Source organism: Planctomycetaceae bacterium, assembly GCA_039680605.1.
Classification (GTDB): domain Bacteria; phylum Planctomycetota; class Phycisphaerae; order SM23-33; family SM23-33; genus JAJFUU01.
Map to the genome: position 1 here is coordinate 1 of JBDKTA010000068.1, position 56,453 is coordinate 56,453.

The 56,453-nt window shown below is 64.1% G+C and carries 48 protein-coding genes, 1 tRNA gene, 1 other RNA gene and 1 riboswitch (1 of these 51 running past the window's edge); of the genes, 16 read left to right on the forward strand and 34 right to left on the reverse strand.

What is annotated here, in order from left to right; translation table 11 throughout:
• Positions 1–120: 120 nt before the first annotated feature.
• From ABFD92_20130 to ABFD92_20170, 9 genes are all read right to left on the reverse strand, one after another.
• On the reverse strand, positions 121–1,407 hold the full coding sequence (locus ABFD92_20130; GenBank protein ID MEN6506849.1) for a beta-ketoacyl-[acyl-carrier-protein] synthase family protein: 1,287 nt from the start codon (positions 1,405–1,407) through the stop codon (positions 121–123).
• Positions 1,404–2,714, reverse strand: coding sequence for a beta-ketoacyl-[acyl-carrier-protein] synthase family protein (locus tag ABFD92_20135; protein ID MEN6506850.1), 1,311 nt, complete (start codon positions 2,712–2,714; stop codon positions 1,404–1,406). Before ABFD92_20135 ends, ABFD92_20130 begins: the two co-directional genes overlap by 4 nt.
• Entirely contained in the window at positions 2,707–3,183 is a 477-nt protein-coding gene (locus tag ABFD92_20140; GenBank protein MEN6506851.1) for a beta-hydroxyacyl-ACP dehydratase, read from the reverse strand. Before ABFD92_20140 ends, ABFD92_20135 begins: the two co-directional genes overlap by 8 nt.
• Before the next feature lie 38 nt (positions 3,184–3,221).
• Positions 3,222–3,602, reverse strand: a complete 381-nt coding sequence (locus ABFD92_20145; GenBank protein ID MEN6506852.1) for an acyl carrier protein — start codon at positions 3,600–3,602, stop codon at positions 3,222–3,224.
• A gap of 128 nt (positions 3,603–3,730) precedes the next feature.
• Complete coding sequence (locus tag ABFD92_20150) at positions 3,731–4,228, reverse strand: 3-hydroxyacyl-ACP dehydratase FabZ family protein (GenBank protein ID MEN6506853.1); 498 nt, start codon at positions 4,226–4,228, stop codon at positions 3,731–3,733.
• Between the two features lie 201 nt (positions 4,229–4,429).
• Positions 4,430–5,281, reverse strand: a complete 852-nt coding sequence (locus ABFD92_20155) for a TIGR00282 family metallophosphoesterase (protein ID MEN6506854.1) — start codon at positions 5,279–5,281, stop codon at positions 4,430–4,432.
• A 165-nt stretch (positions 5,282–5,446) separates the two neighbouring features.
• Positions 5,447–6,565, reverse strand: coding sequence for a Gfo/Idh/MocA family oxidoreductase (locus tag ABFD92_20160; protein ID MEN6506855.1), 1,119 nt, complete (start codon positions 6,563–6,565; stop codon positions 5,447–5,449).
• Positions 6,566–6,646: 81 nt separating this feature from the next.
• A complete protein-coding gene (locus ABFD92_20165) occupies positions 6,647–7,063 on the reverse strand; it encodes a GxxExxY protein (GenBank protein MEN6506856.1) in 417 nt (138 codons plus the stop codon).
• An 82-nt stretch (positions 7,064–7,145) separates the two neighbouring features.
• Positions 7,146–8,228 (reverse strand): hypothetical protein, encoded by a 1,083-nt coding sequence (locus tag ABFD92_20170; GenBank protein ID MEN6506857.1) that lies wholly within the window; start codon positions 8,226–8,228, stop codon positions 7,146–7,148.
• Between the two features lie 123 nt (positions 8,229–8,351).
• Between ABFD92_20170 and ABFD92_20175 the strand changes: the two genes are divergently transcribed.
• Entirely contained in the window at positions 8,352–9,989 is a 1,638-nt protein-coding gene (locus tag ABFD92_20175; protein MEN6506858.1) for a hypothetical protein, read from the forward strand.
• 3 nt (positions 9,990–9,992) lie between these two features.
• Here the strand turns inward: ABFD92_20175 and ABFD92_20180 are convergent, their stop codons facing one another.
• The 3 genes from ABFD92_20180 to ABFD92_20190 form a co-directional block, all read right to left on the reverse strand.
• Positions 9,993–10,748 carry a hypothetical protein gene (locus tag ABFD92_20180; GenBank protein ID MEN6506859.1) on the reverse strand — a complete coding sequence of 252 codons (756 nt, stop codon included), beginning with the start codon at positions 10,746–10,748 and terminating at the stop codon, positions 9,993–9,995.
• A 66-nt stretch (positions 10,749–10,814) separates the two neighbouring features.
• On the reverse strand, positions 10,815–11,528 hold the full coding sequence (locus ABFD92_20185; protein MEN6506860.1) for a DUF4197 domain-containing protein: 714 nt from the start codon (positions 11,526–11,528) through the stop codon (positions 10,815–10,817).
• A 23-nt stretch (positions 11,529–11,551) separates the two neighbouring features.
• Positions 11,552–12,391, reverse strand: coding sequence for a hypothetical protein (locus ABFD92_20190; GenBank protein MEN6506861.1), 840 nt, complete (start codon positions 12,389–12,391; stop codon positions 11,552–11,554).
• Positions 12,392–12,669: 278 nt separating this feature from the next.
• On the opposite strand from ABFD92_20190, the gene ABFD92_20195 reads away from it, so the two are divergent.
• Both ABFD92_20195 and ABFD92_20200 read left to right on the forward strand, forming a co-directional pair.
• Positions 12,670–15,387, forward strand: a complete 2,718-nt coding sequence (locus ABFD92_20195; protein ID MEN6506862.1) for a PQQ-binding-like beta-propeller repeat protein — start codon at positions 12,670–12,672, stop codon at positions 15,385–15,387.
• Positions 15,388–15,508: 121 nt separating this feature from the next.
• Positions 15,509–16,459 (forward strand): carbon-nitrogen hydrolase family protein, encoded by a 951-nt coding sequence (locus ABFD92_20200; protein ID MEN6506863.1) that lies wholly within the window; start codon positions 15,509–15,511, stop codon positions 16,457–16,459.
• A 50-nt stretch (positions 16,460–16,509) separates the two neighbouring features.
• On the opposite strand, the gene ABFD92_20205 is transcribed toward ABFD92_20200, so the two are convergent.
• Complete coding sequence (locus ABFD92_20205; GenBank protein ID MEN6506864.1) at positions 16,510–16,890, reverse strand: DUF721 domain-containing protein; 381 nt, start codon at positions 16,888–16,890, stop codon at positions 16,510–16,512.
• Positions 16,891–17,063: 173 nt separating this feature from the next.
• Between ABFD92_20205 and ABFD92_20210 the strand changes: the two genes are divergently transcribed.
• Positions 17,064–17,558, forward strand: a complete 495-nt coding sequence (locus ABFD92_20210) for a thioredoxin family protein (GenBank protein MEN6506865.1) — start codon at positions 17,064–17,066, stop codon at positions 17,556–17,558.
• Between the two features lie 100 nt (positions 17,559–17,658).
• Here ABFD92_20210 and ABFD92_20215 read toward each other — a convergent pair whose 3' ends face one another.
• A complete protein-coding gene (locus ABFD92_20215; protein ID MEN6506866.1) occupies positions 17,659–18,492 on the reverse strand; it encodes a M90 family metallopeptidase in 834 nt (277 codons plus the stop codon).
• 169 nt (positions 18,493–18,661) lie between these two features.
• Here ABFD92_20215 and ABFD92_20220 point away from each other — a divergent pair, with 169 nt between their 5' ends.
• Positions 18,662–19,975 (forward strand): hypothetical protein, encoded by a 1,314-nt coding sequence (locus tag ABFD92_20220; GenBank protein ID MEN6506867.1) that lies wholly within the window; start codon positions 18,662–18,664, stop codon positions 19,973–19,975.
• 4 nt (positions 19,976–19,979) lie between these two features.
• Here the strand turns inward: ABFD92_20220 and ABFD92_20225 are convergent, their stop codons facing one another.
• The 3 genes from ABFD92_20225 to cimA are packed head-to-tail and all read right to left on the reverse strand — an operon-like array spanning position 19,980 to position 25,758.
• The gene (locus ABFD92_20225) at positions 19,980–20,993 is read right to left on the reverse strand and encodes a peptidylprolyl isomerase (GenBank protein MEN6506868.1); all 1,014 of its coding nucleotides are present in this window, start codon (positions 20,991–20,993) and stop codon (positions 19,980–19,982) included.
• A 59-nt stretch (positions 20,994–21,052) separates the two neighbouring features.
• The gene (locus tag ABFD92_20230; GenBank protein MEN6506869.1) at positions 21,053–24,145 is read right to left on the reverse strand and encodes a valine--tRNA ligase; all 3,093 of its coding nucleotides are present in this window, start codon (positions 24,143–24,145) and stop codon (positions 21,053–21,055) included.
• Between the two features lie 17 nt (positions 24,146–24,162).
• The gene (cimA, locus tag ABFD92_20235) at positions 24,163–25,758 is read right to left on the reverse strand and encodes a citramalate synthase (GenBank protein MEN6506870.1); all 1,596 of its coding nucleotides are present in this window, start codon (positions 25,756–25,758) and stop codon (positions 24,163–24,165) included.
• A 446-nt stretch (positions 25,759–26,204) separates the two neighbouring features.
• On the opposite strand from cimA, the gene ssrA reads away from it, so the two are divergent.
• Positions 26,205–26,557, forward strand: a transfer-messenger RNA (tmRNA) gene (gene ssrA / locus ABFD92_20240).
• A 45-nt stretch (positions 26,558–26,602) separates the two neighbouring features.
• On the opposite strand, the gene ABFD92_20245 is transcribed toward ssrA, so the two are convergent.
• The 5 genes from ABFD92_20245 to ABFD92_20265 form a co-directional block, all read right to left on the reverse strand.
• The gene (locus ABFD92_20245; protein MEN6506871.1) at positions 26,603–27,133 is read right to left on the reverse strand and encodes a hypothetical protein; all 531 of its coding nucleotides are present in this window, start codon (positions 27,131–27,133) and stop codon (positions 26,603–26,605) included.
• 132 nt (positions 27,134–27,265) lie between these two features.
• Positions 27,266–28,555, reverse strand: a complete 1,290-nt coding sequence (locus ABFD92_20250) for a glycosyltransferase family 2 protein (GenBank protein ID MEN6506872.1) — start codon at positions 28,553–28,555, stop codon at positions 27,266–27,268.
• Positions 28,556–28,602: 47 nt separating this feature from the next.
• Positions 28,603–29,007 carry a pyridoxamine 5'-phosphate oxidase family protein gene (locus ABFD92_20255; protein ID MEN6506873.1) on the reverse strand — a complete coding sequence of 135 codons (405 nt, stop codon included), beginning with the start codon at positions 29,005–29,007 and terminating at the stop codon, positions 28,603–28,605.
• 26 nt (positions 29,008–29,033) lie between these two features.
• Complete coding sequence (locus tag ABFD92_20260) at positions 29,034–29,696, reverse strand: dienelactone hydrolase family protein (GenBank protein MEN6506874.1); 663 nt, start codon at positions 29,694–29,696, stop codon at positions 29,034–29,036.
• A gap of 23 nt (positions 29,697–29,719) precedes the next feature.
• Positions 29,720–30,379, reverse strand: a complete 660-nt coding sequence (locus ABFD92_20265) for a phosphoribosyltransferase (GenBank protein ID MEN6506875.1) — start codon at positions 30,377–30,379, stop codon at positions 29,720–29,722.
• Between the two features lie 187 nt (positions 30,380–30,566).
• Here ABFD92_20265 and ABFD92_20270 point away from each other — a divergent pair, with 187 nt between their 5' ends.
• The 4 genes from ABFD92_20270 (at position 30,567) to ABFD92_20285 (ending at position 33,941) form a co-directional block, all read left to right on the forward strand.
• The gene (locus ABFD92_20270; protein MEN6506876.1) at positions 30,567–30,845 is read left to right on the forward strand and encodes a hypothetical protein; all 279 of its coding nucleotides are present in this window, start codon (positions 30,567–30,569) and stop codon (positions 30,843–30,845) included.
• A 537-nt stretch (positions 30,846–31,382) separates the two neighbouring features.
• A complete protein-coding gene (locus tag ABFD92_20275) occupies positions 31,383–32,456 on the forward strand; it encodes an energy-coupling factor ABC transporter permease (GenBank protein MEN6506877.1) in 1,074 nt (357 codons plus the stop codon).
• A 5-nt stretch (positions 32,457–32,461) separates the two neighbouring features.
• The gene (cbiQ, locus tag ABFD92_20280; GenBank protein MEN6506878.1) at positions 32,462–33,235 is read left to right on the forward strand and encodes a cobalt ECF transporter T component CbiQ; all 774 of its coding nucleotides are present in this window, start codon (positions 32,462–32,464) and stop codon (positions 33,233–33,235) included.
• Between the two features lies 1 nt (position 33,236).
• Complete coding sequence (locus ABFD92_20285; protein ID MEN6506879.1) at positions 33,237–33,941, forward strand: ABC transporter ATP-binding protein; 705 nt, start codon at positions 33,237–33,239, stop codon at positions 33,939–33,941.
• A 31-nt stretch (positions 33,942–33,972) separates the two neighbouring features.
• On the opposite strand, the gene ABFD92_20290 is transcribed toward ABFD92_20285, so the two are convergent.
• The 4 genes from ABFD92_20290 to ABFD92_20305 form a co-directional block, all read right to left on the reverse strand.
• Positions 33,973–34,770, reverse strand: coding sequence for a HEAT repeat domain-containing protein (locus ABFD92_20290; protein MEN6506880.1), 798 nt, complete (start codon positions 34,768–34,770; stop codon positions 33,973–33,975).
• Between the two features lie 166 nt (positions 34,771–34,936).
• Positions 34,937–35,761, reverse strand: coding sequence for a M48 family metallopeptidase (locus ABFD92_20295; protein ID MEN6506881.1), 825 nt, complete (start codon positions 35,759–35,761; stop codon positions 34,937–34,939).
• Between the two features lie 273 nt (positions 35,762–36,034).
• Positions 36,035–36,292, reverse strand: coding sequence for a GIY-YIG nuclease family protein (locus ABFD92_20300; GenBank protein MEN6506882.1), 258 nt, complete (start codon positions 36,290–36,292; stop codon positions 36,035–36,037).
• A gap of 4 nt (positions 36,293–36,296) precedes the next feature.
• Positions 36,297–36,382 (reverse strand) — tRNA-Leu (locus ABFD92_20305).
• Positions 36,383–36,801: 419 nt separating this feature from the next.
• On the opposite strand from ABFD92_20305, the gene ABFD92_20310 reads away from it, so the two are divergent.
• The gene (locus ABFD92_20310; protein ID MEN6506883.1) at positions 36,802–37,698 is read left to right on the forward strand and encodes a PEP-CTERM sorting domain-containing protein; all 897 of its coding nucleotides are present in this window, start codon (positions 36,802–36,804) and stop codon (positions 37,696–37,698) included.
• Between the two features lie 76 nt (positions 37,699–37,774).
• Here ABFD92_20310 and ABFD92_20315 read toward each other — a convergent pair whose 3' ends face one another.
• The 3 genes from ABFD92_20315 to ABFD92_20325 all read right to left on the reverse strand — a co-directional run bounded on the left by ABFD92_20315 (position 37,775) and on the right by ABFD92_20325 (position 42,056).
• Positions 37,775–38,485 carry a HEAT repeat domain-containing protein gene (locus tag ABFD92_20315; GenBank protein ID MEN6506884.1) on the reverse strand — a complete coding sequence of 237 codons (711 nt, stop codon included), beginning with the start codon at positions 38,483–38,485 and terminating at the stop codon, positions 37,775–37,777.
• Between the two features lie 10 nt (positions 38,486–38,495).
• Positions 38,496–39,785 carry a prepilin-type N-terminal cleavage/methylation domain-containing protein gene (locus ABFD92_20320; GenBank protein MEN6506885.1) on the reverse strand — a complete coding sequence of 430 codons (1,290 nt, stop codon included), beginning with the start codon at positions 39,783–39,785 and terminating at the stop codon, positions 38,496–38,498.
• A 381-nt stretch (positions 39,786–40,166) separates the two neighbouring features.
• The gene (locus tag ABFD92_20325; protein ID MEN6506886.1) at positions 40,167–42,056 is read right to left on the reverse strand and encodes a phosphoenolpyruvate carboxykinase (GTP); all 1,890 of its coding nucleotides are present in this window, start codon (positions 42,054–42,056) and stop codon (positions 40,167–40,169) included.
• Between the two features lie 305 nt (positions 42,057–42,361).
• Between ABFD92_20325 and nadD the strand changes: the two genes are divergently transcribed.
• Complete coding sequence (nadD, locus tag ABFD92_20330; GenBank protein ID MEN6506887.1) at positions 42,362–42,994, forward strand: nicotinate-nucleotide adenylyltransferase; 633 nt, start codon at positions 42,362–42,364, stop codon at positions 42,992–42,994.
• Between the two features lie 119 nt (positions 42,995–43,113).
• On the opposite strand, the gene ABFD92_20335 is transcribed toward nadD, so the two are convergent.
• From ABFD92_20335 to ABFD92_20345, 3 genes are all read right to left on the reverse strand, one after another.
• A complete protein-coding gene (locus tag ABFD92_20335; GenBank protein ID MEN6506888.1) occupies positions 43,114–44,073 on the reverse strand; it encodes a hypothetical protein in 960 nt (319 codons plus the stop codon).
• A 257-nt stretch (positions 44,074–44,330) separates the two neighbouring features.
• A complete protein-coding gene (locus tag ABFD92_20340) occupies positions 44,331–45,950 on the reverse strand; it encodes an arylsulfatase (GenBank protein ID MEN6506889.1) in 1,620 nt (539 codons plus the stop codon).
• 214 nt (positions 45,951–46,164) lie between these two features.
• The gene (locus ABFD92_20345) at positions 46,165–48,648 is read right to left on the reverse strand and encodes a PAS domain S-box protein (GenBank protein ID MEN6506890.1); all 2,484 of its coding nucleotides are present in this window, start codon (positions 48,646–48,648) and stop codon (positions 46,165–46,167) included.
• A 211-nt stretch (positions 48,649–48,859) separates the two neighbouring features.
• Positions 48,860–48,972: riboswitch (SAM riboswitch) on the forward strand.
• A 174-nt stretch (positions 48,973–49,146) separates the two neighbouring features.
• Here ABFD92_20345 and ABFD92_20350 point away from each other — a divergent pair.
• Both ABFD92_20350 and ABFD92_20355 read left to right on the forward strand, forming a co-directional pair.
• On the forward strand, positions 49,147–50,451 hold the full coding sequence (locus ABFD92_20350; protein MEN6506891.1) for an O-acetylhomoserine aminocarboxypropyltransferase/cysteine synthase: 1,305 nt from the start codon (positions 49,147–49,149) through the stop codon (positions 50,449–50,451).
• Between the two features lie 180 nt (positions 50,452–50,631).
• Positions 50,632–52,455 (forward strand): homoserine O-acetyltransferase, encoded by a 1,824-nt coding sequence (locus ABFD92_20355; protein MEN6506892.1) that lies wholly within the window; start codon positions 50,632–50,634, stop codon positions 52,453–52,455.
• Positions 52,456–52,558: 103 nt separating this feature from the next.
• Here ABFD92_20355 and ABFD92_20360 read toward each other — a convergent pair whose 3' ends face one another.
• Positions 52,559–54,049 (reverse strand): hypothetical protein, encoded by a 1,491-nt coding sequence (locus ABFD92_20360; protein ID MEN6506893.1) that lies wholly within the window; start codon positions 54,047–54,049, stop codon positions 52,559–52,561.
• A gap of 77 nt (positions 54,050–54,126) precedes the next feature.
• On the opposite strand from ABFD92_20360, the gene ABFD92_20365 reads away from it, so the two are divergent.
• On the forward strand, positions 54,127–55,383 hold the full coding sequence (locus ABFD92_20365) for an alcohol dehydrogenase catalytic domain-containing protein (GenBank protein ID MEN6506894.1): 1,257 nt from the start codon (positions 54,127–54,129) through the stop codon (positions 55,381–55,383).
• Positions 55,384–55,504: 121 nt separating this feature from the next.
• A complete protein-coding gene (gene purE, locus ABFD92_20370) occupies positions 55,505–56,014 on the forward strand; it encodes a 5-(carboxyamino)imidazole ribonucleotide mutase (protein ID MEN6506895.1) in 510 nt (169 codons plus the stop codon).
• Positions 56,015–56,020: 6 nt separating this feature from the next.
• Here purE and ABFD92_20375 read toward each other — a convergent pair whose 3' ends face one another.
• On the reverse strand, positions 56,021–56,453 hold the 3' portion of the coding sequence (locus ABFD92_20375) for a prepilin-type N-terminal cleavage/methylation domain-containing protein (GenBank protein MEN6506896.1). It continues 107 nt past the right edge of the window; the window shows 433 of its 540 coding nt (coding positions 108–540); the start codon falls outside the window, past its right edge — the gene reads right to left on this strand; it ends in the stop codon at positions 56,021–56,023.

Genomic DNA, 56,453 nt, shown 5'->3' on the forward strand with positions numbered 1-56,453 from the left:
GATCGGATCCAAAACAAGTGAAAAGACCCTTTGGGGTAGCAGAATGCCGCCATTGCACCGCCATTCCTGCACAAATCGACCGAAAATAATCTGCATAAATCTATAACTGCGGAAGTTGGGTTAGCGGGGCTTGGAGATGATGATGGAGTTGTTCTGTCCGCCGAAGCCCATCGAGTTGCTCATGATGTACTTGACGTCGGCTTTGCGCGGGGCGTTGGGGATGTAGTCCAGATCGCAGTCGGGGTCGGGGCTGTGCAGGTTGGCGGTGGGGGGCAATATCTGGTCGCGCAGCGCCAGCACGCACGTCAGCAGTTCGGTCGCCCCTGCGGCGGCGATCAGGTGCCCGAGCATGCTCTTGACCGACGAGACAGGCACCTTGGGAGCGTACTGGCCGAAGGCTCGCTTGATGGCCTTGGTCTCGACCTCGTCGTTCTGCTTGGTTCCGGTGCCGTGGGCGGAGATATAGCCGATATCCTCGGGTTTGAGTCCGGCGTCGGCCAGCGCGGCGGTCATGGCCGTGGCGGCGCCGTCGCCCTCGGGGTCCTGGTCGGTGATGCGGAAGGCGTCGGCGGAGGAGCCGTAACCGATGATCTCGGCCAGCATGGGCGCGCCGCGTCGTTTGGCGGATTCGTACTCTTCAAGGATGATGATGGTGGCGCCTTCGCCGATGACGAAGCCGTCGCGGGTGGAGTCGAAGGGGCGGCTGGCGGTATCGATCGCGTCGTTGCGCCGGGAGAGGGCGGTGAGGCGCACGAAGCCGGTGATGCCCAACGGATGAATCATGCTGTGGGCGCCGCCGCTGATGATGGTATCGACCATTCCGGTGCGGATCTGGCAGGCGGCCTCGCCGATAGCCTGGGTGCTTGCGGCGCAGGCGGTCAAAACGTTGAACGCCGGCCCGCGCGCGTCGAACTCGGCAGCGAGATGCGCGACGACCATGTTGGCTTCCTGCTCGACCTCGCGGTAGAGCTCCATGCGCTCAAAGGCCAGCTTCGCCCAGCTCTTGTGGTCCAGCGCGTTGTCGCGCCAGGAATCGGTGATGCAGGAGACGAACTTCTCGAAGTCCAGGCTGCCCTCGCCGCTGCCGAGGTAGACGCCCAGGCGGTCGTGGTCGAGGGAGGCGTCGCCTTCGAGGGCGGCGGCTTTCCACGCCTGGCAGGCGGCGCCGAGGGCGAATCGGGCATGTCGGCCGGCGTGGACGTGCCTGGCGGGGTCGGGCACCTGCGTGCTGAAGTCGTACCCGCGCACCTGCGCGGCAAACTTGCTGGGGAAGGTGCTGGCGTCGAAGATTTCGATGGGATAGAAGCCTTTTTGAACCGTCAGCAGCTTGTGCCAGGTTTCTTCGACCGTGTGGGCCAGCGGGTTGACCGTGCCCATTCCCGTAATGACGACGCGTCGTTTCATCATGGCTGGTACCGCTTGAACACGCACACCGCCGACTGACCGCCGACGGTGAAGGTGCTTGTGACTGCGTAATCGAACTTGCCCTGGCGCGGCGCGGGCGAGAAATCCAGCACACTTTCGCACGCCGGGCGCTCGAAGTTCGGCGTCGGCGGAATGACCTGCTCGGCCAATGCCTTGCACGCCAGGATCATGTCCATCCCGCTGGCGCCGGCGAAGAGGCAGCCGACGGCGCCGGTGAGGGTGGTGGCGGGAAGCTTTCCGACGCCGGCGAATACTTCCGTCCACGCGGCGGCCTCGACCAGGTCCTCGCCGGGCACGGCGGTTCCATGGGCGATGGCCAGCCCCACGTCCTGCGGACCGATGCCGGCAGTGCGAAGGGCGTTGCGCAGGGCGGCGGCCAGATTGCCGCAGGTGGGGCGTTCGAGGTTGATGCCCTGAGGGTCGCAGGCGGCGGCAAAACCGACCAATTCGGCATGGATCCGCGCGCCGCGTGCAGTCGCTCGGGCCATATCTTCCAGAATCAGCAGCCCGCCGCCCTCGCCGATGGCAAAGCCGGCATGGGCGGCGTCGAAGGGTCGGCAGGCGGTGGCGGGGGCGTCGTTGCGAGTCGTGCAGGTGCGGTGCATCAGCGTCTGGCGGAGCAGGCCCATCGGGTTGAGCTTGCTCTCGGTCGAACCGGCGATAACCACGTCGGCGGCGCCGCGCAGGATCCACTGGGCCGCCTCGCCGACAGACATGTGCCCGCTGGCGTCGCCGCAGGTGATGTTGTTGCTGGGCCCTTCTGCCTTGTGGATGATCGTCGTGTGGCAGGAGAGCATGTTGGGCAGGTACTTGAGCAGCCACAGCGGCGTGAGATTATTCATGCCGACCGTGCCCCAGGTCTTGTAGTCGAACCGCCCGTCGACGAGGCTGGTGACCAGGGCGGTGCCCAACTCAGGCAGTTCCGCGCACATGAGCCCGGCGCCGATGTTGCAGCCGAGCCGCTTGGGCTCGACGTTAGGCGTCTGCCCTTCCATTCCGGGCGTGACCAGGCCGGCGTCGCGGACGGCCAGGTCGGCGCAGGCGACGGCGATCTCGATGTCGCGGGCCATCACCTTGATGGATTTGCGATAGTCTTTGGGAACGAACTTCTTGGCCGAGAAATCTCGGAGCTGGCCGCCGATGTGGGTGGGGAAGCCGGTGGCGTCGAACCCTTCGATAGCGGCAACGCAGAGCTTGCCCGCCAGCGTGGCCTGCCAGAACTCGTCCAGGCCCACGCCGGAGGGAGCAACGACTCCCGCTCCGGTGACGGCGAGGCGGCGATCAGGCATTTGCCGCTCCCAGGAACGGCTGAATCAACCGTTGGAACTGTCCGGTAAACACGAAATTCTCCTCGGGGAACTTCAACCCGGCCATGTTCTGGTCCACGTGTGAATACATCAGGTCGACGACGCCGATCTGCTTTCCGTTGCGCCAGACGATGCCGTTGGTCAGCGCCGCCGCCGGGGCCAGCGTGTCGATCTTGACCTCGTAGAGCAACTGGTCGCCGGGCACGACGATGTCGGTGAACTCGGCCTTGGAGATCTTGCCCAGGACGACCTTTTCCTTGAAATGCATGGCATGCCCGACGAGCAGCCCGCCGGTCTGGGCGGTGCCCTCGATCATCAGCGACACGGGCATGATCGGGAATGCCGACCAGTGATCGTGCAGGTGGTCTTCGGCCAGCGAGACGTTCTTGAGGCCGACGGCCCGCTTGCCGGGCTCGAACTCCACGAGACGGTCAATCCAGTACCAACGCATGCGATGCTCCCAATCGTCCGGGTTCGGCGGGTTGCGGATCAGGCGACCTTGGTGCGAACGTAATTGCAGATCGTTTTTACGCGGAACAAATTCGTCATCTTGTTGATGTCGGGGTCCTGCTGGAAGTCGGTGAAGTCGGCATGGGGCATGCGTTCTTTCAACTGCGTCAGGCCCGACTCTGTCAGCTTTCCGTCCTGGACGTACTCGGGGTTGTTCAGGATGTTGTCCGGGAACAACTCCCCGCGCGGGATCTTGATGTCGAAGGCCTTCTCCAGGCGGAAGACGATGTCGAGAAAGTCGATCGACTCGGCGCCAAGGTCTCCGGTGAGGGTCGCTTCGGGGGTGACTTCTTCTTCGTCAACGCCCAGGGCGTCCACCAGCGTCTCTTTTACCTTTTCGAAAACTTCTGCTTCAGTCATCAGGCGTTCTCCTTGATGCCTTTCGTCGGGTTAGAATACAGCCGCCAAAGGTTCCACCTTCCGGCGGCTCGGGTCTTATCTATAGAGATTTTCGCCGCAAAAGTCAATGCTGCCGGTATCGAGGCCCGTCAGCACGCCGCAGCCGCCGCCAAGGCGGCAGGGCCTCCGCATAGATCAAACTCTCGCTTGAGGCCGGCGATGATTTCCTGGTCGGAGGCGGCGGGGTGTCCGCGGTCGGCCAGGTTGAAGCATTCCAGTTCAAGGCGGACAACCGATACCGTCGGTTTGTCGCCGACAAACCCATTGCCCTTGAGCTTGGCGATGTTGCCGTCGAGGGAAACAAGCTCCACCTCGCACCGCAGCACCTGTCCGGGGGCGACAAAGTTCGCGTATCGCACGTTGCGGGCCACGGAAAGAACGACGATGCTCTTGGAGAATTTCTGCTCCAGCCTCACCAGCCACGCCGCCGCCTGCGTCAGCGATTCGAGCATCAGCACGCCCGGCATGACCGGAAAGATCGGGAAATGGTCGGCCAGGTACTCCTCGGCCAGCGAGAGAACCTTGGTCGTGACGATCTTCTTGCCCGGCACGATCGACTCAATTTTGTCCACAAGCTGAAACTTCATGGCGTAGCCTCATCCCCCACCTGGCCAAAGATTGCGGGGTTTTAGTCGTTCAAGAGACCCAATGCAAGCCTTTTTTACGTGGGTGCCATGGCGGCCGTCTTTCAGCCGCCATGCCCCGGACACTTCTGGGCAAGCATGGCGGCTGAGAAACGGCCGCCATGGCACCCGGGACTTTGTTGGTTTCGGATTCAAGATATGTCGCTATTTGCGATGCCGCTGTCCCGGGTTGGCGTCGTCTTCATCGTATGAGCCGCCCTCGGCCATCTTTCCCTGCACTTCGACGCGCTCGACGCTGAGGGCTTTGCCCGTCATCGGGTCGATCGACGCCAGCACGCCGCACATGCGCGGGTCGCCTGCCGTCACGTCGTAGGGCGCCGGCATGTTCGTCCGCAGCGACGAGAGCACGCGGTCTTTGCGCCGCCCCAGCACGCCCTCGTACGGGCCGGTCATGCCGACGTCCGATATGAACGCCGTGCCGCCGGGCAGCACGCGGGCGTCTGCCGTGGGGATGTGCGTGTGCGTACCGAAGACGAGGCTGGCTCGCCCGTCCAGGTGCCAGCCCATGGCGATCTTCTCGCTCGATGCCTCGGCGTGAAAGTCCACAATGCGGATCCTGACCTCTGAGCCCATCTCGTCCATGCAGCGGTCCACCGCCGCCCAGGGCGAATCGTTGGCGCCCATGTACATCTGCCCCAGCACGCAGGCGACGCCCGCGCGGTATTGGCCGGATTTAATCGGCACGACTGTCCACCGCTTGCCGGCCGCCTGCACTGACAGGTTTGCCGGGCGTACGATGCGGTCGGACTTCTCCAGCAGGGGGATGATTTCCTTGCGGCGGTAGACGTGGTCGCCCATGGTTACCGCGTCGACGCCGTAACGCTGGAGTTTCTCGAAGATCTGCGGCGTAAGCCCGCTGCCGCCGGCGGCGTTCTCGGCGTTGCAGACCACCAGGTCAACCGACCGCTCCTTGATAAACGTCCCAAGCTGATCGGCCAGGACCATCCGCCCCGCCCGGCCGACAACGTCGCCGATACACAACACGTTCACAGGCATCTAACGTTCGCTTTCCAGGGCCACGCGGGCCAAGAGGTAGAAGACATTCTACATTGGCATTTCCAATTTCCAATTTTCAATTTCCAATTTGAAGAGAAGCGCCTCCCGCTTGAGCGGCTTTCTGTTGTTAAATTGGAAATTGTCAATTGGAAATTGGAAATCTGTTCACCACTCGCGCGAGTCCGGCACGTCGAGCCAGGCGCCGCCTTGCTCGATCGAGAGCTGGCTGAACAGGCCCGGCAGCGTCATGTCCATCGACTCGTGGATGCCGATGGGCGTGGGGCGTTTGCCCGTGACGGCGTCGACGAAGTCCAGAATCTCAAAATAGTCGCCGCCGCCGTGGCCGGCCTTGTTGGCGGCCTCCATTCCGACCTTCCAGAACTCCGGCAGGAACTCGTCCTGCAGCTTGGCCAGGTCCATCCACTCGCCTTCCTTGCAACGCGAGCGCAGCCAGATGCGGTTGATCTCGCCGTAGCCGTGCGAGCGGGCCGATTCGTAGCAGCCGTCGGTGCCCTGGAGCTGGTAGTTCGTCATCGAGTGCGGGCGGTCGCTGAGCATGTCCACGCGGATCTTGACCAGCCCGCCGCTGCGCATCTTGCAGAGCATGACGGACGATTCCTCGTTCTCGTACAAATCGCCGCGCGGGTCGCGGTAGTGATGCCCCGAACCGGCGCAGCAGACCCGCACGACGCGGTCGCCGGGCATCCACTGCAGGATCGGGCCCAGGCTGTGCGTTCCGTACGTAACGCCGTTGACGCCCGTCTGCCACTTGCGGCGCCACTTGGTGATCTCGTTGAGCCCCTTGAGCTCGTGGATGTACTCGCCCTCGCCGTAGTACGGCGTGCCGAACAGCCCCCGCGCCACCAGTTCACGCACGATAACGTTGGGCTGCATATACGTGTAGTTCTCGGCCATCATGTAGATGACCCCTTTTTCTTTTACGGCCTGGACGAGCTGGCGGCATTCGTCGATGTTCACGCCGGCGGGCACTTCCGAGATCGCGTGCAGCCCCTTCCTGACGGCCGCCAGCGCCTGGGGGATGTGAAACTGCATCGGCGTGCCGATGATGACGGCGTCGAGTTCGCTCTTGTCGAGCATGGTGTCGTAGTCGGTGTATTTCTCGGCCGCCCCGAACCACTTGGCGCTTTCGTCCAGGGCCTGGGCATTGGTGTCGCAGATGGCATGAATGCGCACGATGCCGGTGGCGTCGCAAGCGGCCTTAAAGCTGGCCCCGCGCCCGCAAGACCCCACGACGGCGACGTTCAACTTCTCAAGTGTGCTCATTCATTTTCTCCAAAAACGGGGAGTTACGTCCACGAATGTCACGAATGACACGAATGGGGAAAGAATAACAACAATCCTTTGTTAGCGCACTACTCTTTCGGTCTTCAGTCGTTCTTCACCGAAGTTCAGGATGATCGCCAGCTTCAGTCCCGTGGCTTTGAGGTACGACAAGGCCTGGGCTGTGCGGGCAGGATGCAGTGCATCCAAGGCCTTTAGCTCCAGCACGACCTTCTCGTCCACCACAATATCCATCCTGAACTCGCCGCATAAGACGCCATCATAATGAACCTCTGCCGATTTCTCACAGACAAACGGAATCCCTTTCTTGGCCAGTTCAACGCAAAGAGCCTTCTGGTACACCCCTTCGGGAAATCCCGGTCCCAGCTTTGAATAAACCCGCTGCGCACAGCCCACAATCTTGAAGCTCAAGGTCCCGTGAATGACCGAAGGAGCCACATAACTATTGTCCCGCAGATCGTCGCTCAGATTGTCTGCCATCTTCACAGCTCCTTGTCTTCTTGTTTCTTTGTCTTTTCCCATTCGTGACATTCGTGACATTCGTGGACGTAACTCCCGTTCTTCACTCGTGGGACCACCGCTCGGCCTTCTTGAGCAGTTCGCGGGCGTCGGCTTCGGTGCGGCACCCGGTATGAATGAAGAGGCCGCGGGCGGAGAGTTCCTTCAGGGCCGGCTGCACTTCGTCGGGGCCGATGAAGATGTCGAGGTTCTTGCCTGCGGCCTGCACTTTCTTGAGCACGTCCATGTAATGCAGCGGGCTGGGCTTGCCGGCGCCGGGCAGGATCTGCAGGGCCTGCAGGCGCGGCAGTTCCAGCAGCGCGTCGACGTGGTTGAAGTTGCCCACGCCGTCGACGTGGTAGATCGCGTAGTCGAGGGTCTCAAGCTGCTTGATGATCCCCGGCAGGAACAGCTTACGGTAGTGCTCGGGCGAGATCATGTACGCAAAATCGTTCTGCGGCGAGTAGAACTTGCCCGGCGCCCACAGCGGGTACCAGGTGGTAGTCCCCTCGGCCGCCTTGTGCGTCATCTCGTACAGGCGGTTGTAGACCGTGATCCACAGGTCCATCAGGTACATCTCTGCCGCCAGCACTTCATCGGGGCGGTCGAACAGATCGTACAGCAGCGGCTCTGAGCCCCGCAGCCAGGCGAGCGTGTCGCCGCTGCCGCCCAAGGCCGTCACCAATGAGGGGATGCACTTGCCCGCCGATTCTTCCACCGCGCGGGCCTGGAGGCGCAGCACGTGCGCGTACCGCGGGTTGTTTTCGTCGAGCTTCAGGTGCGTGCAGTCAAGGGTGTCGCCGGTCAGAACCGGCTGCACCCAGCCGGTGTTCCAGTCCAGGTCCACCCGGCAGCCCAGCAGGGCGGGCAGGCTCTCGTGCCCGGGATGCCCGGCCGACCAGACCGGAAACGCCTCGCCGCCGAAGAACGTGCTGCCCATCCAGCTTTCCGCGCAGGCGCTGATATAGTCCAGGTCGGTCCAGCGCTGCTCGGGCGTGTCGGGCCGCGGCGGGGCCGGCGGGCAGGGCAGGGGCTTCTCGCGAGCGCCCGTTACCCACATCCCGCAGCGACCGGTGTTTTCGTGCGCCCACCATGCGCGATAGAAATCCTTCGTTCGCTCCCAATCATCCTTATACAGAAGGTTCATATCATCCTCATAAGCCCGGCATATTTGCGGTGCGAAAAGCCGTCATGGCACCGGGGACCATGGACCCTATATAATCTCTGCCCGGGTTGAAGTGATAGACCTTAACCGACAGGATCATCCACCATGAAGTCATGCATAGCAGCGATGGCAATGCTCGGGGCATTCTCATTATCCCTCGCGGCGGCCGACGAGCCCTCGCAGATCAAGACCCAGGCGATCAAGGCAACCTGGCAGTTCAGCATCGATGAGGGCAACACGTTCATCGACGCCCTGCCGCCGACCGCCAAGACGCTCATGGCAAAAGCGACCTTCACCATCGACGATCCCCAGACCGTGGCGGGGCTGTGGCTGGCGCACGTGGATGAGAAGCTGCCCAACCCGCTGTCGCCGGCGTATATCGCCAGCGCCTTCGCGATGGCCGGTCATCGAGAGGCTCGCGACCGAAACTGCGGCGCCAGCCCGCTGTGGACCTACACCAAGGTGCAGATCAACGGAAAGGACATCACCGGCCCGCAGGAGGCCATGGTCTACACGGCTCTGCCCATCGAGCCGGCGGGCCTGCTGGTCAAGGGCTCCAACACGCTGACCGTCTCGGGAACGCTCTGGTCGCTGGCGACCGGGAAAAACCCCTGCCCGACCAAGCCGCTGCAACTGCTCGCCGCCGCGCCCCAGCCGGCAGCCGTCCTGGGCGGACCGCTGCTGGGAATGCTCGGGCCAGACGGCGTAACCGTCAACTGCGCCACGGCGTTGCCCGCGGCCGTCACTGTTACGGCAATGCCCACCGAGCCCGCCGGAGCGGAAGTTTCCGCCGCCTCGCCGGTGGGACTGTATCACCAGGTCAAGCTCCCGCTGCCTGCCGGTACACGAAAGTTCAGCTATAGCGTCACCAGCCGCGTCGGCGCGCATGAAGCCAAGGCCGGACCTTTTGCCGCCCGGCTGCCCGCGCCCGACGGCAAAGGCTTCAAGCTCGTGGCCATGGGCAACACGCGCTGCCACGTGTACACCGTCGAGAGCGGGCCGAAGCTTGCCGCGGGCATGCTGGCGGTCAACCCCGACATCTTTGTGCATGTCGGGCAGGTCGTCGAACTGGCGACGTGGGACTATCACTGGGAGCCGTTCTTCTTCAATCAGTACCGCCCGCTGATCTCGGCCGTCCCGACGTACCTGAGCCCCGACGGCGGCGACCACATCGGCCGCGTGTTCCGGGCCTTCGGCACCGCCGGCGACGACAAGCCGATGAACTGGACAGCCGCCTTCGGCGACGTGCGACTGATCGGCTGCGACGGGGCGTACGAATGGAAGGCCGGAAACGACAACGCCAAGTGGCTCGAGTCGGTGCTGCAGGGCGCCAAGGAAAAGTACATCATCGCCTTCGATCATTTTCCCGGCTACACCGACGGTTACCAGAGCAGCCCGCACGGCGGGGCCGGCGAGCGCACGTTTCCGCCGATCAAGCAGTGCCGTGAGCTGATCCTGCCGATGCTGGGCAAGTACAAAGCCACCGCCCTGGTCTCGGCGTACGACTACAACTACGAACGCATCGAGCCCACGCCCGACAAGGGCGTCACGTGCATCATCGTCGGCGCCGGCGGGGCCAAGACCTACTGCCAGGGTTCGCCCAACGAGTTCACCAAGACCGCCAAGTGGATCCGAGTCACGTCGTTCGTGCAGTTCGAACTCAAGGACGGCTCAATGGAGATGACCGCTATCGGCATCGACGGAAAACCGATCGACTCGAAGACCTTCAAACCAAGACAGTGACCGCTAAATCACTCGCTGGTGCTTGTCGGCGGGACGGCGTCGGATCCGCGTCCAGTACTCTTCGCGCACGTCGTCGTCAATATGCACGGGCCCGCCGCCGGCCCAGTGGCGATCCTGCCCGTTCTTTTTGCAGCCGGAAATCCAATACTCGTCGCCGGTCTCAACATCGCGATAGTTCGCATAGTTTCCCTGGCCCTTGAGGCTCTGGAACCGCTTGCCGCGGTAGTAGAGCATCCTGCCGGTCCTGGAAAATCGCACACGTCCTATCCACGCAGCCCCGCAGTCATTCTGCCCGGACTTCACCTCCACGTACATGATCCGAGACCGCATCTTATTCCAAGCCGGTTCACGAGCAACTGGTTGTACTGACCAGAAACGCAGCGTGGCGTTGCCGCCCAGTTCAATCACCCATCGTTGCGTATCGCTGCATATCCAGACCTCTTCTCCCGCTCGCCAAAGCTCCCCGTAGAGCCTCGGCATCTCGTGCGCAGGCAACCGCAGGCCCGTATTGCCTGCCGCCCAGAGTATGATGAGACTTTCGCAGTCCCCCAACGGCAGGCCCTTGAGCCATTCCACCACATCCTCATAGGAGAGAATCGAAGAATCAATCGCCCCAGCCTCCTCCATGGCAGACAAAGCCCCCCTCACGTGTTCAATAAGCTCCCTGGCCTGCGCTGAAGGCAATAGGAGTTCGCTATTCTTGCGCCGCAGTTCAGGAATGCGATCTATTCGGGCACGTATCTCCCTTGCCGGATTCATGAGGTTCACCGTGACTAGGCGACAAAGCCCTCGACCACAGAACCATTCGTCGTCGCGAGGGCCGCTTTACTGTTGTGCGAAGACGCGCTTGAGCAGAGCCGTGGTACGGGCCGCCGGGTCTTCGCGGATGCTTTGCTCTTCCTGGGCGACCACTTTGAACAAGCCCTCCAGGGCCCGGCTGGTCACGTAATCTTCGATGCCCGGCAGTTGCGGTTTGGCTGACAGCGGGATGGCGTTATACCGTCCGACCAGGTCGTTCCAGCCCTTGACGACGCCCAGGCGCCCCATCTGGTCGGACACGATCGGCATGTACAGGCTCTTGAGGCGGGCCGAGGTCCTCTGCCTGAAATAATCGGTGGCCGCCGTCTTACTGCCGCCGGTGAGGATCAGACGGGCGTCGTCAAAGCTCATCTCTTTGATGGCGTCGATGAAGACCGGACCGGCCTGCGTTGCGGCGTGTTCGGCGGCAGCGTTCATCTGCCGCTCAAAGGCATCTACCTGACCGCCCAGCCCGACTTTGCGCAACGTAGCGGCTGCTTTGTCAAACTGCGAGGGCACGGTGATCTTGAGCAGCGCGCTGCTGAAATAGCCCCCCGGGGTGGAGGTCTTGGCCACGGCGTTTTCCGTGCCGACCTTCAACGCTTCGCCCAAGCCGCGGGCAATCGTGTTATCGTCCAGGGGCATGCCCATGGCGCCGAGCATCGAATCGAAATCGGAGTTGCAGCCGCCCGTCAAGAGGGCAGCCACGGCGGCCACAATGATCGGAACAGTCGTTCTCACTGCACGCGCTCCTTATTCCGGAGTTATTTCTTTGGCGAGCCAAACAGGTCGCCCAGGCTCTTGTTGATATCCTGCGTCGCCTTTTCGGCGCCGCTCTTGATCTGGGCTGCCGCATCACCGGAAGCCTGCTGGAGCATCTTGCCGGCCTGCTCGCCCATGGCGTTGGCGGCGGCAGTGGCGTCGTGGTTGAGTATCCTGGTCAGGTCGCCGGGGATGGCGCCTTTCCCTTTTTCCGCCACGGCAGCGATGACGGCAGGAAAGATCCTGCTGATCAGCGTGCCGATGGTCGCTCCATCCGGACCGTCGCTGGAAAGATTCTTGAGTTCGATGGCCGGGACTTTGACCGTCAGCGGCGCACCGGCGCCCAGGTAAAAGTTCGCCACGACGTTTCGAATCACCAGCATGTCGACCTTGATCTTCTTACCCGGGCTCTTGTCGTCGGGCTGCTGCTTGTTGGCGCCACCGCCGAGCTGTTTGACGTGGTCGAGGATTACCGAGATATTGTTCTTGCCGCCCGCCATTTCGATGTTGACGTCCAGCCCGTCGAGCACCAGCGACGAAATCTGGACCGGGCTGCCGATCACGCTGGAAGGCTGCACTTCCATGCTGAACAAGCCGGTGTTGATCAGGTGCGGGCTCTTGAAGCCCTGGGGGTTGGCGATTTTGAGCTGGTCGATCCTTGTGCTGCCGTTGAGCAGGCTGATGTTGACGTCCTTGACGGCCGTATCGACGCCCAGGGCATATTTTCCGCCCTGCTCGATGCCGCTCTTGGCCAGCGTGTCGATCATGGCCCACAAGCCGCCGACACTCAGAACAATCAAAGCCACGATTGCCAGAATGGTTCGCTTGACGGTCTTCTTCATGATTTGCGCCTTTCAATTGGGTCGAGAGAACATGTGCGATGATAGTCCGGCAGCGCTGCGAGTCAAGATATAACCAATGAGATTGTTCTCTTGCCTCGCGTGCGGATCGGATAACGGGAACATATTACGAAGCGGCGGGGGGACGGGAGGGTTGTACTGATGAGAACACCATGCCGGATACTTCGTCACCAACATATAAGGCAGCGGCTGCACGGCTGATCCTCATCGGCTTATTGATGCTGCCGGTTGCGGCTGCGAGGGCGGATTGGCCCACCTACATGCAGAACCCCGCGCGCAGCGGGGCGTGCGATGAGACACTGGCCATGCCGCTGCAGTTGCAGTGGGTACACCAGTCGCGGCCTCCGGAGCCAAGTTGGCCCGGGCCTGCCCATCACGACTACTATCACAACCGCCGTAATCTCAAGCCGATGGTCACATTCGACGTGGTGGACCAGATCGTCGCGTCGCGCGGGCGGGTGCTGTTTGGCTCGTCGGCCGAGGGCAAGGTGTACTGCCTTGATGCCGCCGACGGCAAAATCGTGTGGACGTTTGCCACCGAAGGCCCGGTGCGCCTGGCGCCGACGGTTGAGGGCGACAGCGTGATCTTCGGCAGCGATGACGGATGCGTGTACAGCGTTGCCTTTGCCGACGGGCGGCTGAAGTGGAAGACGCGCCTGACGGATCGCGACCGGCGCATCGGCGGCACCGGTCGCATCACCAGCGCCTGGCCGGTGCGGGCGGGCGGCCTGGTGCAGGGCGGCAAGGCGTACTTCTGCGCGGGCATCTTTCCGATGTACGGCGCGTATTACTGCTGCCTGGACGTTCAGACGGGCAAGCTGCTGGCGAGCAAAAAGATCGACGATTCGGCGCAGGGGTACCTGCATAACGGCGGCGGGGCGGCTCAGGCACAGACCGGCGCCGTGCCGAAGATGGCCGTGCTGGGGCCACTGGGCGCAGCGCCCAAAGCAGGCGGGCTGATTTTCAATTCTATCATCGCCCGCAAATACCGCTGCGGGTTGATCGCCTGCAAGAACATCCATGTCGCCGGCGGGGATGGCGAAGTGGCGGCGTTCGTTCCACCCGACTACAACAAGGGCGAACCCCGGATCGTCTGGGAGGCAAAGGTCGAGGGAAGAGCGTACGGTCTGGCGATCGACAGCGGGCGGTTGCTGGTCAGCACGGATGCGGGAAAGGTCTACTGCTTTGGCGCGGGCAAGGCGCAGGCGGGGCTGCGTACGAACGCCAAACCGCAAGCGGTTGAGGCCAGATTCGCTGAACTGGGCGCGAAGATACTGAAGATCGCGGATATCGACCGGGGGTATGCGCTGGTGACGGATGCGCGGGACGGGAAGCTCGCCTGCGCGATTGCGGGGGGTTCGCAGTTCCAGGTCGTGTGCTGGACTACCACCGACGAGGCGTCCGCCGCGGTGCAGAAGACCGTTGATGAGGCGGGACTGTCGCATCGTGTCAGCGTGCATCGCGCGCCGGCGGAGGGCAAGACGCTGCCATACAGCGACTACCTGTTCAACGTGATCGTTCACGAGGGATTGCTGCAGGGCAAGGCCCTGGAGGCAAATCGCGAGGAACTCAATCGAGTCCTGCGACCCTGCGGGGGCGTCGCGATGCTGGGCAAGTCGCTCGACGAGGTGATTCGCCGCGGTGCGCTCAAGGGCGGCGGAACGTGGTCGCACTCTTACGCCGACCCGGGCAACAGCACCTGCAGCGGCGACGAACTGGTCAGCGGTCCGCTGGCCCTGCAGTGGTTCGGGGCGCCGGGCCCGCGCGAGATGGTCGACCGCCACAACCGCGGCGCGGCGCCGGTCTGGGCCAACGGCGTGCTGTACGTGTCGGGTTACGACTACCTCTACTGCCTCGACGCCTACAACGGCACGCTGCGCTGGCAGAAGCCCCTGCCCGCCTCGGCCCGCATGGACGCCACGCGCGACAGCGGCAACATGGCCGCTCGCGACGACGTGCTCTACGTCTCGGCCGGCGGGCAGTGCCTGGCGCTCGACGCCCGCAGCGGCGAGGTCCGCCGCACCTTCGACGCCGCCGCCGACGGCGCCAAGTGCGAATGGGGCTACGTCGCCAGCGTGGACGACATGCTCATCGGCAGCGCCTCGCGCAGCGGCGCGCACCGCCGCGTGCAGGATCAGAACAGTTGGCACTGGGCGTACGACGGCGGGCGGCCCCTGGTAACCAGCACGAACCTCTTCGCCTTCGACCGCTCCAGCGGCAAGCGGGCCTGGACGTACACGCCGCCCTCGGGCGCCATCGTCAACGCCGCCATCGCCATTGACGGCGGACGGGTGTTCTTCGTCGAGAGCACCAATCCCGCCTCCAGCCAAGCCCCCGACAGCAAGAGCACGCTGGAGGTGCTCGTGGGCAAAGGCTCGCAACTGGTCGCGCTGGACCTGCGCAGCGGCCGCGAGCTCTTTCGCATGCCCGCCGGCCTCGAGACCGTCGAGCACATGCTGTACCTCAGCGTCTCGCGCGGGGTGGCGGTGGCGTGCGGGTCGCGCACGGAGAAGGTCGGCGACAAGGGCGCCATCCTGCGCCACGATCTGTACGCCTTCGAGGCCGCCACCGGCAAAGCGATGTGGAAGGCCGTACACACCGCCGCCGGCGCCGAGGGCGTGGGGGCTTCGCACGGCGAGAACGCCTTCCGCCCCTCGATCGTCGGCGACGTGGTGTATATCAATCCCGGCGCGTATGACCTTCGGACCGGCAAGGCCCTGCCGATCCAGTGGGGCCAGGAAAAGCGCGGCTGCGGCGCGTACGCCATGTCCGCTACGGGCGCATATTTCCGCCTGTTCAACCCGGCCGTGGCCGACCTGAAAACCGGCCAGACGCAGCGCCTGACGTCCGTCACGCGCCCGGGCTGCTGGATTAACATCATCCCCGCCGGCGGACTGGTGCTGATCCCCGAAGGCTCCAGTGGCTGCACGTGCCCCTACCAGGTGCAGACATCGCTAGGCTTGATACCCGTCAAATAGCCGCTCTGACTGTTCAGGAAAATTAATTGGCTAGCGGCTGAAGGAATAGGCTATTTTTTAGGCTACTCAGAGCGGATTGCAGCAGCGGGGTTACTTCCTTAGCATAGAGATGAGGACTATCGTGAAGACGTTTCGTGATATCGCCCCAGCGTTTCTGGAGAACTTTAAGACGTTCGCACAGCAGACGCGCGAGGCGTCAGCCAAGGCTGTCGGCAAAGACGGCCAGCGCGGGATCGTAGCCGGCATGTACCAGATGGCCAACCACTGCGACGGCGAAAAAGGCAAGCAAGCCAACACCGAGCGCATCTGCCGCGCCGTGGCCGCGCTGGCCAAGCGGGGCGTGAAGCTGCTGGCCTGCCCCGAAATGTGCCTTCAGGGATACTTCACCTGGGTCAACGGCGACGCCGACAAGGCCCGCGCGGCTGGGCGAAACCTTGCCGACGACGCGGCGACCTCGTCGCAGATCGCCCAGTTGCGCAAGGCCGCCCGCGCGGCTGGGATGGTGCTGGTCTTTGGCTTCTCCGAGAAAGCATCGGGGGGCAAGAAGGTCTTCAACTCCATCGGCGTCATCGACGCTGACGGCAAATGGCTGGGCTCGCACCGCAAGAATCCGCTGTTCCCGTGGGACTTCGAGACCAAGGTCTTCGACGAGCCGCCCAAGGCCGACCGCGTGTCGGTCTTCAAAACGAAGGCCGCCACCATCGGCGTGACCAACTGCTTCGACGGCTCCTTCCCCGAGACCATCCGCGCCCTGCGCCTGGCCGGGGCCGAGATGCTCGTCTGGTGCAACGCGGCCGTGGGCGATCCGGTGATGGGCAACTTCGACCGCGTGCCCACCGCGTCGTCGTACGCCACCGCGCACAACATGCCTGTCGTCTGCTGCAACGGGGCTGCGGAGAACCTTTCCGGCACCAGCAACATCTGCGCCGCCGGCGGCGTGCCGATGGTCGTGCTGCCTCCGGGCGAGGAAGGCTACGGCGTGGCGACGGTGAATCTCGCGGCGGCCGCCAACTGGGAAATCTATCGCACGCGATTGGTGCTCAAACCCAAGGCCCAGACCCCGCGGCCGTAAAGAGAGAGTTGTGTGTTGTGAGTCTCACCACTCACCACTCACCACTGCTTTTAGAACTGATACCGCTGTTGTCCGGCGTCGTCGAGGCTGAAGAACTGTCCGGGGATCAGGCGGATCTTGTTCAGGGCGCCGCCGAATCGGGACTGGATGGCCTTGGTCACGCCGCCCGACAGCAGCGTTTGGAGTTGGAAGCGGTGGGCGGCCGAGTCGACCATCACCGTCAGCACGCCGCGGCTGAAGCTTTCCAGGGCGGTGTGTTCGGCGATGGACTGCGGGATCATCTCGTCCCACAGCCTGGCCAGGGCGCCGAACTGCGAATATCGCTTGGAGAGCGTGCGTTTCATGAGCGTCGCCAGAGGCTCGGCCAGAGCGACGGCGCGGTCTTGCTTTTGGCGCTGCTGCCAGACTGTTCGCAGTTGTGAATCGTCCATGTTCGCAGTCCCATGTCGCCGTCCGTGGCGGCCGCTCGCGACAGGAATAGTGCCAGAACTCTATTTCGAACCATCGCCGTTATCAATCCAAAAACTTCAGGAATATTGGCACGTGCTTCTTCCGCCAGCCTGGCGGCGGGCTGAATGCTAGAATGCATACGAAAGGACCTGCCATGAAGAACGACCGCGCGGGGCTCAAGCTGATCGTGTTGGCGTTGGTTATCGGAGGCGCGGGTTTGGCCTATCGCGGCTGCAACAGGCCCGGACCGCAGGGCGCTTCGAGTAATCTGCCGTGGTTGGAGGATTTCGAAGCGGCCAAGGCCGCCGCCGCGGCTTCGGGCAAGCCGATGCTCGTGGATTTTACCGGCAGCGACTGGTGCGGCTGGTGCATCAAGCTCGATAACGAGGTCTTCTCAAAGCCCGCCTTCGAGGCCTACGCGCGGGAGAACCTCATCCTGGTGAAGCTGGATTTCCCCAAGCGCAAGGAACTGCCCGCGGCGATCAAGAGCCAGAACGAATCATTGTCCCGCCAGTATGGCGTGCGGGGATTCCCAACCATCCTGCTGGTGAGCCCCGACGGCGGCGTGATCGCGCGGACCGGGTACAGGCCCGGCGGGGCCGAGAGCTATGTCGAGCATCTCAAGACGCTGCTGAGCAAGCGGTCTTAAGTTGCACGGGCCTGCCCGTGCAAACTGGCCAGACATGGCCGAGACGGCCATGCTACTCACGGCCGAGACGCCCGTGCCACTCATGGGCAAGATGCCCATGCTACTTCTGCCAGTCCCAGGCGGCTGGGTCCACGCGGTAGAAACGGGCCAGCTCGCGGTACAATTCATCGTGGACGCGTTTGAGCTGCTGCGGCTGCGTGAAGAAGGTCTCGGTCGCCACGGCGAAGAACTCGGCCGGGTCTGTCGCGCCATATTCGTCGAGCACGGCGTCGTCGCGATCCTGCTCGACCTTTCGCACCAGGCGGCGGTACTCGCGGCCGAAGACTTCCTGCCATCGCCGCGCCTGCTCGGGCTCCAGCGCGGGGATACCTTCGGCCTCGCCGCACTCCTGGTCGAGCTGGTGGGCGAACTCGTGCAGCACGAGGCTTCCCCATCGCCGGTCGCGGGACTCGGCCAGCAGCGAGTCCCAGCTGACGACGACGGCCCCGCTTCTCCAGGACTCGCCGAGCCGATCCTCCTCTTCTTCAATGACAAATCCGCCGGCGGCGGGCACGTGGCTGGGGGCGGTGTACGCGTCGGGGTAGACGAGGATCGACTGGCAGCGGGGGAAGAACCGCCCGCGCCCGTTGAGCAGCAGCATCGCCGCCTGGGCGGCGATCGTCAGGCGCATCTCGTGCGTGAGGGTCAGCCCGCCGCAGCCTTCGAAGTTCTTCTCAGCCAGCAGCACGTGCGTCAGGCCGTGAAGCGTCGCTTTCAGGCGTGAGGGCATTGCGCGATAGACGGGCAGGTTGGCGTTGAGGATGTCGACCCACTCCGGCGGGAACGGCTGGCGCATGAGCACGTGTCGCCGCCGTCGGCGCAGCAGCGGCCAGGCGGCGCCCGCCGCCAGAAGCGACGCGACGACGAGAATCAGGATGAGAAGGTCGGTGTTCATTTGGCGGAACATCTTAGCAGTTTTTTGCCAGCGGTCGGGCTTGCTCGACGCGGTTTTTCAGTCAAGAGGGACGCGCGAGGCAAGCCGCCGCTAACGTGCGCCCGGAGCGTTTGTTTCATTCTCCCGCCAGGTCACTATAATTTTGGCAAGCTCTTCGAGGAACCCGTCTATGAAATGCGCACGGACATTCATCTTGCTGTTGAGTGGGGCTTTCAGTGCCAGCGCTATCGCCGCTGGGCCGGCGGCGCCGTCGGACGCCGAGCTCAAGACGGCGGTGAATGCGGCGGTTAAGAAGGGCGTGCATTTTCTTGCGTCGCGGCAGATCGGGGGCGACTTCGGGCGCGAGCAGTTTTCGCCGCAACCGGGGCACACTGCCGTGTGCGTGCTGGCGCTGATCAAGAGCGGCGTGGGGCCCAACGACCCGGTCATCCGCCGCTCGCTGGCGCCGCTGCTGAAGTACGCCTACGCCAAGGACCCCAAGGACAAGATGGCGGTCTACAACTGCGGACTGACGCTGATGGCGCTGGATGCGGTCTGGGCCGCCCAGGGCAACAAGGGCCTTAATCCTCATTACCGGGCGATGGCCAACATGGTCGCGGCGCTGCAGGGGTTTCAGGGCGGCGACGGCGGCTGGGGGTACGGCCCGGTCGACAGTCATCGCGACCTGTCGAACACGCAGATCGCGCTGCTGGGGCTGTGGTCGGCCCAGCGCAACAAGGTTCCGGTTCCCGCGGCCGTGTGGGACAACGCCCGCATGTACGTCAGCAATCTTCACCAGCGCGACGGCGGATGGGTTTACTCCGCCGGGGCCAATGAGCAGCGGCATTCGATGGTGGCAGCGGGGATCAGCTCGCTGGCGATCTGCCAGCTCAGTCTGGCGGCGACGGCCGGCAGCAATCCCAACGCCAAGACCTATCGCAGCGGCGGGGCGAACCTGCCCAAGAGCGGCACAGTGATCGTGCGGCGCGACGTGCGAGCCAACAACGCCAACCCCATCGACCTGATCAAGCGGGGGTTTGCCTGGTTCAACGCCAAGGGCCTGGCGACGGGCGAACTGGAGACCTATTACCTCTACGGGCTCGAACGCGCATGCACACTGACGCGCGTGGAGTCGCTGGGGGGCAAGGAATGGTACCCGCAGGTCGCGCAGACGCTGATCAAGGCTCAGGCCGCCGACGGGTCCTGGAGCGGGCAGCACTCCTCGACGGTGGCGACCTGCTGGGCGCTGCTGGCCCTGTCGCGAGCGACCGCCCAGACGATCGGCCAGTATCCCTCGCCGCTGGGCGGGCAGTATTCGCCCGGGGCCGCCCCCGCCGGCGGCGATGCCGGCGCGCCCGGCGCTGACGCGATCAACCCCAATGCGGTCCCGGTGCTTCCGCCGACAGGGCCTGGCCGCGCACAGCCCGGCGCGGCGGGTGAAAGTCAGCCTAGTTCCTCGCAACCGGCCGACGCCGGGAACCCCAAGCGCCCCGCGATGCCGTAATAGCTCACTGCCCGCTCTCCTCGATGGTGCGGGCCTTGAGGATCGGGTCGACGAACTCGATCTTGCGCTCGACGTTGGCGCGGCGGATGATCTCGGCCAGCAGCGCCTGCTGCGTGGCGCGGATCTTCTCCTGCCTCAGGTCCAGCGTCAGGGCGTTCTTGACAGTCTCGAACTTCGCCGCCGGCGGCTCGATGATCTTTTCGAGGCGAATGATATGGAACGCGGCGCCGACCTGGATGGGGTTGGAGATCTCGCCGACCTTCCTGAGCGACAGGGCCACCTCGCGCAGCGCCGCGGGAATGTCGCCGCTGCTCTTGCCGAAAGGCGGCAGCAGCCCGCCGTTGCTGCGCGACTCGTTGGTGGAGAATCGCGCGGCGGTCTGGGCGAAGTCCTGCCCGCTGGTGACCGTCGTCAGCACCTTCTGGGCATCGTCGAGCGTGGCCACCTGGATGTGGCGGATGACCACCTGGCGCGTGTATTTGCGGTCGTACGCCGCCCGCAGGTCTGACTCGGTGATGGCGATGTCCAGCGGCGTCATCTTGCGAAGCATGGCGTTGCGCTGCATGGCCATGTCCCACTGCTGGCGGGGCAGTTGACGCTTGACGAGCATCTCGTCCAGCAGGCGGCTGCGCTGCTGCGGGTCGCTGACGCTGGGAAACGCCTCCTGCACCGCCCGCTCCGTCTCGTCGGCCACGTCCTGCTCGGTAATCGCCACGCCCTTGTCTGCGGCCGCCTGGCGCACGAGCTCGTTGATGACCAGTTGCTGGGCGAAGCGCATTCCATAGACCTGTACCAGCACGTCGTGAAGCTGCCGCATGTAGATCGGCCTGCCGTTGACGTTGGCCATGACCGGTGCGTCAAGAGGCCTGGCCGGTGCGACGGGCGCCGCTGCTGGGGCCGGCTGAACCACCGGCGCCGCCGGCGGCGAAGGGTCCCGCGTCATGCCCGGCATGTGCATGCCGTCGCACCCCACAGCCGCCGCCAGAGCGATCACGCAGAACATCGTCCGAATCGTCATGGTTTGCACCTCGTGACAAGAGGGTACCGCCGCGCCCCGCGCAGGTCAACCACCCGGAGCTATCCCAGCGCTTTGAGCGACGCTTGCACGTGGGCCAGATCGGCCTGGAGCTGATCGAGGCGCTGACGCTCTTTGGCCACGATGTCCGCTCGGGCATTGGCGAGGAACTTCTCATTGCCCAGCTTGGCCTGGATCCCGGCGATGCCTTTCTCCAGCGTCTGGGCCTGCTTGGTCAGCCGCGCCGTCTCGGCGGTTGCGTCCACCACGTCCAGCACGTAGAGCTTGGCCCCGGCGGCGACGACGGCGGCAGCATTGACCGGGGCGGGCTCGTTGCCTTGTCTGAACGCGACGGTCTCGACCTGGGCGAGGAATCGCAGCAGGTCGGCATTTTGCGTGAGCAGCTCTTTCACGTGCCCGTCGGCCTCGATCGCCACGTCGATGCGTCGCGAGGGCGGGACGTTATGCTGCGTGCGGACGTTGCGGACCTGGCGGATGATCTCCTGCAGCATCTCGAAATTCTGCTGAGCGTTCTCGTTGATCGCGGCGCTGTCAGCCATCGGCCACTGCGCCCGCACCAGCAGCGGTTCGGCCTCGGCGGCGCCGGGTCCGCGGACGGGGCAGACGTCGTTAAGATTCTGCCAGATCGCCTCGGTGATGAACGGGATGATCGGGTGCATCAGCCGCAGCAGCACGTCGAGGCAGTGGGCGACGACGGCCTTGGGATCCTGCTGGCCGGCGTTGATGCGGTTCTTGGCGATCTCGAGGTACCAGTCGCAGAACTCATCCCACATAAAGTGGTAGAGCGTGTCGGCGACTTCGTTAAATCGGAACGCCTCGATCGAGGCGGTCGCCTGCGCGATCGTCGCGTTGAGGCGGCTGAGGATCCACGCGTCGGACAAGTCCGCCGTCGGGCGGATCTGGCTCCAGGCCGGGGCGCCGGCGATGTTCATCATCGCAAACCGCGCTGCGTTCCAGAGCTTGTTGCAGAAGTTGCGGCCGACGTCGAACTTGGGCGAGGAGTTGACCTCGCGGCCGTCGGGCAGCTTCATCTTCTGCACAGGCATGCGCACGTCCTGAGTCTGCGTGGTCATGCTCACCAGCGTGAACCGCATCGCATCCGCCCCGTGGCTGTCGATGATGTCCAGCGGATCGATCCCGTTGCCCAGGCTCTTGGACATCTTTCGCCCTTCGCCGTCCTGGATCATCGCGTGGATGAACACGTCGGTGAAGGGGATATCGCCCGCACAGTACTGCCCCATCATGACCATGCGGCTGACCCAGAGCGTGATGATCTCGCGCGCCGTGCAAAGCACGTCGCCAGGATAGTACTTCTTCAAAGCATCCGTTTGCTCGGGCCAGCCCAGCGTGCTGAACGGCCACAGGGCGGACGAGAACCATGTGTCCAGCACGTCGCCATCTCGCTTCCAACCGCATCGTTCGAGCCATGCGACCGCGTCCGGATGATCGTGATCCAGGCAAATCCACGTGCGCATCCCCCCGTCATTATCCGGTTGTTCTTCGCAGTGCAGGATGTACCGGACGTTGAATCGCCTGAAGTCGACGTCAAAGTCTCCGTTGACGGCGCGGTCGAGTGCCGCAACCATTTGCGCATCGTCTTCGTGTCCGCCCTTGCCGGGAATCGGTTCATGCCAGACCTTCTCGGGTTTCACTTCCGCAGGCAATTCCACATCGCGCGACCAGACGGGGATCTGGTGCCCCCACCAGAGCTGGCGGGAGATTGGCCAGTCTCGCAGGTTCTCCAGCCACGTGCGGTAGTTGGTCGCGTAGCGATCGGGCGTGAACTTCACGCGGCCGTCCATCAGCGGGGCCAGCGCCAGGCCGGCCAATGAGTTAACCGGCACGTCGGTGTCTTTGAGGTACGTGACGCCGTCGCGATCTTCGGTCAGTTCCTTCTTCACATCTGCAATTTGAGATTTCAGATTTGAGATCGGCTTCTTCACGGCCACATACCACTGATCGCTCAGATACGGCTCGATGGGCACGTGGCTGCGGTAGCTGTGCCCGACTTCGTGCGTGTACGGCCGCACGTCTTCGAGCAGCTTTTCGCGGCGGAAGAACTCGACGACGGCCTCGCGGGCCTCGAAGCGGTCCATGCCGACGATGTTCTCCACGTCGGGATTCTTGACAGCGTCCCAATCCGTCCAGCCGTGCTTGTCGCTGATCGTGCCGTCAGGCGCCAGCACGTTGATGATGTCGATGGGGGACTCGGGGCAGGCCGCATTGCGGCGCTCGCGAATGGCGTAGTCGTCCGGATCGTGCGCGGGCGTGACTTTAAGGAAGCCCGTCGAGAAGCGGGCCTTCTCGTCTTCGCTTTCGGGGTTGGGCAGCACGACGTGCTCGTCGGCGATGATCGGGATCAGCCGCCCGACGATCGGCAGGCGAACCATCTTGCCCACCAGCGCCGCCGCCCGCGGGTCGCGCGGGTTCATGGCAATGGCCGTATCCCCCAGCATCGTCTCCGGCCGCGTCGTGGCAACCGTTAGTGTTTCCACCTTGCCGCCGTCGACGAGGGGATATCGCAGGTAGTAGAAGTTGCCTTGCACGGTCTCGTGCTCGACTTCGTCGTCGGCCAGGACGGTCTGGGTGGCCACGTCCCAGTTCACCAGGCGTTTGCCGCGGTAGATGAGGCCGTCGGCGAAGAGGCGGAAGAACGTCTCGCGGACGGCGCGGGCGCAGACTTCGTCCATGGTGAATCGGGTGCGGTCCCAGTCGCACGAGCAGCCCATCAGCTCGAGCTGGTTGATGATGCGTTTCTCGTACTCGTCTTTCCAGGCCTGCACGCGGGCGATGAAGTCTTCGCGGGCGAAGTCGGTGCGGCGTTTGCCCTCCTCGGCCAGGATCCGCTTCTCGACGACCGTCTGCGTAGCGATGCCCGCGTGGTCGGTCCCGGGCATCCACAGCGTGTTGTACTGCTGCATCCGGCGAAAGCGGATCAGCACGTCCTGCAGCGTGTTGTTCAACGCGTGGCCCAGGTGCAGGGCGGCGGTGACGTTGGGCGGGGGGATGACGATGCAGTACGACTCGCCGGCGGCCTCCGGGTCGGCGGCGAACGCCCGCTGTTTCATCCAGCGGCTGTACACTTCCGACTCGACGGCTTTGGGCTCGAAGATCTTGGCAAGTTCAGCGGGCATCGCGACCTCGTGATTCGTTATCCGACTTCCATCTCGTGCAGCAGCTTGTACTCGACGGCGTCGACCAGCGCCAGCCACGAGGCTTCAATGATATTCTCACTGACGCCGACGGAGCCGAAGTAGCCTTTGCCGTGCTCGTCGTGCCAGTCGATCACGACGCGCACCTTGGCGGCCGTCTCGGCGGCGGTGTTCACCACGCGCACTTTGTAGTCGACCAGGTGCAGGTCGTCGACGCCGGGGTGGCGACGCCGCAGCGCGGCGCGCAGCGCGCCGTAGAGCGAATCGACCGGCCCGCCGCCTTCACAGACTTCATGGTGCGCCTGGCCGTCGATCGTCAGCTTGACGGTGGCTTCAGTGACCGCCTTGCCGGCGTTGTGCTTCTGGATGATGCAGCGGAAGTGGTCCAGTTCCCAGAACTGGCGATACCACTTGCCGGCGAGGGTCTTTCGCACGAGCACGTCGTAGCTGGCCTCGGCGGCCTCGAACTGATAGCCCTGGCTTTCCATCTGCATCAGGGCGTCGAGGACCTTCTTCTGCGCCTGGCGGTCGGAGGCGATCCCGAACCGCGCGTCGGTCAGCGCGGCGATGTTGCTGGTGCCCGAGAGCTCGCTGACGAGGATGCGTCGCGTGTTTCCGACGACGGCCGGGTCGACGTGCTCGTACGTCACCGGGTTGCGACGCACCGCATGCACGTGCATGCCCGCCTTGTGGGCGAATGCCGCCGAGCCGACATAAGGCTGGTCCGGGCGGAAGTTCAGATTCGTCACTTCGTAGACGTAGCGGCTGACTTCCGTCAGGCGCACGAGGCGGTCTTCGCCCAGGCAGCGGCGGCCGTACTTGAGCGTCAGCGCGGCGATGACGGCGATGAGGTCGGCGTTGCCGCACCGCTCGCCGATGCCGTTGATGGTGCCCTGGACGTGGGTGGCCCCGCCCGCGACGGCCGCCAGCGAATTGGCCACGGCCAGTCCCGAGTCGTTATGGCAGTGAATTCCCACGCGGACGTTGGGCAGGGCGGCGCAGACTTCCGAGACGATCTGCTGCACGTGGTCGGGTCGGGAGCCGCCGTTGGTGTCGCACAGGGCCAGGCAGGCGGCGCCGGCTTCGGCGGCGGCCTGCAGGGCGCCCAGGGCAAAGGCGCGGTTGGCCCGCCATCCGTCGAAGAAGTGTTCGGCGTCGAAGATGACCTCGCGCCCTGCCGCGACGCAGCAGGCCACCGAGTCGGCGATCATCGCCTTGTTTTCCTGCTCGCTGACGTCCAGCACGTCGCGGGCGTGCAGGTCCCAGCACTTGCCGACGATCGTGATGACGGGGGCGCCGCTGGCCAGCAGGGCTTTCATGCCCACGTCGTCAGCCGCGGCGACGCCCTTGCGGCGGGTCATTCCAAAGGCGGCGATTTTCGCGCTGGCGATGGTGCGTTCCTTGACGGCCGAGAAGAAGGCTTCGTCCTTGGGGTTGCTCAGCGGGTATCCGCCCTCGATGTAGTCCACGCCCAGCTCGTCCAGGGCGCGTGCGATGAGCACCTTGTCTTCGAGGGAGAGGCTGACGCCTTCGGCTTGCGATCCGTCGCGGAGGGTGGTGTCGTATATCTGGATTCTGGGTTGTTCGTTGCTCATGGGTGTGTCCATGTATTGGTCGTCAGTGTCGGAAAAAGCAAAAGGCCCCGAAGCCTCAGCCCCAGGGCCTGCACGCGCTGCCACTTCCGGCGTGCCCTAGGGCCAGGCGCGTACCACGATAATATCCGCGCGGACGCCGACCCCAGCGCGGGCAGGCAAGACAACTCCGGCCGGGTTGTGGGCGAACATCCGCATCGGGACCTCATTGCCATCGAAGAACGCGCACGATGGTTTGAAGATTATCGTTCCAAGGGGCCCGTTCGTCAACGAAGAAAGGGAAAGCTCCCGCCTCAGGGCCTCAGTCCCACACCAGCGCGGTCGTACTTGCCATGCCGGGTCGTCTCGTCGCTCCAGGGCGATGCCGTTCCCTTGGCGGCTGTGCCGGTCATCATGTTGCAGTATTTGTCCGATGTATGGTATAATGACGTTGTGCATCCGGAAGTTCCGGGGGCGAATTGGATTCGACCGGACGAGTCTGGGTGTCGGTGGCGTGCCGAGGTTCTCAGGAGGCCTCGTAAAACACCTGGGACTATTTTATTTGCCAAGCCTCAACTGGCAATGGCAGCTTAATTAAGCTGTCCGCTCTGGGTCTCGCGCCCGCGAGGGGCTCAGGGTGAAAACTAGCGGGCTTACCAAACGAGAGTGGTCTGGTTACTCGCGAGGGACATAAGGCCAGGCTGGCTGTCGGATGACCGTGTCGATTCGGGCCCCGGCAGCGACATTAAATAACCGACTACGCACGTAGAGGCCGCCATCAAGCCGTCACGGGACGCGGGTTCGATCCCCGCCGCCTCCATTGAAAAGGCCCGCTCAACGCGGGCCTTTTTTTTGCTGTCGCATCCTCTCATGTGGCTGGCGACTTAGGCCCAAACAGCAGAAGGATAATGATCCCGATGATGATCAGACCCAAGGCGATGGCCATGAAGAGGAACAATCCCTTGTTGCCGTGAAACGCCGAGCCAAACTGGTCTTTCTCTACAGACGCCCCGAAGCGCTGCATCAGGTGGCGGTGCATCGGCGCGGGGTCGGGGGCCTGCAACGGGCGAAAAAAAAGCCACTGGCCGCTGGAAAGAGCGATCGAGTACAGGTTGCCGGACTCCTCGACTCGCAACCGGCGGCCTTTCACCGGCAGCGTGAAAATCTTCGTCTTGGCGGTTGCCGCTCCGATCAGGGCCCCGATGACGCCAAACATGACGCCATAGTTCATGGTCTTGCCTTCGATCACGATCTTGTCGGGATGAATCGCGAGCTTCCCGACGCAGCGAAGATTGCCCCCGGCCCGCGGATCTTTATGCACTGCAAATGCCACGGAAAATTGATGAACCTTCGGGGCCGGCGCCGGAACGGCAGCGGCCAATTTGTCTAAGGCGTCCATGGCAGTTCCCAGAGAAGAAGAGATAAGCTTTGACTTCCAGAAATGTTAAACCGCCTCGGAAGCCAAGTCAATTCTGCTGTCAGGGCCTTCTGTGCGGCGTGGACGTCTCGCCATGCTACGGGAGCGGCATTGCTACTTGCGAGCGGCGCGCGACACGTCGCTGCTCACGCTCTTGCGCGTCGCAGGAGCAGAGCTGCGCCACGGCTTGGGCGAGCGGGATATTTCCGCCGTTACGATTTGCGGGGCGGCAGCTGGGGCGTACGCCGTGTCGCGCCAGAGGAGCTTGGCGCCTTTGCGGTGCATGAACATCGCCCGCACGAGCATGCTCGCGACGATCATGCAACTGAGCGGATAGAGCAGCCCGTAATACCACGGCCAGCCGCCCATGGAATAGAAGCGGCAGACCATGATTGCTTCGGCCAGCGAACCGGCGGCGGCGATCGTCGCCAGGGCGTACCAGGCCTGGCCGGCGTCGGGCCAGATGGCCCAGGCGCCCAGGCCTGCCGCGGCTAACACATAGCAGGTCAACCCCACGCCCACCAGCAGGGCCAGCGCGGCGGCCAGGTGCGCCGGACCGTCAAAGACGCCGAAGAAGATCCGGTTCCACCCGCGGAGGATCTGCTCCAGCGTCGAGTACATCCGCACGCCGACCAGGCCCTGCGACGGCGTCACGGTCAGTCGCAGGCCGCTGCTTTTGACGCGCCGGGCGATGTCCATGTCGTCGATGAGGCTGGCCTTGAACGCCTCGTGCGTGCCGATGGCTTCATACGCGCTGCGGCGGATGAGCATGAACGCCCCGTGGGCGGCCACCACGTCCGTGTTGGGATTGTTGGCCCGATGCGGGGGGAAGTGGAACATCAGCAGGGCTGCGCAGATCGGCTGGATCAGCCGCTCCCAGAACGTGAGCATCTCCAGGTCTGGCATGAGGGTCAGCAGGTCGCTGCGGTCCTGCTGGGCGTGGGCCACCGCCAGCGTCAGGGCGGTGGGGCATCGCAGTCGGCAGTCGGCGTCGGTCATCAGAATCCAGTCGCCGCTCGATGCGGCGATACCGCGCTGCATCGCGTGGTTTTTGCCGGCCCACCCGTCGGGCAGGGTCTCGACGTGGATGACCTTAAGCCGCGCGTCGTCGCCTGCCAGGCGCTGGAGAATCTCCCGCGTGCGGTCGGCGCTGCGGTCGTCGACGACGATCATTTCGAGGTTGGGGTAATCCTGCGTCAAAATCGAGCGAACGCAGTCGGCGATGGTGTGCTCTTCGTCCTTGGCGGCCACCACGATCGAGACCCGCGGCGTCTCGGTCAGCGGCTGGTTCTGCCACTGCGGCGTGAGGCGGAAGATCCGCCGCCATAGCGGCACGACGGCGATGTTGCGGACGATCCAGATCAGTGTGACAACGCCGGCCAGAACGATCAGCAAAACCATCATCGAGTTCATCCCCCTCCGGCGTGTTCGTATTGGCGGCAGAGGCCGGTCTATTCCGTCAAATCGCTGTGGGGCCCGTGTGCGAAGCGAAGCACCTGGGTCACCCGAACGACCACGCGTCGCTGCACCTGCGGCATGGCCGGCACGGGCTCGGCGGCAGGGTCGTAGCCGTCCATCACGTCATAGGCCTCAATGCCTTCAACCTCGCCGAGCAACTGGAACCCGACGTCGGCGGCCCGGTCCCACACCACGGCGGCCAGGCGTTTGTTCACCGTCAGGTTCTGAACCGTTCCCGGACAGAACCATTCAATGATGTCGATGGTTCCGCCGTCGCGGAAGGTGGCGCCGCCGGCGGAGGCGATATGCGGCTGCCCCAGGTCCGAGGCGGTGGCGACGATGACGAAATCGGTCTTCGCGGCCAGTTCGCGCGCCTGTTCGAACAGTTGCTGGTTCATGGACTCCCCCCGATCGGCCCGAGCGGTCAGGGCCTGAGGTAAGTGGCGAACCATTGCCCGGCGTAGCGTGCGACCTGTTCGAGGGAACCGGGTTCCTCGAACAGATGCGTGGCTGCGGGTATGGTGATGAGTTTCTTTTTGCTCCGGAGCAGGTGCAGGGCGTGGCGGTTGAGCTCGAGGACGGTCAAGTCGTTGCCGCCGACGATCAGGAGCGTGGGCGCCTGCACCTTGGGCAGAAAGTCACCGGCGAGATCCGGTCTGCCGCCGCGCGAGACGACGGCGCGCACGGCGGGTCTTTCAGCCGCCGCCGCCAAGGCCGCGGCGGCGCCGGTGCTGGCGCCGAAGAGCCCGATCGGCAAGTCGCGCGTGCGGACCTGGGCGCCCAGCCAGTCGATGGCCGCGATCAGGCGCCCCGTCAGCAGCGAGATGTCAAACCGCAGGGCGCCGCCGCGCTGGTCTTCGACGTCCTCGGAGGGCGTCAGGAGGTCCATCAGCAGCGTGCCCACGCGCGACTGCTGAATCTGTTCGGCCACGTAGACGTTGCGCGGACTGTGGCGGCTGCTGCCGCTGCCATGGGCGAAAGCCACCACGCCCAGGGCGTGCGGCGGAAGGATGAGGTTGGCTTCAAGGCGGACACCCGCGGCGGGTATGGAAACGGCTGTCGGGTCGGAACGGGTGGTCTGGGCCATAGTGCGATTCCCCCTTCGTCGAACTACTGTTGAGCGGCGTGTTGTCGCTGCTGAGCATGTCGCCGGAGCAGTTCGATGACTTCGTCATCGCTGGACTGCTCGAACGACTGGTACCACTGCCCGATGGCGCTGAACCCCAGCGGCGTCTGCGGGCAGACGATCTCGTCGACGTCCTCGGCCAAGACCGCCACTGTGCCCGGCGGAGCCACCGGCACCGCCAGCACCAGCCGCCCCGGGTTCGCCTGCCGCATCGCCCGCACGGCGACCCGCGCCGTTCCGCCGGTGGCCATGCCGTCATCGACCAGAATGACCACGCGACCCTCGATCTGGGGCCCAGGTCGGTCGCCGCGGTACATGCGGCTGCGACGCTCGAGTTCGGCGCGCTCCTGCTGCTCGACGCGTTCGATGTAAGCCGCCGGCACGTGCAGGGCGGCGATGGCTTTGGAGTCGAGATATCGCGCCCCCCCGGAGGCGATGGCCCCTATGCCGAACTCAGGATTATACGGGGCGCCGAGTTTGCGAACGATCAGCACGTCCAGTTCGGCATCGAGTTCGCGCGCGACCTCGTATCCGACGACGACGCCGCCGCGCGGCAACGCCAGCACCAGCGCGTCTTTGCCTCTGTAATCGCTGAGGGCCTGAGCGAGCTTCCTTCCGGCGTCGGTCCGGTCCCGGTATACCATTGTCTTCTCCCCGACAGCAAACGTTCCATCAGGATTGTAGTCTTCTCGATGGCGGCGAATGGGGCTCAACGATAAAGTAATTCCAGTCACAAAAGGACTGTTTCATGGGATTGTCCCCCGACCCCCTGACCGGCAGCCGCGGGTTGAGGTCTTGTTCGCCGCGTGCGGCGTCTTGTACAATGCGGTGATGGTCACTCCTGCAGGAAAGCGAAAGAAGAAAGCCAAGATCGTCGGCGTCGGACTGGACAACGACGACGGCCACGTCCGCGTCACGCGCGGCGAGAATTTTGAGTTGGTCGGCGGGTCCGATGAGACGCACCAGACGATGCAGGAGAAGTGCATCAAGTTCAACGAGAAGCTCGGCGACCGGGGCAAACAACTCGAGGACCTGGAGCCCCAGGAGTTCCTGGATATCGCCCACCAGGTGCAGATGCTGCCGCTGGCGCTGCGCCCCCGGCCGTCGTAGTCGCCCGACGCGGCCTGCGGTCCGGGCGGTCGCGAAAAAAAATTCTCCATTTTTTGTATTGTCCGGAAAGGCGACAGAGTGCAGAATATAGTTGCTAAGAGAGGAACTGCCGGTCGGTGATGGAGCGACGCTGACAGGTTCCCGTCGTTAAGCAGTACCGGTTACAACTCAATCAAGCGAAGAACAGTTTGTTGCGTTCGACGGAGGCCGTTTATGCGCGGATTTCGTCCAAGTCGGGTTTCAGGAGTACGGGATCTCTTTGACGATTCCGAAGGGACAAAAGAGGAAAAGGTGTACCGCTACATGGCACGGGCCCAAGCGGGTCTGCCACTCTTTGATCCGGAGGAAGAGGAAGAGGAATCCCCCCGGCGCCATGAGCGCCATGTTGTTCAGAAAGCCTGAAGCCTGCAGGCGGGCATGCCGACCATGCCCCCTGGAATAATTTTTCCCTGTTGACCCGTATTACGATTCGGCGTAATACTATTATCATGTCTGCGGGACCCATGCGGCCCGCTTCCCTGAACGGAGCCCCTTGTGATGAGCCTGCCCCTGGCGATGCACATGGCCGATGGTCTGTTGAGTAAGGAAGTCGCCTTCGTTACGCTGCTGCTGGCGGGGGCGGCGTTGGCTCTTGCCAGTCGCAAAGGACGCTCGCTGGCGGCAGAGAAAATGCCCGTCATGGGCGTCATGGGGGCGTTTGTCTTTGCCGCCCAGATGATCAACTTTCCCATCCTGCCCGGCGTCAGCGGGCACCTCGCCGGCGGCGTGCTGCTGGCGATCGTGCTGGGGCCCTGGGCGGCGGTCATCGTGATGGCCGCGGTGCTGATCGTGCAGTCGCTGCTGTTCCAGGACGGCGGGCTGCTGGCGTTGGGGTGCAACATCATCAACATGGGCGTCGTGCCATGCCTGCTGGGGGCCTGGATCTACCGCCACGTCGGCGCAGGCGCAAACGCCAGACCCTGGCGGCGATACCTGGCCACCTGGGCGGCGTGCCTGGCCGGCGTAACCGCTGGCGCGGCCTTGGTCCCCCTGGAGGTCTATGCCTCCGGCGTGCTGCAGATTCCCCTGGGGCGGTTCACTGCCGTCATGATCGGCCTGCACTTGCTCATTGCCCTGGTGGAGGGTCTGATCACGTTTACCGTGCTGGCATACCTGCAGCGAGTACGCCCGGCGGTGCTTGGGCAGGCTTGCCCCGAGGGGGCGCTGCCCTGCGCGGCGCTAAACATCAAGGCAGTTGCCGCCTCGATCATCATCACGGCGTTGTTCCTGGCCGGCGTGGTGAGTTGGTTCGCCTCGCCGCATGATGACGGTCTTGAAGCGGCCCTGCAAAGCCAGCATTCTCCTGCCGCTCAGGCCACGACCGACCCGCTCGTCCAGAGCGTGCAGGCCTGGCACGAGAAGATCGCCCCGATGCCGGACTACTCCCTGGGCGGCGCCGCCGGAGCGGCTGAAGAAGAGGTCTATCCAAAAGTCGACGCCCGCGGCAGCGTCGCCGGGATCATCGGCACCATCGCCACACTGGCCCTGCTGCTGGGTGTCTCGATCGTCCTCAAGCGGCCGCGGGGGCGCGGCGCTCGCCGCGGCGCCGCGCCACTGGGCGACGCGGTCTGACCGGCGTGCATCACAGCCACATAGACCGGTTCGCCCAGGGTGCCAGCGTCGTCCACGCCCTCGACGCCCGCACGAAGCTGCTAGCCGTTCTGGCGTATGCGGCCGTGCTCGTCAGTTACGACCGCCACGCGTTGTGGGCGCTGGCGCCGATGTGCGTCCTGCCGCTGGGGATGCTCTGGCTGGGGCAGGTGCCGCTGTGGTTCGCCCTGCGGCGGGTGGCCGTGCTGAGCCCGATGATCGCCGTCGCCTGCCTGGTCAGCGCGTTTATGAACCCGCAGCTATTTCGGCTTGGGCTGGGTCCGTGGCATTTCACCCTCAGCGGCGGGCAGATCACGGCGATCAACATCGCCGCAAAGTTCGTCCTGGCCCTGCTGGCGCTGACGGCGTTAACGGGTACGACGCCATTTTCGCAGTTGCTTCAGGCGATGCGCCGCCTGGCCATGCCGCGCCTGCTGGTGATGCAACTGGGCCTGGTGTACCGCTACCTGTTCGTGCTGATCGACCAGGCGATGCGCCTTCGCCGCTGCCGCGACCTGCGGGCGGGGCAGGCGGCGCCGCTGGGGCGCAAGTTGGCGGCCGCCGGCAGCATGGCCGGATCGCTGCTGGTGCGGACGATCGACCGCTCGCAGCGCGTGGACCTGGCGATGCGGGCGCGGTTGTTCGACGGCTCGTCGCGCAGCCTGGCGACGCTGCGCTTCACCTGGACCGACGCGGCCGCACTGGCGGCGGTGGGGGCGTACCTGGTCTTCTGCCGCCTGATTTACGCGAAGGTTCTTTGAGATGAGCGAACTGCTGGACATCCGCGACCTGCACGTGAGCTACCACGACGGCACCGCCGCACTGAAGGGTCTGAGCCTCTCGCTGGCGGCGGGGGAGAAGGTGGCGCTGATCGGCCCCAACGGCGCGGGCAAGACCTCGCTGCTGCTGGCGACCGTCGGGGCTCTGCCCTTTGGCGGCCGCATCGTCGTCGACGGCATTGAACTCAAGTCACGCACCGAGGCGCAGGTTCGCAGCCGCTGCGGCATGACGTTCCAGGACCCGGACGACCAGCTCTTCATGCCCACGCTGCTGGACGACGTGGCCTTTGGTCCGCTCAACCAGGGGCTGGACCCGGCCGCCGCACGCGAGCAAGCGCTGGCCGCCATCGCCGCGGTGGGCCTGCCGGGCCTGGAAGGCCGCAGTGGCCACCACCTCAGCGGCGGCCAGAAGCGCCGCGCCGCCCTGGCGACTATCCTGTCGATGCAGGTCAAGCTCTTGCTGCTCGACGAGCCCGGCAGCAGCCTCGACGCCCGATCACTGCGCCACCTGGCCGACCTGCTATCCGCCCGCAGCGAGGCCATGCTCCTGGCCACGCACGACCTGGCCATGGTCCGCCGCCTGTGCTCGCGCGTCATCCTGATCGACGACGGCCGCACCGTCGCCGCCGGCCCGACATCCGCTATCCTGGACGACCACGCCCTGCTCGTGCGGCACGGTCTGGCATAGCGGCCGCTATGTTCGCCGGTACCGGTACGCGTTATACCACAATTGTACTTCCTTGCACTTTGTTGTACTTTTCACAGCGAATTCTGGGGAAGTACAATGCATTACTATTGACAGTGGTATCGAAGGTCAGGTGTTGTACCGGTAGCATTAATGGAATGATGGAATGATGGAATGAAAGCCTCACCGCCCGGTCGTCATGTAGCTCGAGCAGAGCAACGGCGGCTTTAGCGCGAATATCCGCCCGGGGATGCTTCAGGAAACCGGCAACAGGCAGAACGGCCCTCGGACTTCCGGTTCGTCCGAGTCCCGCAATGGCCCACGGATGATAGAGGTTGGCGTTGGACCTGTTCTGGAGGACGGCCAGAAGGGGATCGACGCTCTTGTCCCCAAAACTCAGGACCGCCTGAAGCATCTCTGCTTCGCTCGCGCGAGGTATGGCCTCGACGATAGGCTGTACAGCCTGATCGTCGCCCAGTTCGGCCAAGGCTTTCGCGGCCGCGACGAGCAGGCCTGCTCTCCTGGTCTTGAGTATTTCAATCAGCGGGGCGATCGCCCTCTTGTCCATGTTCTTGGCCAGGCCCGCCGCGGCTGCTTCACGGACCCATTCCTCTTCGAAAGCGTCCTGTAGCACACTCAAGAGCACCTTGCCGGATTCCTCTCCACCAATGGCAGCGAGGTCTTCGACGGCGCCCTTGCGGGTCTCCCAATCGTCCGCTTTAAGCAGGGCAGCCTTGGCTTCTATCTCCTTGGACGAATCGCCTCCGGCTAAAACCGATGTCCATACGGTCGCAGACATGACTGCTATTGCCAGCATGAAGGTGCGTGCCATATTCGATTCACTCAGTGTAGTGTGGCGTTCCTGAAAATGCACCGGAAAAGCACCTCAAAAGCGCCTAATCGCTGACTATTCCGACTTTCGGTGCGAGTTGCATATTCCGAATGCCCGGTTCCCAATTCCCGGCTCCCGGTTCCTGTTCCAGCCAGGCGGGGCGGCCTCAGCGCAGGCGGGTGCGCATGTCCATGAAGGCCTTGGCTCGCGGGTCGCCCTGGGAGGGGGCGTAGCCGGCGTGGCGGCTGGTGACGGCCGCCTGTGCTTTCTTGACGCGTTCGCTGGTCAGCGGGTGGGTCTGGAACATTTCGGCGAACTTGCTCTCGTCCTTTTCGCCCAGCGACATCAGGAACTGCAGCGTCTCGACCATGCCCCAGGGGTTGAACCCTGCCCGCTCCATATAGGCGATGCCCAGATCGTCGGCCTGGTATTCGTCCTTGCGGCTGTACTTGAGCACGGCCATGTTACCGACGACGGAGGTGGCGGCCTTGGCGATGTCGGCTTTGTCGCCGGCGAGTTGTCCGGCCAGTTCCACCAGGAGTCCGGCGCCCATCTGCCGCTGCATGCCCTGGATGTTGTGCCGCGCGCAGATGTGCCCGATCTCGTGCCCGAGCACGGCCACGAGCTGCCGCTCGTTGGTCAAGCTGCCGAAGAGGCCGGCCGTCACGAAGACCTTGCCGCCCGGAAGCGCAAAGGCATTGGGCGTCTTGGTGGCGACGAGCTGGAACTCCCAGGGCAGCTCCGGCCGATCGCTGACGGCCGCCACTTTCTTGCCCAGCGTCTGCACGTAGTTCTGAAGGGCTGCGTCAGGCACCTTGCCGCCGAACTCCTTCTCGAACTGCGGCGCCGACTCGATGCCCATCGCCACTTCCTGCTGCTCGGAGATGAGGCTCAGCTCGGGCTTGCCCGTGACGGGGTTGACACTGCAGCCCGCCGCTGCCGACAGCACCATCGCCACGACCGCAACATTCAGAACGAGACTCGTCCGCATGGTGACTCTCCTTGTATTTGACCGGGCCCAGCCTACCGCGCCCCCCAAGCGGCCGTCAAGCGGGGGCGAGCCGGATTGCAGGTTTGCGACTTTCGAGGAAGAGCCTGTTGCGTGTCTCTTAGATCGCCGCGATCCTGCTACGGTACGTCTTCCAGACATGGGCATCCACTGCCGGGGGTGGGAGTCGAACCTGCCTGCCGGCAGGCAGGCCCACACGGGGCGTAAGCCCCTCGAGATTTTGAACCTGCCCGCCGTGGCGGGCCTGCCCGCGCATCATTCACAGGATGGGTAATTGTTTCGAATCCATTCTCGGCCAGAACCAGTCTTCAGCTCCCGCTCTCGTTGCCGTGCTTGGATCCGGCTTGGGAAGACCTCGCTGTGGATCACGACAAACGGCCCTCTGCCTCTTGTGGATAAATTGTAGCCTCTATTGTGCTGAAGAAGCCTGCGCTCAAGATTATCCGTTAGCCCGATATAGAGCTGTCCGTTCTTGATGCTTCTCAAGACATATGTTGTCCAGACCTGCTTCACCCACTGCCGGGGGTGGGAGTCGAACCCACACGGGGCGTAAGCCCCTCGGGATTTTGAATCCCGCGCGTCTGCCAGTTCCGCCACCTCGGCGCTTTGCGTTTCAACCCCTACAAGTATAGCGTTTTCGCCTTATTTGCAAGGGTTTTCACGTCGGCCCGCATTGTCGCCTATCCGTCCATTGGAGTCTACAGGAATCGGGGAAAATCTGCCAAGCCACCAGCAGAGAACGCATTTGTCTGATTGGAGTAAATGCGGCCTTCGGCAACAACGCCCATAATATCGCATGGGAGGAGTGTTTTGAATTGACATATCTCGAATGCGTGGTAGCATGCTTTGAGTCGTATTCCTGAGCAATTGCCCCGTTGAGTGTCCCAGGAGAAGCCGCCGGCGAATCAGAGGCGGTTGGGAAGCAGAGACGGAGGCGGGCATATCTGTTTCGGGAAAAGTTCCACTTGTACTGATCCCAGGCCTGTTTTCATGGTCCAATCGAAAGGAGCCGGATGATGCGTATGCGCGGACTTATCGCAGTGGCCGTCATGTTGACGGTAGTAGGCGGCGCTCAGGGCGGAGCCTACCTGATGATCACGGATTTCCACACCACCGGGGTGCTGGATGAGCAGGGAACACAGGCCAACGCCATTGACCTCGAAGCCGCGGGCAATGTCAAGACGCTGGCCCAGTTCAAGCAGGACGTGGCCACGGCCTTCAATAACGGCCTTGGCGGCGTGATTACCTTCGACGACCCGATGGGCTACATGAACGACTCGGGCCCCAAAGTCATCGGCTACGGTACGGCCGGCAGCGGGCGCGGGTACAACTTTACCGGCGGAGCTGGACTGAACAACAGCAATTACATGGACGAACCGCTCAAGGCCCTGTACGGCGTCAGCCAGGACAAGACTCTGCAGATCGGGGTTGCCCGCTGCCTCGAGGCCTGGACGCTGGGCGCCTCCTATGTGGGAGTCTCGGGGCCGAGCGTCCTGAACCCATCGGTCAACGGCGGTGCCACTTCCTCTGCCTCTGGGGCCTGCATGACGCCGGAAACGAACTACTGGAGCGGCGACAACAGCAAGGAAACGCTCAGTTTTGGCGCCGGCGTGGTGGAACTGAGTTTTGTGCTTCTGTCAGCCACGCAAAACGTTAACGTGTGGGTAAAGTACGCCGATGGCAGCCTTGGCGATGTCCGCACGATCACGCAGACCGCGGGCGAGGATGTGTTTGTTCATTTTGCCGGTACGGCAGGCAACAACATCGTCGAGATGACCTGGGACAGCGACGTGGCGCGTCCGGCCATTGACGACATGGCCTTCCTGATGACCGGCTGGGACACTGTCCCAGAACCGGCGACCATGAGCCTGATGGCTATGGGTGGGCTGGCGGCTTTGATCCGTCGCCGCAAAGCTTGATACGGAGAGGTAGGCGTTAATCTCAGCGGGCGGTCTTCGGGCCGCCCGCTGTACGCGCAGGCAAAATCTTTGAGAGCTACAGCGGGGGCATGGGGGGCGGGGGGCCTTTTTGCCCTTCGACGTGCCACTGGCGCATCTTGCGGGAGTAGTCCCACTCGATCAGGTAATTGTTCAGCTCCTGCGACAGGGCCTTGTTGTCCGTCGAGAACTCGAAGGGGTAGCGCGTGATTGCAGTCAGCGCCCGCTGGATCGCGCGGCGGGCCAGGGGAGACTGTTCGGTTTTGAGCGCCTCGATCAGGTCCGGGATCGAGTAGAACGCGTTGAGCGAGCCCAGCGAATTGGCGGCCGAGGCGCGAACCTGCTCGTGCGGGTCCTTGAGCAGCCCCCGCAGTTGCGGGCAGTACTTCGGGTCCTCGAGCTGGCGGATCGGGCGGGGGGGCGTGATCTGCCGGATGGCGACGGCCGCCGCCTGGCGGATCTGGTGCTGGGGCGACTTGCCCGCTTCGACGATCACCTCGTCACGGCGCGGCCAGTCTTTCACTTTGGCCAGCGCCATCACGGCGGCGGCGGAGATTTGCGGCGCGGGGGAGCGTGCGGCCTGGGCGAGCAGTTCGCCGCTGCGGTTGGTCTGCATGGCCGCCAGCGTGTCAGCGGCGGCAAGGTTGCCGGACATCAGCGCCTCGGCCAGCGAGGCCTCGTTGCGGCGGTGTGCGTAGCCCACGGCGGCGCCGATCACCACCACCAGGGCCAGGCCCGCCAGCAGGATTTTCAGGCGCCGGGACATCATTGCAGCATCCTCAGTTGCCCCACAGATCCGGGCGCGTGTCGGGGTCGATCTCGACGGCCGTTCGCGACATAACGCGTCCGTCGATATAGAGCACGTTGGCCTGGAGAAGGTCGCCCGTGGCGTGCCGCGCGCCCAGACCGGTGGCCGCGTCGCCGAAGATTTCCAGTGCGGCCTTGGGGTCGTCGGGGTCGTCGTTGTTGGCGACGAGGCTCTTGTAGTCCAGCGCGCAGATGCCGTCGGGTCGGGTGGAGAACACGGAGAGTTTCATGCGGCTGTTCATACCGTAGCTGAACTCGACAGGCTCGGTGGAGGCGGGGGGTTCGGCGGCGCCGCCACCGCCGTCGGCGGGCGCAGGAAACTCCGGCCACTTGTGGGCGGTGTACCACGGATAGTTGACGCCGAAGTGGTAATAGCTGTTGTCGAGCTGTCCACCGGGTGAACTGGCAGGATAGGCCTCCGGGGCCGAGCCGAGGTAGAAGGCGCTCATGGCGTCAGTGTAGTACCACGGGTGCAGTTGCCAGTCGAACCGCTCGCTGTGGCGGTCGCCGGCGACGGGGTAAAGAAGCCGGTCGTTGTGCCGCCACATGTTGCCGTCGTACGACGTCCAGTACCGCAGTTCGTGAACGGCTCCGCCACCGGCGCCGGTCCAGGGTCCGCCGTCAGTGTGCAGGCCGCGTAGGCGCCCGGCGATGAAATAGGTCGTCGGCACGAACCGCGGCGGGCGAGGCTGTTCCACGCCGTCGATGAACCAGTAGAACGTGCTCCAGCTGCCGTAGTGGGGCGGCGTGGAGTGTCCGCGCGGGCTCAGGGTGATCGTGACGTTCGTTCCGCCGGTAACGGTCTCGAACTTGAACTCGACTCCGGCGAAGCGATTGTAGTCGCCGTGATATCGCCCCGGCGTGGTATTGGGCATGGCATGCCATCCGTCATCGACGACGTAGAAGGGCATGGGCATCTCGGGCTTGGGCGGCTCGGGCGTGGCGGGTTGGTTGAGGAAGTCGCTCTTCCACAAGGCCTGGTCGAAGTCGCCGCCCTCGGGACAGCGGAAGATGATCGGCGTGTCGGTGTACTTTGCAAGACGGTCCTGCCATACGCCTACGGGCATGGCGCCGGTGTAGTCGCCCCGGAACATGTGGTACGCCTGTCCGATGCGCCCGAGGTTATTCAGGCACGTCAGGCGGTTCATCCGCGACGTGAAGCTCTGAACCGACGGCAGTAGCAGCGTCACCAGAACGGCGATGACTGCGACTACAACGAGCAATTCCGAGAGAGTGAAACCGCAGGCCTTTGACAGCTTCACTGCCCGCTCCTTCCATCCGGCAAGGCGATCGACCGAGGGCGCTGCCGTGATCATCCATGCACCCTCAAGCTATCACTTATTATAAACCGTCGCCGCCCGCAGTCAGGAGCTTCCTTTTCTTGTTTTTGGCATATTTTTTCGGAATGGGTGACATGGCGACGCGATGCCTTCCTTGCAGTACCTTCCGCGCATGAGAATTGTCCGAAATCCGAAATTGGTTGCGGCACTGCCCCCGCGATGCGGTTGATCATTCACGCTAGCCCGAAAACTGCATGAACCGCAGAGATCGCAGAGTACACAGAGAAGCGAATGGCTTTCTGTAAGTTTCTTTGCTCAAAACACCTCTGCGGCCTCTGCGATCTCCGCGATGAAATATCCGCCCTAGAGGTTCAAGGGGCTGACATAGTCGCCCTTGGCGGCCTGGAGTGTTTCGAGCCTCTTGCGTTGGGCAGCGAGTTCCTGGAGGACGGCCGGCGGGATCTCGGGCTCGTTGCGGTAGATGGCCTCGATGCGATCGATCTTGGCGAGGTTCTCGGGAATGCGGATTGTGAACTGCTCGACGTAGTCCTGCTGCGTGTAATCTTTGTCGAGCAGTTTCTTGAACAGCGGGGCGAGGTCCTGGTACAGCGGGAGACGCCCGGTGGGGGCCTCGATGGCCTGCACCTCGTTGTGCGAGCGAAGCTCCATCCACTTGACCCAGACCATCTTGTCCAGCCGCGTATTGAGATACTCGCCGCCGGCGTTCTTGAGGTAGTAGTTGGTGCCGTAAATTCGCGGCGCGTTGGCGGCGAGCTTGTCGCCGAAGTTCAGGTTGTTGGCGATATACCGCCCGATCGGGATGGCCACGAACTGCATGATGCTCATCAGATCGAAGGTGCGCACGCCGGTCTTGCCGACGGTGGCGGCCGTCGTTTCCGACTCGAGCGATGCGCCCATCGTCACGATGCCGTGCGTCCAGTTGAAGCTCTCCTGCACCGGGACGGAGGTGTCGCTGTCGCGTCCGCCGTACATGATGCCGCCGATGACGACGCCCGCGGGGTCGTTCCACTTGGGGTCGAGATTGGCCAGGTCCGTCAGACGCACGGTGTATCGCGCATTGGGGTGGGCCGCGGGAATCTCCACGCCGGTTGGGTCCTTCATGCCCTGGGTCCACGCGCCGGCGAAGTTCTCGCCTTGTGCGGGCAGCTCGCGCCCCATGCCCAGCCAGTAGGGGTTGGAGTCGTTGACCAGCACGTTGGAGAAGATGACTTCGCCGGGCTTGGTCAACAGATCGTAGATCGCCGGGTCGTCTTTGGGATTGACGTCGCGGATGATGCCGAAGATGCCGGCCTCGGTGTTCACGCAGCGCGCCTGCCCGTCGATGATCCGCAGGTACGCCAGGTCGTCGCCGAGGATGGTCTCGCCGCCGAGCATGGCGGTGGAGGTCTTGCCGCAGGCGCTGGGGAAGGCGCCGGTGAAGTACGTCACCCGCCCGCCCGGTCCGTGAACGCCCATGATGAACATGTGCTCGGCCAGCCAACCTTCGCGGTCGGCCTTCTGAATCGCCAGGCGCAGGGCGAGTTTCTTAAGCCCGACGGTATTGCCGGCGTACTGCGTGTTGACCGAGAGCACCATGTCCTGCGTGATGTCGATATAGATGCGCTTGTGCTCGACGTCGCTGCTGGTGAGGCGCTCGTCGACGGCCCCGGTGGCGTGCAGGAAGCGGAAGAAATCGCCGCTGCCGGCGAGCTTCTTGAACTGCTCATAACCGGGGCGGTACAGCAGGTCTTCGCTATGCACGACGTACGCCGAATCCGTGATCTGGGCGCACTGGGTGCTGAACGCCGAGTTCAGCGGACCGAGGCTGTAGAACCGCACGAACATGGTGCGGCCTTTCATCGAGCCCGTGAAGTACCCGCGGATTTCGGTCAGTCCTTCGTCGCGGTCGATCGAGCGGAGACGCTTGCCCAGCGTCATGCCCTTGGGCACGAGGTACTTGGTCACTTCAGTGTCGCGGCCCTGGTCGTTGACCATGGCGCTCTGGAAACCGTCGAAGTGTACGCTGTGACCGGGGGTCTTGAGGGCGGTCTCTTCGCGCTGGGCCAGGGCCTGGCGGCGGACCCACGCCATATCGGCCGGATCGTCGCAGAGAACCTTGACGGCGTCGGGTTGGCAAAGCGAGACGGCGTCGGCCACGAAGGCGTTGAGCTTGTCGTTGGCAAGCTTCTCAAGGTTGGCCATGCTGACGGCATCGAGTTTTGATTGCAGGATGTCTTTGTGTTTGGTGTCCATGGTCTTCCGTTCGTGGTAAGGAGCCTTCCGTGTCGACATTTGCCCAGGCCCAGCGGCGGCCACGCGTCGCCGTGCGGCGGGCAGGGCTTTATACGCAAGAAAAGCCTGTTCGTCAAGCCATAGGTGGGGGAAAAGAAAATGCGAAACTCGAAATACGAAATTCGAAACAAACAGCAAACAACGCAAGGGGCAAACAACAAGGCGGAAACTTCACGACAGGCGCCTTGCTTCTTTGTTTGCTTTATTGTTTCCTGTTGTCAGTTCCTTGTTTCGGATTTCGATATTCGGGTTTTGGATTTGTCTTTATGCCTGAGCGTCTGGCCTACATGGGCGGCACCTTCGACCCGGTGCATAACGGGCACCTTTCGATTGCGCGGGCGGTGGCTCAGCGACTCTCCGTCGACCGCGTGACGTTTGTCCCGGCAGCAGCGCCGCCGCACAAGAGCGGCGGAACCGTCGCGGGCAAGGAGGACCGCCTGGCCATGCTCGAACTGGCCGTCGGCGATCAGCCGCTGCTGGCGGTCAGTCGGATCGAGCTCGATCGCCCCGGGCCCAGCTACACCCGCGACACGCTTGTGGAACTGCGCCGCCTGGCGGGGCCCGGGCCCGAACTGGTATGGATCATCGGCGCCGACATGCTGGCCGACCTTCATCTGTGGCATCGCGCCGATGAGGTCGTGGACCTGGCGACGATCGTTACTGCCGTGCGCAGCCCTTGGGACCGGCGGCTGGAGCAGATCTTTCAGCGGCTGTCAGGGAGTTTTACGATCGAGCAGGTGGCGAGGCTTCGGCAAGGGGTTCTGAGCACGCCGCTGGCGGATGTCTCGTCGACGCTGGTGCGTGCTCGGGTGTCGGCGGGGCAATCGGTTGCCGAGCTGGTTCCGCCCGCCGTCAGCGACTATATCGCCGCGCACGGGCTCTACCGCCGGGCGCACTGAGTTACGAGCGGGGGAAAAATCGCGGCGGAGGCATCGCGCAATAGAATCTCCCCCGCGTGCTTGTCGGGCACGCAGGGGAGATTCGCCAGCACGGGCTGCAACAGGGACAACTCGGGGTTCTATCGGCTGGTCATGACCAGCACTTCGACGCGGCCTTCACGACGAAGCTTTGCGTCGCCGCAGTCGATCATCTTGATGCGGTCTCTGGGGACGCCGGCGCTGACAAGTTCATCCCGCACCGCGTTGGCGCGGCAGCGTTCGAGCTTGCGGTCTTTGCAGATCGAGCGTTCGGGCACGTCGATCCCGACGACGAGCGACGGGTTGCGTTTGACGTACTCGGCGATCTCGTTGATCATGCCGCGCTGGGTGTCCATGATCTCGCAGCTCTTTCCGCTGAACCAGAACTCGCGGTACGACGCCCAGCAGCGGATCTCGCCGGCGGGGCCTTCGGAACCGGCCGGACCGGCTTCGCCGGCTTCACCGGCAGGACCAGCGGGTCCAGCAGGACCGGCTACGCCGGCAGTGGTCGGGCCTTTGTCGCCTTCAGGACCACTGGGGCCGGAAGGACCGGCGGGGCCTTGAGGTCCGCGAGGACCGGCAGGACCCACCAGCGTCGGGCCTTTGGGACCCATGGGGCCCGCTTCGCCCGTGCGACCGGCGGGGCCTTCAGGACCGGCAGGACCGGCGACGCCGGGTTCGCTCTCGCCGACAGCGCCGGGCGATCCGGTAGCGCCTTGCGGGCCTTGCGGGCCTGCAGGACCTGCAGGACCGGCGGGACCGCGCACGTAGTCGCCGACGGGGCCTCGGGGACCGGCCGGGCCAGTGGCGCCCTTAGGTCCGCGCGGGCCTTGCGGTCCGGCCTCGCCCGCCAGAGCGCGGCCTGCCGGGCCACGCGGGCCCTTCATTCCTGGAGGTCCGGGGGGGCCTTCAGGTCCTTGCGGTCCTGCCGGACCGACAAGGTCGAACCGGCATCGTTCCTTCGGCGGGCAGTTCTTAGAGTCCTTGTCGCCAAAACAGACCCCGCACCCGCCCGCCAACGCCAGGCCCGCGACCATTCCCACAAGAGTCAATGCGCCCACAATTCTGCTTCTTGACATGATCCAGTTCCTCCCTTCGTTGTCCAAAACGTTTTTGACGCGGTTGAACCCCCCAAGGGTGCAAGCCCCGTCTGCTGATCAGGCTCTCCGGCACTTCCGGATGCCATCTGAACTCCCCATTTAGCGTGGAGGCATTACGGCCTCCCCCATCCGACAAATATTCTATGCCAAGTCAAAGCGCGAAATGGGCAGAAGTTTGAAAAGTCTTTCCGGTTCGAAAAGCGATTGCCTCTGAGGCATCACGTGTTCTTCTTGCCGGCGCCCTTTGCTTTTTCATTGCGGATGACGTTTGCGCGGCGGGCCCAGGCGTCCCACTGGGCGGCCAGCGTCGCGGCGAGAGCGGGCTTCTCCGCCGCCAGGTTGTGCAACTCCGTGCGGTCGGCCTTGAGGTCGTACAGTTCCCACGGACCCTTGTGCCCGAGGCGCACGAGCTTCATGTCGCCGGTGCGCACCGCCGCGTTGCCTTCGTGTTCCCAGAACAGGGCCTCGCGCTGAACGGGCTTGTTGTCGAACGCTGGTGTAAGGCTGCGCCCTTCCATCGGCAGGATGGCCTGGCCGTTGAACTTCGCGGGGTACGCGGCGCCGCCGACGTCTGCACAGGTGGGCATGATGTCGATCACGTGCCCCACCTGGTGCCGCAAGCCGGGCGTGCGGATGCCCGCCGGCCAGTGCGCAATCAGCGGCGTGGCGATCCCGCCCTCGTGGTTGAAGTGCTTGTATCGCCGCAGCGGCGTGTTCGACAGCGTCGCCCACGACTGCCCCTGGAATACGGTCGATCGAGGTCCGCCCGGCGGGTCGCCCTGAAGGATCCCGTTGGGCCCGCTCTCGGCGTTGCCGCCGTTATCGGACATGAACAAGATCAGCGTGTTGTCCAGCACCCCGCGCTTCTCCAGCGAGCCCACCAGCCGCCCGATTGACGCGTCCATGCGCGCTACGGTAGCCGCATAAATCGCCATGATGTGGTCGAAGCGATCTCGCTCCCTGGCGTCGAGGCTTTCCCAGGCCTTGACCGTGTCCGGGCGCGGCGACATCGCCCAGGCCTTGTCGACGATGCCCATCTCGATCTGCCGCCGGTGGCGCTCGATGCGAAGGGCGTCCCAGCCGTCCTTGTACTTGCCGCGAAAACGCGCGATCGCGTCGGCAGGGGCCTCGAGCGGAAAGTGCGGCGCATTGTGCGCCAGGTACAGAAAGAACGGTTTCTTCGCCGCGATTCCCTCATCGATGAACTTGATGCCGTAGTCGGTCCAGAGATCGGTGCTGTACCAGCTCCTGGGCAGCTCCGGGCCGTGGTTGTCGAGCTTCCTGCCGTTGAGGTAGAGCTCGGCGCGCTTGTCGTTATCGTAGTAAAACCCGCCGGCGGGGGCGTTGAGGCTGCGGTCGAAGCCCCGCTGCCAGGGAACCACGCCGTGATTCTGCCCCACGTGCCACTTGCCCGATATCGCCGTGAAGTACCCCGCCCCGCGCAGCACCTCGGCGATCGTCACGCAACGATTGTTCAGCCGCCCGCGATAGCCCGGCTGACCGTCGTCGGCGACCATGTGCCCGACGCCTGCCTGGTGCGAGTACAGTCCTGTCAACAGCGATGCGCGCGTGGGGCAGCATCGACCCGTGTTGTACACCTGGGTGAACCGCAGCCCGCGCGACGCCAGGGCGTCGATGTGCGGCGTGGGAATCTCGCCGCCGTAACAGCCGATGTCGGAGAAGCCCATGTCGTCAACAAGCACCACGACGATGTTCGGTTTGGCCGCGGCACCGTCGCCGCCGCCCCCGCGCGCCCACGACGGCAGCACCAGCGCCCCGGCCCCAACGGCAGCGGCCTTGAGAACATCACGACGAGATAAAGACGATGCGCCGCTCATGTCGGAGACTCCTTTACATGCTCACGCGGTCATCAGCATACATCGGTGATGGGGGCAATGAAAGCCTATGGAGTGCGGCAGCAGCAGCTGCCGCTTTGGAAGTTGTTCCCCAGCGGCGAGCCGCGTTGCTCTACGAGACAAGTCCATTCCCAAAACTGCCAAAGCGGCAGCTGCTGCTGCCGCACTCCATAGTTCGCTCTTTCTTTGGATCTGTTCACGCCTGCGCAGGCGGCTGGCGTTGGAGCGGGGCTACCAGCTTGAAGCGGCTGCCGCGGCCGGGGAGGGAATCGATCTCCATTTTGCCGCCGAGCAGGTCGAGCCTTTCGCGGACGCTGAAGAGCCCGAACCCGCCGCCTTTGCCGGCCTTGGCGGCCAGGGCGGCAGGGTCGAATCCGGCGCCCTCGTCGGCGACGGTGACTTCGATCTGCGAATCCGACCATCGGACGTGAACGTGCGCCGAGCGAGCGTGGGCGTGTTTGACGGCGTTGAAGAGCAATTCCTTGACCGACTGGAACAGCAGAATGATCATGTCCTCGGGACCCGGTGCGTCGTCCCCGTCGGCATGGACATCCACGCGCAGGCCGTGCTTGTGCTGCATCCAACGTCCCAGCCACTCCAGGCCGGCGATCAGCCCGCCCTCGTGGAGGATCGGCGGGGAAAGATCCCCCGTCAGCGACCGCGAGCACTCGATGGACTGGTCGAGCAGCTCCCGCACGTCCACCGCGGCCTTTTGGGTCTTGGGATCGCTTGATCGCTCCAACGGGACGAGGCGGAACTTGGCGCCGACCAGGAGCTGCTGGAGGTCGTCGTGAAGCACCTCGGCCAGGCGGCGCCGCTCGCGCTGCTCGACCAGCGTCAGTTCCGACGCCAGATGCGCCAACTGGATCGAGCGGTCGCGAAGGGCGTCCTGGGCGCGCTTGGCCTCGGTGATGTCGATGCCCATCTCCATGATCAGGGACGAACCGTCGGAATCAGTGAAGGGAAAGTCGAAGATGTCATACGTGTGGCCGTTTGGGCCGGTCCACTCCCAGTGGTGGGGGGCGTGGGTCTTGAAAACGGTGAAGGTTTCGCAATCTTCGCACGGCTGCGTGCGCTCGAAGAGGTACTCGTAGCACCGCCGGCCATGGGATTTTCCAAAGTTCTCCTCGAAGAACCGGTTGGCAAAGGGTACGTAGTAATCCCTATTCAGCAGGACGACGTAGACCGGCAGGGTCTCCAGCACGTCGAAGAGGCGCTGGCGTTCGCCCTTGGCGGCGTCGGTGGCCTTGGCCAGTTCGATGGTTCTCTCGATGACGCGGCGTTCGAGTTCGTCGTGCGCCTGCCGCAGGGCTTCCTGGGCCCGCACGTTGGCCTCGTGCAGGCGGATGGAACTGATCCCGACCGACACGTCGTCAGCCAGTTCCGCCAGCAGGCGCGTCTGCTCATCGGTGAAGCCCTCGGGCAGCGTGGAATAGATCGAGATCGCGCCCATTGCCTTGCCGCGGGACATCAGCGGCAGGACCAGCGAGGAGGCATAGCCGCGTTTGACGGCTTCGCTGCGCCAGGGCAGGAACTTGGGGTCGGTCTGCATGTTGCGGCAGGTGGCGGGCTTTCCCGAGCGGATGGCAGTGCCGGTGGGTCCGCGCCCTCGCGGCGTATCGGCCCAGCTAAGTTGCAGCGTTTCAAGGTAGCCTTGCTCGAATCCCGCCGAGGCGACCGGCCGGACGCTCTTGCCGGGGTCGTCGTGTGCGAATCCGATCCAGACCATGGCGTGGCCACAGTCCTCGATGATGATCTTGCAGACTTCCTGGAGATACTGGTCCTCGTTGACGGCGCGGGTCATGGCCTGGCTGGAGTGCCGCAAGGCTACCAGCGTGCGGTTGAGGATGCCCAGCTCATTCTCGGCTGCCTTGCGGGCGGTGATATCGGTGAAGATCACGGCAAACTGCAGCGGGGCCGGCTGGTAAGCAAATACCTCGTACCATCGCCCCAGTGCGGCGGAGTAGTTCTCGAACCGGCAGGCCTCGCCGGTCAGGGCCACCTTGCCGTAGGTGTCGATCCAATGCTGCTCCGTCTGGGGCAGGACCTCCAGCACGCGCTTGCCGATGATCTCTTCCCGCCTGAGCCCGGTCAACTGCTCGAAGGCCGGATTGACATCGAGGAACCGGTAATCCACCGGCCGTCCCGTTTCATCAGTGACGACCTCATGCAGGGAGAATCCCTCGACCATGTTGGTGAACAGCGAGTGGAAGCGCTTTTCGCTCTCGGTCAGGGCTTGCTGAGAGCGGCGTTTCTCCGTCACGTCGTGAAAGACCAGCACGGCCCCGATCACCTCGCCGGCGGCGTCGCGGATGGGAGCTGCGCTGTCCTCGATGGGCACTTCGCTGCCGTCTCGGCGGCGCAGGGCGGTGTGGTTGGCCAGCGTCAGGGCCTTCTTCTCGCGAAGGACCTTGCCGACCGGGTCGCCCGCCGGCTGCCCCGTTCGCTCGTCGATAATGTGGAAGACCGACGTGACAGGTTGGCCGGCGGCCTCCGATTCGTTCCAGCCGGTTACCGAGGCGGCTTCGGGATTGAGGAAGGTCACTCGCCCCTGTGCGTCGGTGGCGATGACGGCGTCGCCGATGCTGGTCAGCGTGACGCGCAGCCACTCGCGCTGGCGCTGCAGCTCCTCCTCGCCCGCTTTGTGCGGGGTGACTGGAACAGCGGGGAATTGAGCCATGGCGTGGCCTTTCGCGGGCTAATGTTGCCTCAGTATCATTCATTCAGACTATCAAAATTCAGTGGCAGTCTAAATAGGAAAAAGGCTGCAAATTGAATAGGGGAAATACCTAAGACAGGAGCTCGCCTCCAGTCGCAGGCACACACCTTCGTCCTTTCGCCGGGCATATCGAATTCTCTTGCTCGCTCGGCGCTGGTTCGTTATCATCCGTGCATCATCGAGAGTGCGCGAGGGTTCTGGCCCGACGACCGCACGGCAACCTGTCGCGGACGATGTTGGAAAGCGATAAGGTGCCGCAGCCATCCCGCAAGGGGCCGATGTGACCCGCTCCGCAGCGGGTAAACAAGCCGAAACTTTGCGATGTTGGCGCCTCTCCTTGCGAGAGGTTTTTTTATGTGAAAACCAGTAATCAGAAATCAATAACCGGGCAACACACAGCAGTGATTACTGATTACCGATTACTGATTACTTGACTCTCAAGAAGGAGTAAGCAGCAACATGACTGATTCCGCCAACTACCGCCTTGGCACCAAGGCCCTTCACGCTGGGCAGGAGCCCGATCCGGCCACGCTCTCGCGAGCCGTGCCCATCTACGCCACCAGCAGCTATCTGTTCAAGAGCACCGACCATGCGGCCGCGCTGTTTGGGCTGCAGGAATTCGGCAACATCTACACCCGCCTGATGAACCCCACCAACGACGTGCTGGAGAAGCGCCTGGCCGCCCTCGACGGCGGCGTCGGCGGCCTGGCGTTCGCCAGCGGGATGGCCGCCATCACGGCCGCGGTGCTGACCATCACGCACTCGGGGCAGAACTTCATCGCCTCGACGAGCCTCTACGGCGGGACGTGGACGCTGTTCTCGCAGACGCTCAAGAACCTGGGCGTCGAGGTGCGGTTCTTCGACCCGGACAAGCCCGAGCTGATCCGCAAACTGGCCGACGCCAACACGCGCTGCGTGTACCTCGAGTCGATCGGAAACCCCAAGAACGACGTGCCGGACCTGGCGGGAATCTGCTCGACCGCCCACAGCCTGGGCCTGCCGGTCATCGTCGACAACACCGTCACCACGCCGGTGCTGCTGCGCCCCATCGAGCACGGGGCCGATATCGTCGTGTACTCGACGACCAAGTTCATCGGCGGACACGGCGTACATGTCGGCGGGGCCATCGTCGACAGCGGGCGATTCCGCTGGGCGGACGACCCCAAGCGCTGGCCGGAGTTCTGCGCGCCGGACCCGTCGTATCACGGCATGGTCTTTGCCGAGGCGCTGGCGCCCATGGGCAACATCGCCTATATCATCCACATTCGCACCCACTGGCTGCGCGACACCGGGGCGTGCATGAGCCCCTTCGCCGCGTTTCTGTTCCTGATGGGCCTGGAGACGCTGCACCTGCGCATGCCCAGACACTGCCAGAACGCCCAGACGCTGGCCCAGTGGCTCGAGAAGCACCCCGCCGTCGAAAAGGTGACCTACGCGGGCCTGCCCAGCAGCCCCTATCACGCCAACGCGCGGCGGTACCTGCCCGGCGGGGCCGGCGCGATCGTCGGCTTCGATATCAAGGGCGGCAAAGACGCCGGCGTCAAGTTCATCAACGCCGTAAAGCTCGCCAGCCACCTGGCCAACATCGGCGACGCCAAGACACTGGTGATTCACCCGGCCTCGACGACGCACCAGCAGCTCAGCGAAGACGAGCAACGCGCCGCCGGCGTGACGCCTTCGTACATCCGCATGAGCGTGGGCATCGAAGATGTCGAAGACATCCGCGAAGACCTCGACCAGGCCCTCAAGGCCTCGCAGGTTTGACCGGGAAGATTCACCGCGGAGATCGCGGAGATCGCGGAGAAAGACAGAGAAAGGAATGATGGAAGAATGGAAGCTGACGTTCGGCGCGTACCCAGTATTCCATCCTTCCAGTATTCCACTATTCCCTGTCCCTATCCCCCTCTGCGTTCTCTGCGACCTCTGCGGTGAGATGGATTTAGAATGACCGAAAGTTTCCAAAGTTCGGATTCGATTCGCGGGGTTGGGCCGCTGCGCCATGCGCGGCGGGCGGTGTTCGATCAGCCGCTGACGCTGGAACGCGGCGGGCGGCTCGAGCAGATCGAAGTCGTCTACGAAACGTACGGCCGCCTCAACGCCGCAGCCGACAACGCGGTCTGGATCTGCCACGCCCTGTCGGGCGATTCGCACGTGGCGCGCCACGACGAAGGCGACGATGCGGGCTGGTGGGACCTGGCGGGTTTCGTCGGGCCCGGCTGCCCGATCGACACCGACCGCTATTTCGTGATCTGCCCCAATATCCTGGGCGGCTGCCGCGGAACGACCGGGCCGGGAAGCCTCAATCCCGCAACGGGCAAACCGTATGGACCGGCGTTCCCGACGATCACCATCGGCGACATGGTCGAAGTGAACCGGCGCCTCATGAACCACCTGGGCATCCGCAAGCTCCTTGCCGTCATCGGCGGCTCGATGGGCGGCCACCAGGTGCTCCAGTGGGCCGCGCGGTACGGCGACGAGATGGCCGGCGTGATTCCGCTGGCGTCGTCGGCGCGGTTGAGCAGCCAGGCGCTGGCGTTCGACGTGGTCGCCCGCAACGCGATTTTGCGCGACCCGCACTTTTTCGGCGGCGAATACTACGACAAGATCGCCGGTCCCAGCGTCGGCCTGGCGATTGCCCGCATGATCGGGCACATCACGTACCTCTCGCGCGAGGCGATGCAGGAGAAGTTCGAGAGCGACCGCCTGGCCCCGCGCGACGTGGCCATCGAGTTTGAAAAAGAGTTCTCCGTCGGCACGTACCTGGGCTACCAGGGCAGCAAGTTCGTCGAGCGGTTCGACGCCAACAGCTACATCGCCCTGTCGATGGCGATGGACCTGTTCGACCTGGGCGCCACGCCCGAGCGCCTGGCGGAGGTCTTCCGTCGCAGCAGTGCGCGATGGCTGGTCGTCAGCTTCAGCAGCGACTGGCTGTTCAGCCCCGCCGAGTCGCAGCACATTGTCAACGCGCTGATCAAGGCCCAGCGCGCGGTCTCGTACTGCAACGTCGCAAGCACCTGCGGGCATGACGCCTTCCTGCTCGACAACGAGGTGCGCGTCTACGGCGAGCTGGTGCGGGCATTCCTGGGCGACCTCAGCGGCGACGCCCACGACGACGGACCCGGCGACGCCGACGACGCCGGGGGCATCAGCCATACGAATATCTTCAGCCCCAGCCGACCCCAGCGGCTGGACTACAGCCTCATCGCCAGCCTCATCGAGCCCGGCGCCAGCGTGCTGGACCTGGGCTGCGGCAGCGGCGGGCTCTTGACGCAGCTTCGCCTTCGCGGCCACCAGGTGCTGCACGGCATTGAGATCGACGAGCAGGAGATCATCGCGTGCGTGCGTCGCGGGCTGAGCGTCATGCACGCCGACCTGAACAACGGCCTGCGGTCGTTCGGCGACGGGCAGTTCGACTGCGTGGTGCTCTCGCAGACGCTGCAGGCGATCAAGGACGTCGAGCAGGTGGTGGCCGACATGCTGCGGGTGGGGCGGCGATGCGTGGTGAGCTTCCCCAACTTCGGTTATCGCAAGCTGCGGGAGATGCTTTACCACGAGGGGCGGGCGCCGCGCAGCGAAGGGCTCCTGCGCTACACGTGGTACAACACGCCCAACATCCGCTTCCTGACGCTGGACGACTTCGAAGCCTTCTGCAGCGACAAGGGCATCACCATCCACCGCCGCGTGGCGCTGGACACCGAAAAGGCAAAAGAGATCACGCTGGACCCCAATCGAAACGCCGACCTGGCGATCTTCGTGCTCAGCCGGTAGGGGGGATAGGTATGGGACCGATAGGACTTATGGGACCTATGAAAAACGATTCTCACTCCTATTAGTCCTGTGGTTCCTATAGGTCCCATGCGTCGTATAGGTCTTATTTCCTCCAAGGCTTTTGCGGGAATGGCCGCCCCAGAAGCTTACCCAACTCGCTATGCACATCTGAGCTGCGCAGGAGCGGGGGCAGGGGGCCCGCGGTAGACATGATGAATGTCGTGCTGTTGGTCTTGTTGAGGCTGCCGTGGGTCGACGCCACTTTCACTTTCCCGGAAAAATACGTTGCGCCGTAATAGCGATCATTGGCCAGCGAGGCGATCACGTCGGGCGGGTTCTGCACCAGATCGTGGTGCGCCCCCCAGAGACGCTGCAGCGGGATGGGGTAGTCGTGGCGGCCGCTCAAAGCCAGCATCTCATCGGCTGTATACGATCGCGAGAAATCATCCAGGACGCCTTGGAGGCGCAGCGGGTCGCCTCGGACGGGGCTGTAGCGATAGGCGTTCTTCTCCGCGCGGCGGATCAAGGCTTTCTGGCCGTTGCGCCCGAGCACGGCCACCGCGTCGCCTTCGAGGTAGCTGACCAGTTCGACGCCATCGATGGCAATGAGGTCGGCGGCCAGTTCGGCGCGGCGGCCCGTCACGAAGTTTGCCGTCGTCACCAGTCCGAACGGTACGGGCACGACGCTCTTGTCGCCCTTGAGCGACTCACCGACCTGCCATCCCTTGTCCTTGAGCAGGTCGTCGAAATCCAGGAGCTGCGCCGCGGTATAGCTGTGTCCGTGGTCGGCCAGCAGCGTGATCTTCACCTTGCCCCGGTACATCTGCAAGGTCTGGAGCACCATTTGCTCGACGCGTTCCAGGGCGCGACGCTGCCCCTCCTCGCCGTCGGCGGTGCTGATGCCGGCCGAACTGACAAAGTATGCCAGGAACTCCCGCTGCCCGTCGGCGACGCTGCGTTCGAAGGCGGACATGCAACTTCCGGTTTCGCTGATGAAGGTTTTCCACGGTGCGACGTAGGCGATGGCGTCGGTGAAGGTGCCGGCGCGGTAATCCATCATCGTGTTGTATGGCTGATTGATACCGGCCAGATAGTCTCGCGGTCCGCCCTTGAGTTCGTTCTCTTGCCTGTTGAAATATGCAGACTCCAATGCCCTGGGGGGCGGTCCATTCAGCAGGCGCTGCATGGCCGGGTCGGTCAGCGTCGGGTACGGCGCGATGAGGCGGGAGGGCCTGTGAAAGACCCGCAGATTACGCTGGGCGTAGTAACGCTCCAGTACGTCGAACCCGAATCCGTCCAGGATCAGCACCAGGTGCGGGCACTGCCCGGCGGGAATGTCGTCCAGCCGGATGATCTCATCCGGCCGGCCGCTCGTGCCGGCTGAATAGCCGATGCGATCGACCCGCCCGTCGGCATCGGCAAGGAGGAAGAAGTCATTCGTTCTGTCGCCGTCGGTGTCGTAGGCGCGAAAGGCGCCGCCGGCCAGACCGTTCTCGGCCGCCGGTTTGGACGGGAACGTGATAGCCTTTGCGCATCCGCGGCAAACCACGGCGGCAATGATAGCCGCCAACAGAGCAAGGATGTCCAGTCTCATAAGAGCCTCTGGCAGGATTCTAGTCAGGGCAAACTGCACTCTTTCAAATTTCGCCGCCTGTGGGTACATGTATCCTCATGCGTGCGCTGGTGTACGACGTAAAACCCGCGGGGTGGGCGGCCTGCTGGGCCTTGCGAAAGGTCTGGCGCGGTTGCCAGTTGACGCCCCTGAACGGGCTGTCGCTGCGCGAGATGAACGTGCCGGATCTTCCGACGGGGCAGTGGGTGCGCGTCTCGACCCGCCTGGCGGGAATCTGCGGAACCGACTGCGCCATCCTCGCTCAGAAGCAGGTTCCCGACTCGATTCTGCAGGCGTTCAGCTCAATGCCTTTCGTTCTTGGGCATGAAAACGTCTCGGTCGTCGAGGCGGTGGGGGCCGAAGTCGCCGGCGAGTGGGTGGGGCGGCGCGTCTGCGTGGATCCCGGTCTGAGCTGCCCCGTGCGCGGGATCGACCCGCCGTGCGGGGCGTGCGCGGCGGGGCATTTCGGCGCGTGCGAGAACTTCGGCGCCGACGGCCAGGGCGAGTCTCGTCTGCCGCCGGGCACCAGTGTGGGGTACAACCGCGCCACCGGCGGGGCGTTTGCCGAATCGTTCGTGGCTCACGTCAGCCAACTCGTGCCGGTGCCGGACAGCCTGAGCGACGAACAGGCGGTGCTGACCGATCCTCTGGCCTGCAGCCTTCACGCGGTGCTGCGATCGGATCGGCTTGCCTCAGCGCGGCGGGTGCTGGTGTATGGGGCGGGTATGCTGGGCCTGGGCGTGATCACGTCGCTGCGGGCGATGGATTATGGCGGCGAGATCCACGTTATCGTGCGCCGTCCCAGCCAGGCGAAGATGGCCATGGCGATGGGGGCCTCGCGATGCCTGCAACTGCCCGCTGATCGCCGGGGGCGGTACCAGGCAATCGCCGAGGCAACCGGCGCGAGCATCCATCGCGTCCGATTCGACAACTGCACTCTGACGGGCGGGTATGACGTGGTCTTCGAATGCGTCACCAGCGCCGCCAGCCTGACTGAGTCGCTGCGATGGACGCGAAGCCGCGGCGAGGTGATCTATCTCGGAACTGGACGCGCCGCCGGCGCCGACTTGACCGCCTTGTGGTTCCAGGAACTCGACGTGCGGGGCGCGTACGGCCGGCAGATTGAACGCCTCGGCTCGCGGCAGATCGCGACGTATCCGCTGGTTCATGAGTTGATGGCCGGCGGGCGGCTCAAAACCGAGGGGCTTCTGACGCATACGTTCGAGCTGGGCGATTACCGCCGCGCACTGGCCACGGCAATGCATATGCGCGGGCCCGGCGCCATCAGAGTAGCTTTCGATTTCCGCAAGCAATAGACCGTGTGGATGCCATGGCGGCCGTTGTTCCGCCGCCATGTCCCTGATGCCCGGCGGCGGCATGGCGGCAGAGAAACGGCCGTCACGTCGCCCAGGCAAGAAAAACAAGGAAAGGACGATTATGGCCGCCAAAGGGAAAGCGATCGTGGGCGTGGTGATGGGCAGCGACAGCGATCTGGAGACGATGAAGCGCTGCCTGGCCCAACTGAAGGAACTGGGCGTGGCGTACGAGGTGCGGATCGTCTCGGCGCATCGGACGCCCGAAGAAGCCCACCAGTACGCCGCGACGGCAGCGTCGCGCGGGCTCAAGATCATCATTGCCGCGGCGGGCATGAGCGCCGCCCTGGCCGGCGTGATGGCCGCAAGCACCACCCTTCCGGTAATCGGCGTGCCCATGGACAGCGGATCGCTCAACGGGCTCGACGCGGCCTTGAGCACCATGCAGATGCCCCCGGGGGTCCCGGTTGGCTGCATGGCTATCGGCGCCGCCGGGGCGACCAACGCGGCTGTCTACGCCGCCGCCATCCTGGCGCTGGGCGACAAGGCCCTGGCCCGCAGGCTCGCTCAATTCAAGCGGAGCCAGCGCGACAAGGTTCTGCGCAAGAACGAGCAGGTTCAGAGCACCTTGTAGCGTCAGCTATAACAGCGGCGTGGTTCCGCGCGGATTGACCTTGGGCGCCTCGACGGATTTCTGAATCGCGCTGAGTTGACCGGTGCTGGTGTTGTAATACCATCCGCCCGAGCCGGATGTGGGTGCGGGGCTGGCCGTGCCGAAGATGATGGTCTTGGCCATAGAACTCGATGCCTTGGGGTTCTTGGGCCACTCCGGCAGATACGGACCCAGCGTTCCGTCTTTGCTGATGTTGCCATTGGCGTCGGTTTTGGAGATCAGGCGGGCAATTGCGTTGGTCGTGTCGAGCTTGCCGGCGGCATTGAGATGCGGGCCTCGATCGTTGTGCTGGATCGTGTAGAGACCGATGGCCTTCTGTGCCGTGGCCAGATCGGAAGCCAGGGCGGCCTCGAGGGCGTCCTGGCTGGAGTTGGTGAAATAGGGAATGACGATCATCGCC

What these genes read in the sequence shown, in the direction of transcription:
- ABFD92_20130 (MEN6506849.1), bottom strand. Translation starts at nt 1,407, where the DNA reads ATGATGAAACGACGCGTCGTCATTACGGGAATGGGCACGGTCAACCCG.
- ABFD92_20135 (MEN6506850.1), bottom strand. Translation starts at nt 2,714, where the DNA reads ATGCCTGATCGCCGCCTCGCCGTCACCGGAGCGGGAGTCGTTGCTCCC.
- ABFD92_20140 (MEN6506851.1), bottom strand. Translation starts at nt 3,183, where the DNA reads ATGCGTTGGTACTGGATTGACCGTCTCGTGGAGTTCGAGCCCGGCAAG.
- ABFD92_20145 (MEN6506852.1), bottom strand. Translation starts at nt 3,602, where the DNA reads ATGACTGAAGCAGAAGTTTTCGAAAAGGTAAAAGAGACGCTGGTGGAC.
- ABFD92_20150 (MEN6506853.1), bottom strand. Translation starts at nt 4,228, where the DNA reads ATGAAGTTTCAGCTTGTGGACAAAATTGAGTCGATCGTGCCGGGCAAG.
- ABFD92_20155 (MEN6506854.1), bottom strand. Translation starts at nt 5,281, where the DNA reads ATGCCTGTGAACGTGTTGTGTATCGGCGACGTTGTCGGCCGGGCGGGG.
- ABFD92_20160 (MEN6506855.1), bottom strand. Translation starts at nt 6,565, where the DNA reads ATGAGCACACTTGAGAAGTTGAACGTCGCCGTCGTGGGGTCTTGCGGG.
- ABFD92_20165 (MEN6506856.1), bottom strand. Translation starts at nt 7,063, where the DNA reads ATGGCAGACAATCTGAGCGACGATCTGCGGGACAATAGTTATGTGGCT.
- ABFD92_20170 (MEN6506857.1), bottom strand. Translation starts at nt 8,228, where the DNA reads ATGAACCTTCTGTATAAGGATGATTGGGAGCGAACGAAGGATTTCTAT.
- ABFD92_20175 (MEN6506858.1), top strand. Translation starts at nt 8,352, where the DNA reads ATGAAGTCATGCATAGCAGCGATGGCAATGCTCGGGGCATTCTCATTA.
- ABFD92_20180 (MEN6506859.1), bottom strand. Translation starts at nt 10,748, where the DNA reads ATGAATCCGGCAAGGGAGATACGTGCCCGAATAGATCGCATTCCTGAA.
- ABFD92_20190 (MEN6506861.1), bottom strand. Translation starts at nt 12,391, where the DNA reads ATGAAGAAGACCGTCAAGCGAACCATTCTGGCAATCGTGGCTTTGATT.
- ABFD92_20195 (MEN6506862.1), top strand. Translation starts at nt 12,670, where the DNA reads ATGCAGAACCCCGCGCGCAGCGGGGCGTGCGATGAGACACTGGCCATG.
- ABFD92_20205 (MEN6506864.1), bottom strand. Translation starts at nt 16,890, where the DNA reads ATGGACGATTCACAACTGCGAACAGTCTGGCAGCAGCGCCAAAAGCAA.
- ABFD92_20210 (MEN6506865.1), top strand. Translation starts at nt 17,064, where the DNA reads ATGAAGAACGACCGCGCGGGGCTCAAGCTGATCGTGTTGGCGTTGGTT.
- ABFD92_20215 (MEN6506866.1), bottom strand. Translation starts at nt 18,492, where the DNA reads ATGAACACCGACCTTCTCATCCTGATTCTCGTCGTCGCGTCGCTTCTG.
- ABFD92_20220 (MEN6506867.1), top strand. Translation starts at nt 18,662, where the DNA reads ATGAAATGCGCACGGACATTCATCTTGCTGTTGAGTGGGGCTTTCAGT.
- ABFD92_20225 (MEN6506868.1), bottom strand. Translation starts at nt 20,993, where the DNA reads ATGACGATTCGGACGATGTTCTGCGTGATCGCTCTGGCGGCGGCTGTG.
- ABFD92_20230 (MEN6506869.1), bottom strand. Translation starts at nt 24,145, where the DNA reads ATGCCCGCTGAACTTGCCAAGATCTTCGAGCCCAAAGCCGTCGAGTCG.
- cimA (MEN6506870.1), bottom strand. Translation starts at nt 25,758, where the DNA reads ATGAGCAACGAACAACCCAGAATCCAGATATACGACACCACCCTCCGC.
- ABFD92_20245 (MEN6506871.1), bottom strand. Translation starts at nt 27,133, where the DNA reads ATGGACGCCTTAGACAAATTGGCCGCTGCCGTTCCGGCGCCGGCCCCG.
- ABFD92_20250 (MEN6506872.1), bottom strand. Translation starts at nt 28,555, where the DNA reads ATGATGGTTTTGCTGATCGTTCTGGCCGGCGTTGTCACACTGATCTGG.
- ABFD92_20255 (MEN6506873.1), bottom strand. Translation starts at nt 29,007, where the DNA reads ATGAACCAGCAACTGTTCGAACAGGCGCGCGAACTGGCCGCGAAGACC.
- ABFD92_20260 (MEN6506874.1), bottom strand. Translation starts at nt 29,696, where the DNA reads ATGGCCCAGACCACCCGTTCCGACCCGACAGCCGTTTCCATACCCGCC.
- ABFD92_20265 (MEN6506875.1), bottom strand. Translation starts at nt 30,379, where the DNA reads ATGGTATACCGGGACCGGACCGACGCCGGAAGGAAGCTCGCTCAGGCC.
- ABFD92_20270 (MEN6506876.1), top strand. Translation starts at nt 30,567, where the DNA reads ATGGTCACTCCTGCAGGAAAGCGAAAGAAGAAAGCCAAGATCGTCGGC.
- ABFD92_20275 (MEN6506877.1), top strand. Translation starts at nt 31,383, where the DNA reads ATGAGCCTGCCCCTGGCGATGCACATGGCCGATGGTCTGTTGAGTAAG.
- ABFD92_20285 (MEN6506879.1), top strand. Translation starts at nt 33,237, where the DNA reads ATGAGCGAACTGCTGGACATCCGCGACCTGCACGTGAGCTACCACGAC.
- ABFD92_20290 (MEN6506880.1), bottom strand. Translation starts at nt 34,770, where the DNA reads ATGGCACGCACCTTCATGCTGGCAATAGCAGTCATGTCTGCGACCGTA.
- ABFD92_20295 (MEN6506881.1), bottom strand. Translation starts at nt 35,761, where the DNA reads ATGCGGACGAGTCTCGTTCTGAATGTTGCGGTCGTGGCGATGGTGCTG.
- ABFD92_20310 (MEN6506883.1), top strand. Translation starts at nt 36,802, where the DNA reads ATGCGCGGACTTATCGCAGTGGCCGTCATGTTGACGGTAGTAGGCGGC.
- ABFD92_20315 (MEN6506884.1), bottom strand. Translation starts at nt 38,485, where the DNA reads ATGATGTCCCGGCGCCTGAAAATCCTGCTGGCGGGCCTGGCCCTGGTG.
- ABFD92_20325 (MEN6506886.1), bottom strand. Translation starts at nt 42,056, where the DNA reads ATGGACACCAAACACAAAGACATCCTGCAATCAAAACTCGATGCCGTC.
- nadD (MEN6506887.1), top strand. Translation starts at nt 42,362, where the DNA reads ATGCCTGAGCGTCTGGCCTACATGGGCGGCACCTTCGACCCGGTGCAT.
- ABFD92_20340 (MEN6506889.1), bottom strand. Translation starts at nt 45,950, where the DNA reads ATGAGCGGCGCATCGTCTTTATCTCGTCGTGATGTTCTCAAGGCCGCT.
- ABFD92_20345 (MEN6506890.1), bottom strand. Translation starts at nt 48,648, where the DNA reads ATGGCTCAATTCCCCGCTGTTCCAGTCACCCCGCACAAAGCGGGCGAG.
- ABFD92_20350 (MEN6506891.1), top strand. Translation starts at nt 49,147, where the DNA reads ATGACTGATTCCGCCAACTACCGCCTTGGCACCAAGGCCCTTCACGCT.
- ABFD92_20355 (MEN6506892.1), top strand. Translation starts at nt 50,632, where the DNA reads ATGACCGAAAGTTTCCAAAGTTCGGATTCGATTCGCGGGGTTGGGCCG.
- ABFD92_20360 (MEN6506893.1), bottom strand. Translation starts at nt 54,049, where the DNA reads ATGAGACTGGACATCCTTGCTCTGTTGGCGGCTATCATTGCCGCCGTG.
- ABFD92_20365 (MEN6506894.1), top strand. Translation starts at nt 54,127, where the DNA reads ATGCGTGCGCTGGTGTACGACGTAAAACCCGCGGGGTGGGCGGCCTGC.
- purE (MEN6506895.1), top strand. Translation starts at nt 55,505, where the DNA reads ATGGCCGCCAAAGGGAAAGCGATCGTGGGCGTGGTGATGGGCAGCGAC.